This is a genomic window from Acetomicrobium thermoterrenum DSM 13490, assembly GCF_900107215.1.
GTDB lineage: Bacteria > Synergistota > Synergistia > Synergistales > Acetomicrobiaceae > Acetomicrobium > Acetomicrobium thermoterrenum.
Genome location: NZ_FNPD01000004.1, coordinates 47,184 through 104,854 on the forward strand (window position 1 = coordinate 47,184; position 57,671 = coordinate 104,854).

Consider the following 57,671-nt stretch of genomic DNA (forward strand, 5'->3'; position numbering starts at 1 on the left):
TGTCGTTTCAATCCCTCATAGGTAGACTACAAACGCCCGACTCGGTACGCACTCTGGTATTGGCAGGGATAGTTTCAATCCCTCATAGGTAGACTACAAACCAACTTCATATACCATGGTTGTCATGATTATAGGTAATAAGCAATGAGGAGTCAAATTGCTTTTTCACAATAAAGAAATGCGATCACTGCTAAGTTTACCATCGGTTTTGGGCTGTGTCGATCCCTGGGTGTTTTTGCACTACCGAGGGTCGACGAATCATATCATCATCGTCTGCCCTCCTTTGTCTAAACCCAAAATTTGCCTTTCAAGATATTGTTCTTGCCGTAATACGTAAAAAACGACAGAATCTTGTTCAACGTCAATAATTTTACATAGGTCAGCTTTAAGTCTGGCAAATTGCGCTTTTGTGAGCTCCCCTTCGAGCAAGGAATTTTGGACCCAATTAAGATATCGCCTTCCAATGTGAAGTACCTTCGTTACACGTTCTACATTAATGTCATATGCCATGATCACAAACACTTTTACCACCTTGCTGTATAAGGCTCATAGGGGTTGTCTCCGAGAAGATGTTTTTCAATTTTGTATAAATCGAGCCTAATTAATCTGCGATAGGATACCTTCCGTCTTAACGTTGGATGATCTATGGTCGTCCTTAGCTTCATTTCCCATTCCTCTATAAACTTTTGTCGTCCAGATTCAGATAGATAAACTCCCTCAACGCCGGAGGAAAAGTCCTTTGCCTTCAATTGATTTTTATTTATTAAAGTAAATATTAACCTATCAACAAAAATGGGTTTAAAAATTTCTGCAACATCCAAATTCAAGCTAAAACGCCTAAAGTTGGTAGCATGCAAAAATCCGATCCTTGGATCGAGATGAGTTCTATAAATCTCGCTTAAAACCGTGACGTAAAGCAAGGAGTTTCCAAAGCTAATTAATGCGTTCAGACGATTCTGCGGCGGCCTCCGCGTTCTTTTTGCGAAAGCAAAATCCTCATTATCGACAATGATATCAAAGGCACTGTAATAAATCTCACGGGCATTACCTTCGACTGCCATTAATGCTTCAGGGGAATTTTGCATTTCCACCGCAGGGTTAATTTGATTTAATTCTTCCAACGTATTCGAAAGGTCATCGATTCCTCTTCTTGCATAATATTCTAAAACTTTTTTCATATTGTTAATTGCACCAGAGACGAATCGCCTTGCAAGGTCCATTCTTTTGTGTGAATCCAAATAATGTTCTGATTGTTTTAAAATTAAGTAACCAGAATTATAGTATTCTCGAGGATAAAACGAACCTATATAATAACCATAATGGTTAAAGAAATGCATCGTGATTTCGTTTTGCGTCAAAAACTCAAGAAATCGTTTATTAAAGTCCAGTTCGCCAAATATCTGTATATCAGCTATCGTTTCTACCGGCATGTAGCGTTTTTTGCCGTCGCCGTCCTTGAAAACTATCGTGTTTTGTTGTCTTTCTAGGGTTCCGCTTGAAAGTATATACATCGTCTGTTTCATATTTTTTCTACCCCCAACAGAACTCCACATAAGCGCAAGAGCGACACATACCAGACCATTCAACAACAGGTGGGCTAGGAAGTCCTATTAGTCGCGTTATATCTTCTAAGGCTGCCTCAACTTCCATTTCCTTTTCTTTGGTCAGTATCACGTCTTCTTTTCTTTTCTGCCGTGGAAAACGTAATTCACCGACAAGCCCATCAAACCCCTTATGCTTCAAGTAGTAAAGATAATAAAGCACTTGCAATCTTGAAGCTTCTATCATCTTATTAGAATACTTTACTTCGAGAACTTTGCCGCTTTCTTCCAGAATATCAACTTTGATTAAAGAATCAATCAACACCTCATGTTTCTTTAAACGCGGGTAACTTGTCTCGTGAAGAAGAGCTCCTAAAGCAACCTTCTCACTCGACTTTTCCATTTCTAAGTGGTGTGAATAAAGCCAAAGTTTTCTATGGCACACTCCGTAATAGTAAATTTGTGTACCTGTGTAAATAGGATTTTGAGACTCTTTATTTGCTCTAAATAATATATGCATTATCCTCTGATTTCTCTAACAATAGCCCTAAATTGCAGTCATAAGTAGCATCAATAATGACTACACCATCTTTTGTCATTATAATACGATCTTGTGCTTTAAGCATATGATATGATCCCAGGTTAATGGGTACCAATAATTCATTGGCTAGCAAATATTGTTTCTGAATTAAAGCCTCTTTATACTCATCATAAAGACATCGTGGTAATACCTCTACACTTTGAAATAAGCCATGGAATTCTTCCTTTCCTTCCTGTAATTCTTGAAATGGCCGTAATGCTTGAATTACATGCTGAAAGGCGACGCTTGCCTCTTCATAACGTTTTTGACCTTTGTTAGGCCATCCATTTTCGTAAACTTTGCTGACCCATTCAGTCGTAATTCCTACTGTTAAATGAGTCCCATCATGAGGAGCATTCTTAAGAGTACCAATTAATATTTCTTCATCGTATACATTAGATAGCCGTTTCTGATCAAATTCAGTAGCAATATGCACCTCTGCTCCATCTGGATTATGGCCATAGCGGTTTACCCTACCAAATCGTTGTAACAAATCATCTACTGGTGCTATTTCAGTATATATAACGTCAAAACTTATATCCAAAGAAACTTCAACTACTTGTGTTGCCACAAGAACTTGTACTTCTTCGCTATTTTCGAACTTAAGGGCTTTGATGATATCTTGCTCTTTCTCAACACGATCACGGCGTATAAAACGTGAATGCAAAAGTCTGATATCATAGCCTTTAAGATCTTCTTTTAACTTACAGTAAATATCTTGAGCTTGTGCTACACGGTTAGCTACCACCAGAACTCGTTTGCCATCCTTAACTGACTTTGCTATTTCTCCGAGTAAGTTTTCCAAGGACGTATCATGTAACCGTATTCGATGTCTAGCCAAAGTGAGAAATTTTTTAGTCCAGTCATCTTGGTTGCATGTTTCCAATGAGGTGGAAGAGATCTCATAGCCTACAGCTTCACGTAACAGTTCTTTTAAAAAAGATGGAAATGTTGCACTCATAAATAACAAACGAGCGCCCATTTTCTTCAATATCTTAACCATCTCTACAATCAAGGCTGTAACATGAGTATCATATGCATGAATTTCATCGAAAATAAATATGCCACCTGTCATTTCACTTATGCCAATTTCAAAACGTGTAATACCAAAAAACCATTTAAGCAGTTGAAAGGGTGTCGTAATTTTAATAGGTTTGTGTGCAAGGCGATTTAATGCAGTATCTTTTTTTGCATAAGATTCCGACTCTTGATAACTTTCGCTCTGCTCAAAATGCTCTCTAAAAGCATAATCTAAAGCCCTTGAGTGTAAAACACCTACATTTTCTCGCCCAAATATATTCTCAAGTGTATCTGCCATTGCTTCAATGCTAGCCTGATACGGCAAGATATAAAATATTCTCTCGCCTTTGATACGGTTATTAAGGGCCCACAGCAAAGCTGCATTGGTTTTACCTGAACCTGTAGGAGCCTCTAAAAACATATCTCCTTTATACGTTCCCAAGTATCGTTGAAAAGGACGTAATGGGGATAAAGAAATGGTTGGTAAAAAAACTTTAAAATCCTTCACACCAGCACTTACAGCATGATCTGCAGCCATAAGCCACCCTCGCATCAAAATCAGGACAAGAACCCTGCTATCGTAAAAAGGATGCAGGTCTTGTATTTGTTCCTGTATTTGTTTTAGGAAGTCCTTAGGTGGAGTTAAAAAGTCATGGTTGTCGGGAAATTTTAAAAAGTTAAATTCTGAATGGCTTTTCCAAAATTGATCAAGACAATCCCACGCATCCTCAAGTTCATGGGCTTTTTCTTTAAATTTCTTATCGATCTCACACATTACCTTCGGCGTTGGCAAGGAAGCTAATCCTGCATCACTATTGAGCTGTTGGTCTTGTATTTCGCGATGATGTGTGAGCACTGCACTGGCTGCTAAGCAAATCACTTCTTTGGACGGATTTCCCAAATGACTTCTTGCCTGGTCAAAGGAAGCGAGCAATAGTGCGGTCGACAAAACCTCATGTCGAAATTCCCAACGGTATTTGCGATCACTTAAGGCTCTCTGAAAACCTTTAGCTGCTTTTCCCAGGTCATGGGAAAGCGCCGCTATCTTAAGTGCATTAGCAAGCTGATCCACGCAATCTCGATCAAGCACCGTGTGCCAAACTGATGTATATGCTTCGATAACAGTATTAACATAATGGTATACTTCTTTTAAATGCTGTTTTAATGTAATTTCACTAACTTCCGATTTTGCCAAAGGTTCACTGGACGGCATTGAGCATCCACTCCTGGGTATAAATAGGAACTTCCATATCGATATCGGCATCCCTAACTAACCAGTGAGTAACATTTGTCAAAGTTGCCGGTCTATAAGCATCTACGACTCCAAAAATTTGCACTCCCAACGGAGTTCGCTTTGGTTCGTCTGTAAATATAATGGGTAAATTTTGAAGCCAGGCAGGTGCGTGATTTTGTGTCACTATGTGATAGGGAAGCAATACTCCCTTTACTTTGCCTACGTCAACATGCTGTAAAGTAATATGCTCAATGCTTTCGACACATGCAACATCTTGTGTTCGTCCTAAAAGTAGCGTGTAACGTGGACATCGAAAATGCTCTTCCCACATGGGCGGTAAATAAAGCGTAAGACTAGGCATTGTTAGGAACTCTCGTTGTATTACATTTCTAGAACCAAAGGATATACTACCCTCATTTTCTTTACGTTGAACATTGATTATTGCCTCTAAATCTGTAGTTTTAGTTTCATATACAAAGCTATACGCAATCCAATCGACTTCTTTTGGATATACCCAACGACCAACAGACGCAGAAAGCAGTCCAAAAATTGTCGATAAGGGAGGAACAGTTAAAGTAAGCTGATGGCTTACAAAAGCAGGCACTCTAAATGAAGCAGTTAAAGCTGAAATCCTTATACGGATTGAGCTATACATCTGAATATACCTCCATAAATACAAAACAATCATACAGAATTTTTTATATTGAATGATTTTGTGCAAGAGAGAACTTTATTCTTCAAGTAAAGAGAAAATTGCCTCAACCCGATCTGCTGCCTTTTCTAGCGCCTTTTGTGGAGTCCCAACGATTTCTATAGATTTACTGTCACCAAATTTATTCAAGACCTCGACTTCATTAGCCAAGACTGTAGGTCTATATCCCAGCAACAACGGTTGGGTATTGTTGGTTGATAAAAAACGGGTTTCGTAATCCTTAATTACCGATTCCAATCTTTCAATGTTAAGAATAACAGACTCGTTATTGTCGTCTGCTGAAAATATTCTTTGAAATGGAGCATTCGCCCCATCTAAAGAACCAACTAATACAACCACTGGAGATACATCCGATAAGTTACGAGCAAGACGGGCGCCTCCGCGTAAATAAGCCATTGCCTTAAGAACTTCTTGAACGCGTTTGATTCTATCCTCTTTCGGCAACCAAAAAACTTTTTGATTATTGGGATCATCTATAAGTTTTTCTTTATGTTTTTCCTTTATATCTTCTGAGATATCACACATTTCACCAACCATGAAACGTCCAACATCGTTAAGCGAGATAGTGAAAACCCCTTGTAGATAAGTGGAATAATGTTCTGCCTCAAATGGTATCATGTCAGTATCCTGCGGAAGATTTCGCGAAAAATGTCCAAAGTCATTGGCTATAACATTAGGCAAACAGGAAATCAATAAGCTATTTTTCAGTGGGGATATACGGCGGTATGTACCAACACCTTCCTCAGCGTTATCCGCAGAATTTGCATCTTCATCGCTCTGTTTTTTCTTTTTTTTACCAGTTTTTTCTCCCCTTTTACGTGCAACCATATAGCCAAATAGGTCATCTTCTTCATAAGTAATTGGATCACCCTTTGTGTAAGCACTTTTTGCTTCCCGTGTAACCTCACTGGGTGTCCAATTAAAATCCGTATAAAGAACCTCGCGCAACCAGCGTCGCCACGCTTGTCCAGATACATAAGGATAGGAAAGTCTACCAACGCGTATTTGCTTTACTGCAATTGCATTATCTACTCTAAGCCCCTCAGCTTGGCCAGCATTATTCAAAGCTGCCCCATTGGCTTCGATCAATATCGATCCTGTTATTACTGGATACGTCATACTTCTTCATCTCCTATATTTTGAAATATAATTCCATTTTCATTATATTCACTATATTCTTCCTCTTCTTCCGTTAGTTCCCTAACTTTTTCAAATAAAAATGCAAGCAAATAATCTCTTAACAACCAAAGTTGCCGTCTGTCACCCAATGGAGCGAGAAAAACAAAATCATCAAAGGTCATTGCCCCTGATCGAACACAATTTAAGTATATACCTCGTATGGCACTGCCAGTTTTAGCTATCTGCAGTTTCCCGGTCCATCTTTTAAGATTATTCAAATTCACTATGAGTTTTTTGCCTATTTTCTGAAGATGGTACAGGGTTTCGTCAGGTGTTATATTGATAGTAGTGATTGATAAGGCAAATTCCCTCCCTTCTTCTTTGCAGTTATGATAATCATATATTATTGCTAATAAAAGATCTCTTATTTCCTTAATTATGCTGTAATCATTGGGGGCAAGCAAAGTATAAAATTCATCGTGTTTGAGCCAGCCATTTTTCACATAACGCAATAAGATTCCGTAAAGTTCATTATCTCTTGCAGTGCGTAACTCCATTACATATTTTTTAAATTCATCACTTTTTGCTATAGAAATTCCCAAACATTCTAGAACATTTAATTTTGATTCCGGCAATTCTCTCACCTCCTTAAGATAAAGCCGATGACCTACCCAGCCCCCTCTCAATTTAGGTTTTTCGTGATCCAAGCAGGCTTTAATAATTGATTCACCATTCAGTAACAATTTGGAAATCGACTCTACGTAACGAATCCGGGCTTTAACGTCATTTCCTTGAATCCCCGATACTTCTAATAAATCTTTCCAAAAACGATTAAATTCTTTGTGCGATTTCACCTGAAGTAGAGCCAGGAATTCCATTAATGCGTGCGGAATAGGTAATGCCGATATGTAACCACCGCGGTTATCATTGGAAAATAAGTAGGCTGTTGTTGGAAGAGAGTTCTCATAAATGTGACGTAGTTGATCAGGCATTTCTTTTAATAAACTATATAAAACGTAAAGCACAGTTCCTTCGTTTCCTGCAGTATTCCAGTTACTAAAAAAATCTAAAGTTTTATTTGCTGCAATAGCACTGTTAAAATGCTCCCAACCGTATTTCTCGGAAATCCTTTTTGAGATGGCGAGATCTTGAGCATGGAGAAACCACAAGCGATTTCGCACTCCTGTTCGCATTACCGATAACGGGAAAAAGCGCGTAGCTAATGCACACAATCCACAGATGCGAACACCAGGTGAAAAAGCAGGATAATAGTTAACAATGCCTTCTAGTAATGGCATCTTATCTTTGCGCCTGATAAAGAACGACGACTTGGGTCGCTTTTCGCCACATATATTACAAATATCATAACCATTACTATTATTATGATTTTTTAAGCACTGCTGAGCACGATCCAGTTCTTTTTTTAATTCATCAGAGAATTTTTCACGAACTGCTTTTGCCTTTTCCTCATATGTATTCCCTTTTTTCCAATTAGCTGGGTTAACGAGTTCACTATTTGGGAAAATTTGAGATAATGCTTTCCTTACGAACGCTCCTTCGACGCCTATGCCCAAAGCTTGATCACTGAGCAAAATTTGCTTAAGCTTCTTTACGGCCGTTTCCAAAGAATCGGCTGTTATATCATCCAGACTATTTACCTGTACGGCAGCAGCCAAGGCTGCTAATCCTGCATCCACAAAAGGATGTCCTGTCCAATGAAGATTAACCATTCGAGGCATCACCCCACTATTCTTCTGATATCAAACTGTCTTAATCATCCCAAACCCCTGGCTGTTCTTTGCCCCTAAACCGGCATCATAGGCGAGATAGAAAAATTCTTCCGGCAGGTCCAATTCGTAAATACCTGTCCAACCCTTGATTACGGTGTCGCGATATTTCATTATCCTAAGGTCCTGTTTGCCAACCTTAACTGGTTTTATCCTTGATCCTGCTAAATACGCTGGATCACTGGATCCCATGCCTAACGCCTGACTTTTCCTCCATAAGTTTGTGAAAATTTGAATTTCCCAATCTCGTTCTGTAGGACTGTAGTAATAGGTCTTCTTTCGTCCATCTCCTGCGGTCAATGTACTGTAAACGGTAATTGGAGAAAGGGTTTTGACATGTAATGGTCGGGCAAATTTTGGTTTTTCTTCGACATCTATTCGAAGTAACTCGCACTGTTGTGACCCTAATTGTATTTTGCCTTTTATTAAGAGGTGTTTTACGAAGGATTCGAGCACATCTTCGTGAATGGAACTTATATGTAATTTTAGTGGGCCGGTGAATTCGATAGTTTCGCTATTAATAAAGTATCTTCCATATATACGACTATAGGTAAAGAAACGAAACTGTCTTTTTCCGAAAGCAACTCCTTTATTATGCAAACTATCTGAGATTAGATTGTCCAAGTTGGCATATATAAATCCCTGAATCAAACTGTTATAGTGAATAGGAAGAATCAACCTATCCACAAGCGGCGAAAATTCGATCGTTATCCTCATGAATTATTTGATTCACCCCCCGCTACTGAAAAGTCATCATATATATTGATCATAAACTCATAGGTTTACCTTTGCCGTGCTTGCCCATAAAGTTTATGTTATTTGCAAATATCCTTTGTTTCGATCGAACATAAATTACTCTATTATCAAGTAAACAGTAATTTTAAAGTCAAAAGAATTAAATGTAGACTAATGATATTTGAGGTATTATAGGGCAGTAAATATTAATTTTTCCTTCCCAAAACCAACTTATCGCCGGATTTTACCTTAAACAAAAACCTTAATCTCATATAAAAATCACTTCCTGTACACTTACTTTAAAACATTAATCGACACATCGACCTCCATATTTTGTAATATCATTAATTATTGGTTCGAACCAGCCGCAGACATCAACAATTTACTATAGTATACTAAATTGTTATCTCACGGTCAAGCAAAAAGTAAACATTTAGCTGTAAAAATATTTTTGAGGTTGTATTGCTTCCATCTGGTGACATGTAATTTAGCAATTCAAATAATCCGCCTACTTTGGCGCTGTTATTGACGCCACTGAGATTGAATTCCGCCACAAACTCGGCAATGATCTCTTCCTCGGCTAATACCGGCACCGCAATAGAGACATCTTTGCTCTTCTCCGGAAGGTTGAGGAATTTCACCTACTACCCGTCTATATATCTCATAGTAATACAGATGCTCTTTGCTCCTGAATTTAATCTTGTAATCTTTTTCTTTTGTCCCGAATTCTACGTCAGTTATCTTAGATTCTAATATGTCGCGAAGCAAAGTCATTCCGGAACCTTGTTCAAGAGGTGATTTTTGTCTCCAAACGATATCGTGGGGCAGAAAATCCTCGAAGCTTTTTCGAAGTATCCATTTGTTATATATTTTACCGTCAATTTTCTTTATTTTATCATCGCAATCGATCTTAAGAGCATAGCCGATAAACTCTTTATCAAGGAATGGTTGCTTAATTTCTAAATCCATGACTTCGCCCAATTTATTAGATGAAAAGGAGAGGTTATGCGCTATTTTCGGTATATATTCGTTTAAATTGAGATCTGCCATATATGAATATCCTCCAAACAGCTCATCGCCTCCATCCCCTGTCATAACACTTACGCACCCCTTTTCTTTTGCCAGTTTCAAGCCGAAATAGACGACGATATCGTTAGGTATGGCAGGGTCAAAGGTTTTAAGGATTTTTATGACGATAGGTATTGCTTCTATGGCTTCTTCAGTAGACACCCTCAGGCAAAAATGTTTCATACCTAAAATTTCAGTTACCCTTTTAGCATATTCAATATCTTTACCCTTGGACTCAAAATCTATCGTAAAGGCAATCGCTGAAGGTACAAGGCATGCTAATGCCGTAGAATCTATGCCGCCCGAAAGCAGCAAACCGTCGCCTAAATTGGTTTCGACGACCTTTTTAAGAGTCCTTACAAATTCATTCATTTGCCGCTATCTCTTTCTTTTTTGTAATTAATTCCACCATATCGTAAAATATATAGCCACCTTTATGTATAATTTGACCTTTAGTAATTTCTATTTTCTTTTTGAACAAAGGCCCATCGATGACGAAGGTATGGTATTCTCCGTTTTCGCCATTAATGTCTATGGCTATTTCCTTGACATATTCCACGAACGAAGGGTCAACAGGACACCCCAGATATTTCTCGTTAATCAATTCTGCCTTTGCAGCCACCACAATGGCCTTAAATCCGGAAGATATCAGTTCCTCCAACAGGCTCGATCTATCTTTTTGCCATAGAGGAAACATGGGTTCGATGCCAATATCGGCACATACTCTCTCTATCCATGCTCGGTGCTCCTCGAGATCTATGTCGCCAAAAATGCCGGCTTCAATTCCTTCTTTCTTCAACCTCCCTGCCACATCTTTAAAGTTTCTCTCATAGGTATTCCAGGTTGTGGTTTGTTGAATCAACGGCAATCCTATACAGTCGGACTGCAGTCGCAGGGCTTTACCGGAAAGTCCGTGTGTCATAGATCTTCCTGCATCTTCCGTAGCCATGTTTAAAAGAACGATGGGTTCTGTATCCCTCGCCATATGCATGGCCAGACAACAATCCTTTCCTCCGCTCCAGGACACAAAGGCTTTGGCTTTTTTGGATAACTTCACTCTTTCACCTCCGTTTATTTAACGTAAAAATGATACTACAAAAACGCATATGAGCTTGAATTTATTTATCCCCTGAGAATATCGAAAAAGTCTCAGGGGATAAATAGTAATTATATGGTTTAGTATAGCCTTATACGTTTATATTACATTCGTATATGTGTTAATTTGCAAAATAATTTATAAACCATACTATAGAAGGAATACCAACAAGATCTATGAGCACAGCCCCACATAAAGGTATGATTAAAAAAGCCTTGTAAGACATGACATTGTAATGTTCGCAAACAGCGCTCATGTTCGCCACCGCATTAGGAGTAGCTCCCATTCCGTGCCCCACAAATCCGGCACACATTACAGCAGCATCATAATCCTTGCCCAATATCCTGAAAAGCAAAAAGGCAGCTATCAACAAAATTGCTACCGTCTGCATTACAAGAATTACAATCAAGGGAACAGCCAGATCGTATAATTCCCATATTCGCAGACTCATCATCGCCATAGTTAAAAATATACCCAAAGATACATCTGAGATTAACTCTATGGCTTTGTCGTGCAATTTTACGAACCCCACATGATCATTTATGTTGCGAAACACCACCGCCACAAACATGGCAGCCACGTACCCGGGAAGACTGAAATTGTACAACTCCTTAACTTTACCCGTTACAAAACTACCGAGAGCCATTATCACTAATACGAGCGCCAGCATCTTTATAAAATCGAAACTGGCAAACCCCTCGCGCTTTTCCTCCTTACCCTCTTGTAGATGTTGCATATAAACTACATCGTCATTCGGACTAATCGTTACTTTATAGCGATCTATCAACCACCTGGCTACAGGGCCTCCCAAAAGACCTCCTGCAATCAGCCCGTATGTAGCTGAAGCGATTGCAACTACTTGTGCTCCAGAAACGCCTAAACTTTCTGCAACAGGGCCGAAGGCTGCTGCTCCTCCATGCCCTCCTTCCAATGATACAGCACCGGCCATGACACCCAAAACAGGATGTATGCCCAACAGCTTCGCCAAGCCGACCCCGAAGCCATTTTGAAAAAGCGCCATTCCCCAACAAAACACCAGGTAGATGATTAGGGCTTTCCCGCCTCGCTTGAGCAGTCCAAAGCTGCCTCCGATGCCAACGGTCGTGAAAAAGGCTATCATCAGGGGAGACTGAAGAGCAGTGTTGAATTTAATTGAACTGCCACCCCGGTGGTGCAAGAACAAGACTAATAGCGACATTAAAACACCACCTATAACAGGTGCAGGGATGCAAAAATGCTCTAAAATGCCTATTCGTCGCCTCAAGCCATAACCAACCAAAAGCAGTACAGCAGCTAAAGCTGTAGTCCACATGCCATCCAGATTGATTGTAAATATGCCGTTAATCAGACCCCAAGACATTCGATGAACCTCCTTTTAAATTGATATTAAAAACCTTGACAATTAACAGGCCGTTTTACATAAACGATCCCTCCAAACACCTTTTCTGGGGTAAAATTTAACCAACGAAAGCACATAACCTCGCCGATATATATTACATAGCGACATCAAGATGTGCAATAAAGAACAACATTTTTGCTCCTATAATTCATATTTTTTCGTTGCTATGATAAAATATGAATACGACATATTAATAGTTTTTTATATAAATTTTAGTCATCTAGTTATCCTAAACTAATTAGAAAAACTATAATTTAAATTATTAATATAATATTGACAAGTCATAATGATGTATTTCGTGGTGCTGGGAGAGTTATCTAAAATTATTCTCGTCAATCAATACCTCTATAGGGCGAAGCTCGGGATAGCGCGTACATTCCAAATAGCTAAACCCTTTGGCCTATTGACAGCAGAAGAAAACGTACTTGTCGGTATGGGTTGCAAATTACATGGCAACATCTCTTCGTTGTTTAAAAACTGTCGAAAAAAGGAAATCCTGCAAAAGGCAGATGAGATTATAAATCTGATCGGCCTTTCCGATTCTAAAAATCAGTTAGCCTCCTCTTTGCCTATAGGTTTATTAAGAAAACTTGAAATCGGAAGGGCCCTGGCAACTGCCCCTTCGTTGTTATTATTGGATGAACCTGCATCGGGGCTGAACAACCAAGAGAGAAACGAACTTGCCGAGCTGGTAGAAAAAATCAGAAAACTGGGGATTTCAATCATCCTAATAGAACATACAATGAGTTTTGTGATGAATTTGAGCGACAGAATTGTCGTGCTCCATAGGGGAAATAAAATTGCAGAAGGAACTCCGCGAGAAGTTGCCAACGATCCTTTGGTGATTGAGGTGTATCTTGGAACAAAGGGGGTTAAATATGCTTCTTAACGTTCAAGATATTGAGATTGCTTATGATCGAATTAAAGTCCTATGGGGCGTAACTTTATGTGTAGGCGAAGGTGAAATTGTCTCCTTACTTGGCGCCAATGGAGCAGGAAAAAGCACTTTGCTAAAAGGCATCATGGGTATAGTTCCTCTACAGAGGGGATCTATATCTTTCCTAGAAAAGGATGTTTCGAAAAAACATCCCTGGAAAAAAGCTAAAATGGGGATTGCCTATATACCTGAAGGGGGCAGAGTTTTTCCAGATCTGACAGTGGAGGAAAACTTGATGTTAATAGCCAGCCTTCATAAAGAAGCCTTCGACGTAAAGGAAAATCTGGACCTGGTTTATTCTTTATTTCCCGTCTTAAAGGAAAGGTTGCAGCAAAAGGCCGGAACTTTGAGCGGCGGGGAGAGACAAATGCTTGCGATCGGGAGAGCATTGATGTCGAAACCAAAGCTACTTTTGATTGACGAAGTATCGATGGGTTTAATGCCAAAGCTTGTATCCGAGGTGTTCAATACGCTAAGTTTATTAAAAGAATATGGAATAAGCATTTTGCTAACCGAACAAAATGTCCCAGAAGCATTGGCGATATCCGATAGGGGATATGTGTTAGAAAACGGGCGCATCACAATATCCGGCAATTCCGAAGAACTGCTCGGAAACGAGATGGTGAAGATGTCATTCCTTGGATTGTAAAATTTAGTAATGAAGACAGAAGCCGTTAATTTTATTCCCTGGATGATACATAGCTAAAACCATTTAAATTTGATATAATTTAGATGTACCTAACATATATTTACCATGAGGAGGGGATGAAATATGCCGGAGAGAATTGAAATAGAAGAAGCGAGAAAGAAGGTAAAGGCAGGGGAAGCACTTTTGGTTTGCGCCTATGCTGATGAAAATAAGTTTAAAAAGGTGCATCTCGAAGGAGCCATATCCCTTCAGGAACTACAAAGCAAGGAGGATGACTTGCCAAAGGATAAGGAGCTAATCTTCTACTGCGCCTGACCTGATGACGGCACAGCTGTCCGTGTGGCAGCTCAGTATGAAAGCAAAGGTTTTTCAAATGCAAAAGCATTGCGCGGCGGAGTGAAAGCTTGGAAAGAGGCAGGTTTTCCGATCCTTTAAGCGTTAATGCAAAGATGGGAGGGAAATGAATTGGCGATCGAAGAAAGAAAACAAAATAAAGAGGTTTCCAACGAGGAAAAGGAAAAACTCATGAAGGAACTTTTTGAGCAGCTCGACGGATGTGCCGGATGCCCCGGCTGCTGTAACGAATAGTTCTTAACGAGAAAAACAAAGAGGGGAAACTCCCCTCTTTGTTTTTATTTACTGCACCAATTTACATCCTGGCAATGGCGTCTTACGTAATTTCTCTTATCCATTCTTCGATCTTGGCCTTCATCTCTTCTCTTATTTCTCTGGTTCTTTGAAGCTTTTCTTTCCTTGTTCCTTCAAAGGAAGCCGGATCGGGAAAGGGCCAGTGAAGTTGTTTTTTTACTCCCGGAAAAACAGGACAAAGCTCAGCCTGAGCCGCATCGCAGACGGCAATAACATAATCGTAAGTTTTTCCCGATTCGTATAGATCCACGATTTTCTTCGTCTTCTTAGCTGAAATATCGATCCCAATCTCTTGCAGCACCTCGACGACAAAGGGGTTTAAACTATCCCCTGCCTCCAATCCTGCACTTTCCGCTTCAAAACGGTCGCCTGCAATGGCGTTAAGCAAAGCTTCGCCCATTTGGCTTCGGGCTGTATTTTTGCTACAGACGAAAAGCACTCTAATCCTATTTCGCACCCTGCCACACTCCTCTCTACAAATTCATCACTCCCACTCTATAGTTGCCGGCGGCTTGCTTGTAACATCTAACACCACTCTATTAATTCCAGGGATTTCGTTACATATACGGCGGGCAACTTTATCGAGCAACTCCCGATCTAAATAAGCCCAATCGGCCGTCATGCCGTCCAACGACTCAACCGCCCTGAGCGCAACGGTATAACCATAAGTACGTTCATCCCCAGTGACGCCCACGCTCCTAACGGGTAACAAAACACAAAAGGCTTGCCAAACCTTTTCGTAATAGCCTGCGACGTCAAGCTCCTCAATGAACACGGCATCGGCTCGTCTCAACAGCTCAAGTTTTTCAGGTGTCACCTCCCCAAGACATCTAACGGACAATCCCGGCCCAGGAAAGGGATGTCTTCTTAGTATAGAGCGAGGAATGCCAAGAATGGATCCTATAGCCCTAACTTCATCTTTGAAAAGGTCTTTTAACGGCTCAATTAGCTTTAATTTCATTTCCTCGGGCAATCCGCCTACGTTATGATGAGTCTTGATCACCGATGCTCCCTTACCCTGTCTTCCGCTTTCAATCACATCGGGATAAAGGGTCCCCTGAAGGAGCCATTTGGCATCTCCAACCTTTTCTGCTTCTCGCTCGAAAACCTCGATAAAGGTTCTGCCTACAGCTTTGCGCTTTTCTTCCGGATCGGTAACCCCTTTTAAGGCTTTAAGAAATTCTTCCGAAGCATCTACGTAACGAACGTTCAGTTTTAATTCATTGCGATAGACAGAAAGAACGTTTTCAGCTTCATTGAGCCTCAGTAAACCGGTATTTACAAAAACACAATAGAGCCTGTTTCCCACTGCCCTTTGAGTAAGAACAGCAGCTACTGTGGAATCCACACCCCCAGATAAAGCAGATATGACTTTACCGTCGCCTACTGTTTGCGATATCTGCTTGACTTGTTCTTCCACCCAATCACCTAAATTCCACGTCTGGTCACAATGACATACTTCGAAAAGAAAGTTGCGTAAAATTTCAATTCCATGTTCAGTATGAGCTACTTCCGGATGAAACTGCAATCCAAAGATGGGTTTCTCCGTAAACGCCATAGCGGCTATGAGACCGCTTTCGCTTTTTGCCAAAACGCGGGCGCCAGGCGGTAGTTCTACTACCGTATCTCCATGGCTCATCCACACGTAAAACTCCTTCGGAAGACCTCTAAAAATAGCAGCATTGAGGTCCAGCACCTCTATTTTTGCGCGACCATATTCGGCCAATTCGACCTTTGCCACCCTGCCCCCCAAAAGATGAGATAAAAGTTGCATCCCATAACAAATGCCCAGAATGGGAACCCCTAAATCAAAAAGCTCATCAGATATTGTGGGTGCCCCCTGCGACAAAACGCTTTTAGGACTTCCGGAGATGACTATCCCCTTAGGGTTTCTTGATCGTATTTCCTCCATAGGAGCATCCCAGGGCAGAATCTCGCTAAATACATGTTGCTCTCTGATGCGTCTTGCAATAAGTTGAGTATATTGAGAACCGCAGTCTAAGATAACAATGACGTCTTCCGCCTTCAATGAAATACACCTCCGACTGATATGAAAAATTTACTTCCGCAAGGAGATAAAGAACGTACGTCCTTCACGCATTACCAGAAGAACAACAGAATCAGGGTTTCTTTGTAATGCCTTCTTAAGGTCATCCACAGTTTTTAGAGTTACCCCGTTTGCCTCCAAGATTAAATCTCCCTCTCTAATGCCCACTCTGTCGCTTATCGATCCAGGCTTTACCCCGACAACAACGACACCCTTTTCGCTATCTATGTTGTATTTCTGCTTCAAAGCCGGAGTTACTGGAGAGACTTCGATACCTAAGCTTTCCTCCAAATCAGAAACTTCAAGACGAGGCGCCTCAGTCTGACCGGGTATTTCCTCGAGAGTCACCGTGACGCTTCTTTTTCCGCTTGAAGTTGCTATCTCGATCTTAATCTTGTCTCCAGCCATACGCTTGCGTATCTGAAATACCAGATCTTGAGCGTCATTAATTTCAACTCCATCTACTTTAGTAATCACAAAACCCCTCTTAATACCGGCCTTGTCGGCAGGAGAATCAGGAACGACATCTGCAACTACAGCTCCCTTTTCGACCTTCAGCCCGTATGCCTGAGCTATATCGCTCGTAAGCGGCTGAACGTAAACGCCAAGCCATCCTCTGCGAACTCTGCCATAGCTTACAAGATCGTCAATTACGCTTTTCGCCATGTTTACCGGTATAGCAAATCCTATACCTTGAGCATAGGGTATGATAGCTGTGTTTATACCAACGACCTTGCCGTCCAAATCCAAAAGAGGACCGCCGCTGTTTCCCGGGTTGATCGCCGCATCGGTTTGCAAGAACCCGTCAAAACTCACATTACCTGCTCTTATGGAGCGGTTTTTAGCGGATATGACTCCAACAGTGACGGTATGATCCAAACCAAAGGGATTTCCTATGGCTACTACCCATTCACCTACTTGAACGGCATCTGAATCGCCCAATGGAAGGACAGGTAAATTGCCTGCCGTCACTTTTATAACGGCCAAATCGAAGGTCGGGTCTTTTCCCACGATCTTGGCATCCAGCTGTCTGCCGTCGGCCAAGGATACCGTTATTTTGTCAGCACCTTCGATCACATGGTTATTGGTCAATATATATCCGTCCTTGGAAACTATGAAACCCGAGCCCTTCCCCTTCATGGGAATAATCTGAGTGAATTTATCCCATTGGTCGCCAAAAAACTGCCTAAAGAAGGGGTCATCGGCAAAGGGGAAAAGAGGCCTTTTTACCATGGTCTCCGTATCTATATTGACCACAGCCGGAGATGCCTCCTCTGCTATCTTTGCTATGGGGTTTCCCGCAACGGGATCTACAGGCTTCGCGATCGCCTCCATGGATATGCCCGTGACAATTGCCCCCATCATCACAACTACCAACAATCTAGAAATTTTCTTTAACAAAACATTCACCCCCAAATCTGCTTATATAGGCAAAAGATATATATACCTCGTAGCCTAACCTGGCATCGTAAATATTGCCGAAGGCACCCCTCGAAATAACCATCTAGTCTCGAACAAAATTCTATCATGACGAGCGCATAAAGACACCTCAAGTGAAGATAATAATTGCGCAACATTTTTCCAATTATTGCTTTAAATTAAGAAACATTTTGTTTTGAAGCTTAACACGGGGCTTAAAAATAGTGGTATTATTTAGTGGGTTTAACGCTTACATTTTTCTATTTAAATCTATTTCGGAGGTAAAGTCATGGCAGATACAGCTACAATAACGAAGATAGTTAACAGTTTTGCAGGCGCATTGATAGGCGTATGCAAAAACCTCGGTATAAGTGCCGTCCTAGACAAGTCTGAGATTTCTCCTGAGACTAAGGCTCCTAACAATCGAGCAGCGGCTTTGATAGGTTTCGTAACATCAACCGTCAATGGCACTATCGGGCTTTTAGCCGACGAGCAGGCATTTAGTGAAATCGTTACCACCATGTCGGGAGGAGCTGTCAACCCGGATTTTAATGACCCCCTTGCCATGAGCGCCTTTGGAGAGTTGACAAATATGATCAGCGGTCAGGCCTTTATTAAATTCAACGAAAAGGAAATATCTATCACTCCACCCCAACTTTTGACGGGTGAATTTATCGTCGCCGTTCCCTCTGCAGAAGATGCCGTTCGAAGTTTTACAATCCCATTTAAATTGGATACGGGCAGCAAATTATATCTGGTGCTTGCACTGAACGCTTAAAATGACCGAGGGAAATTCAAAGATAAAATTATGGCGTTAGATCAATGGACCCAAAAGAAGCAAAGGTATTAGAAATGGGATTATCGCGGAAGCCAATTCACTCAGCTGCCGCTTCACCTATAGCACGTCAACTGGATCGATATGCAAATCCCTTCCCCCTGCTCTGTATGTTACAGTAGTTTAATTTACGCCCTTGTGAGGTTGAAAGATGAGGGATTGTTAGGTCGGCTTTCCAAAAAACGTGGAAATCAAAGTGGGACAGGGATATAAAAATAAAACGAAAGTCGGGATAGATATTGGAAATTGCTCTGCCAGAGCGGGCAAGAACTTATCGAGTTTTCCTACGAAAGCACTGGTACCTTAAAGTAACCCTTCGAAGGATTGACATCTGTACAGTTAACCTGTAAACTTTTTTTGTTAATTTTGAACAAAAATATCTTATCTGATTCGTTTAAGGACGGTGTGGGGCATGAACCGAGAAGAACTAGAATCTCTTTTGAGAGATAAAATACCGACGTTGCCAAAAAAAGCCAGAAAGGTAGCAGAATATCTGCTGTCTAACATGAGAGAGGTGGCTTTTTATTCAATAGGCGAGGTGGCGGATAAATTAAACGTCTCTAAAGCTCAACTGGTCCGTGTGGCAAGAATTTTGGGTTTCCAAGGATATGCCGATTTAAAGACAGCCCTCCAAAAGGCCATATTGGAACAAATAGATCCCGTAACCATGTTGGCTAGGGCAAAAGAACGGGGAGAGGGCCTGCTTCCCAATATCTTGGACACGGAGCACGCAAACATCGATAATACGTGGCGCATGCTGGATAGAGAAAAAATCAACGAATTCGTGGAACTAGTTAAAAAAGCGAAAAACATCTATTGCATGGGTTGGGGCATTTCCTCGCTGGTAGCTGAAACTTTCTATATGCGCTTCAGGGTAATGGGGCTTGCCGGGCATCTCATTAAACGCGGTTCTTTGGCAATTTTAGAGCAAGTGCGTGGCATCAAAGAAGGGGACATGGTCATCGTTTGCGAATTACCCAGCTATGTCGTGGAAGTTACTGAGGCCATAACAAAATGCGCATCTCAAAAGGCAACAATCGTTACCATAACCGACACTGCAGCCGCTCCCGTTTGTTCAGTGGCCACTCTCCAATTTTACGCCAGCGCCCTAAGTCCTACCTTCGGAAGCAGCATTATCGGGCCATTGTTTTTAGCCCACATATTAACTTCCGTGCTTTCGGTGGAGTTGGGCGAGGCAGCCCACGAGGCTTTGGAAGAACAGGTCCAATTTTTGCACGACGAAAGGATATTTCATCCGGTATTTGGCCTTAGATATTAATCCAATCTAACCAAACTTGATAAATTAGTGGGTGCCTCGCCCGTTATTACTCATTATGCTTCATACTTCGCAACTTTGTCCCGGATCTAAGATGACGACTTCGGCTAAGGATCCGACCTTCGATTTAAATTCCTCGGGGTCTGCCTCTATGACGGGGAAGGTTCCATAGTGCATTGGGATCACCTTTTTGGGCTTTATAAATTCGACTGCCCTAACGGCGTCATCGATATCCATAACGTAATTTCCTCCTATGGGCAAGATGGCAAGGTCTATGTTTTCGGCTTCGAGAAGTTTCATCTCCACAGTAAGTCCTGTATCGCCGGCATGGTATATCTTTTTGCCGTCCACTTCGATGACAAATCCACAGGGAGTGCCTCCATACAACATTTTGTCCCCATCGGTGATCCCGGATCCGTGCCATGCGGGAGTTAACTTAACCCGCCCGAAGGGAAAGGCGTATCTTCCTCCTATGTGCATAGCATGACATTTAACTCCCTTGGAGGACAAGAAGCCGGATATCTCCGCATTAGTTACAACAGTGGCTAGAGTTTCTTTGGCTATTTGAACCGTATCCCCCAAGTGGTCATCGTGACCATGAGTTATAAATATGAAATTCAGCTCCTTTATATCGCTTGGCTTCCAAGCGCTGTTAGGATTGCCCGACAAAAAAGGGTCTACTAACGCCTTTAAGCCTTTACCCTCGATATAAAAGGCCGCATGCCCAAGATATGTCACTTTAGCCATTTACCATCGCCTCCTCATCGAAAAAATTCTTGAAACCAAGCAAGTATAGAGATTATACGTTTACATTATACTGTAACCCTCACACTTCTGTTTATAGGGTAAATCCACAGGGGATTTTGTCCAAGCAATGCTGCTCGCTTCGAACTCGCTACGACATGTCGTCCAAAAGGGATGTCCCGATTACCCCTTTTACGTAGCCGCTCTTTATAGATTTTAGATATCTCTGCGCTGTAAAAAACACCCTTTCGACGGAATGAGTCATTTTTCCTCCCCGTTCCCATAACCATAGCCCTACTCCCCATTTCGGTATCTCCTTTGGAGAAGTGGGGCCGAAAAGACCTATCACCGGGACCCTTCCTCCGAGCGCTATGTGAAGACCGAGCGTATCTACGCTTATAAGCAAGTCGAGGTTATAAATCCAATCGGCATAACCGACCATAGTTCCTCCCGGCTGCCACGCGACTTCGCATCCTGCGCTTTGAAGCTTTTTTGCCAGGCTCCACCAGCACTCCATGGGCCAAGCTTTTTGTGGCCACTTTAGTCCTACACGAGGATTTAACCCAACTAAGGGACGCTTACGGAGATTGCCACCCTGTATACGGATGTAAGACCAATAGGGCTCGCCTCTCCATTGCATGCCACACAACTTGTAAAGCCAGTGAGGATGGGAATGCCTACTGCTCTCGTTTGAATCTATTAAGTTCTCCAATTCCGGAAATCTTGGCCTTGTTCGCCAACGGTTTCCGTCGAAATAAAATCCCTTTATTTTGGATGCCCACTCCTCAGAGAAAGGGATTTGAGTCCTTTCGAGGTAAAAAATGACATCGGGTTCTTGAGCTTCTTCCAATGTATCTATAAAATGCAAATTTTCTACAGGAGGAAAGAGCGCCTGTAATTTTCCGGGGGCACCATACCAATACACTTCGTTGTCTGGCAAAAGACGAGAAAGCAATACTCCGCTCCTGAACACCTCGCCATCGGAAATGCCTCCTGTGGCGGAATCCCTAAGAAGCTCTGTCTCGCCGGTTTTGATAATTAAAAATCGCATTTTGCCACCACCTTAATTCGCGATGAGCTGTAATGACCCGATTCATCACATTCAATTCCCATAAGACGAATAACAAAACTTTCATCAGATATCATTGCTAAAACGGAAGTGTCTTTGTTTATTTCATACCAGGCATTCATAAGTTTTGCTTCTTCCCAACCCTCGGCGGAGATAAAGCCATTCAACGTTTCATCTCCATTTAAGTCGTAAATCCAATTTTCAAATCTCCCTCCAAGAATAATTCCTCGACCCTTTAAGCACCTAGAACCCACTTTTTTAACCTTCCTCCTCATCAGTGGCCGTTACCTTAATATGAAGCTCTTCAAGTTGACGCTCGTCTACATAAGACGGGGCACCGGACAACAGACACTGAGCTTTCTGAGTTTTAGGAAAGGCAATGACATCTCGTATAGATTTGGCACCGGCCAAGAGCATTACCAATCTGTCAAACCCTAATGCAATCCCCCCGTGTGGCGGTGTACCGTAAGAAAGCGCAGACAACAAAAAGCCGAACCGATTTTTTGCCTCAACCTCGTCCAATCCAAGGACCTTAAAAACACTCTCCTGCACCTTAGGGTCATGTATTCTTATAGAACCTCCGCCGACCTCATTACCGTTTAGAACTATATCGTAGGCACGAGACCGGACCTTCCATGGTTCGCTTTCCAACAAGTGCAAGTCCTCGTTTTTAGGAGACGTAAAGGGGTGATGAACGGAAACATATCGGTTTTCCGTTTCGCTCCATTCGAATAAAGGAAAATCGACCACCCAAAGAAAGGCCCATTTGCCCTTTTCGATCAAATCGTACTTCCGTGCGACTTCCAAACGAAGTTGTCCCAATACCTCGCATACTTTGTTCCTATCTTGATCTGCCATTACAAATAGAGCGTTCCCTTGAGAAAGTTGCGATTTTTCTATAACGAGCTTCTTTCCATCTTCGTCCAAGAATTTGACCATGGGACCTTTCAATTCGTTCCCCAGCTGAAAATAAGCCAACCCCTTGGCTCCCAGTTCCTTTGCCTTCCCCTCAATAGTGCTCATCTCTTGTCTGGACAGCGATGCTCCACCAGGAAGCACAAAACCTTTAATTGCCCCTCTTTCTCCAACTTCGAAAGCCCTAATACCTCTGCCCTGAAAGACTGCTTTTAAGTCGACAATCTCAAAGGGGATCCTCAAATCCGGCTTATCCGAACCGAAGCGCTCCATTGCTTCTGAATAGCTTAAACGCGGGAAGGGCGTTTGTATTTCCACCCCTATAGTCTCGCGAAATAATCCCTTCACATAGTCCTCTATTAGCTCAAAGATGTCCTCCTCCGTCAAAAAGCTCATTTCTATATCGATTTGAGTAAACTCCGGTTGTCTATCTGCTCTCAAATCTTCATCTCTGAAACACTTAACTATCTGAAAATATCTGTCTAACCCGGAGATCATCAATATTTGTTTAAAAATTTGCGGAGACTGGGGAAGAGCATAAAATTTTCCAGGGTTTACCCTGCTCGGAACCAAATAATCCCTTGCCCCCTCAGGAGTCGATTTGGTCAACATCGGAGTTTCCACTTCAACAAAACCTGCATCCGTCAAAAACGTTCTTGTATAATTCGCCGCTTTGCTTCTGAGGCGCAAATTCCTCTGCATAACCTCACGTCTTAAATCTAAATATCTATATTTAAGCCTTATATTCTCATCGATGGCGCTGGCCTCATTTAAATCGAAGGGCGGCAAAGTTGATGGAGATAGCACCATGAGGTCGTCGGCTATAATTTCGACATTACCGGTCTTTAGAGATGGGTTTTCCGTTCCGGCAGGCCTTTTTTTAACTACACCCTTGATGGCAACCACATACTCGCTTCTCAGCTGCTTTGCCCTTTCGTGAACTAATTCGTTCGTCTCGGGGTTAATGACCACCTGAACTAAACCGGCATGATCCCATATCTCAAGGAATATAATTCCACCCAAATCCCTTCGCTTTCTCACCCATCCGTTTATAATAATTTTTTTCTCTATATGGTCTTCGGTTGCATTGCCACAATAAACGGTCCTTTTCCAGTTTTCATCGAACACTGCGTCAAACATTGAATTCGCCTCCATAGCCAAGCTATCCAGCTAAATTTGCCTTTACGTAATCTATTAAGGAATCATTCGCCACTTCGCTTTGGGAACCTTTCCTGAGATCTTTTACGGTAACAACGCCCTTCTCTATCTCGACACCGCCCAAGATACAGGCAAGTTTGGCTTCTCTATTTGAAGCTGTTTTGAGTTGTGAGCCAATTGATTTACCGGTGTAGTCCATATCGACACTAATTTGCTCGCGCCTTAAGTCGTAGAGCAACTTCAATGCCTTATTTTTAGCCAAGTCATCAGCTGTCACTATAAATACATCGATACCTGGTTGCTGACCAAAATCGCAACCTTGCCCTTCCATGGTCAAGACTATACGCTCTATCCCTGCCGCAAAGCCCACACCTGGAACGTGAGGTCCACCTATCGTTTCAGCAAGGTTATCGTATCTTCCGCCACCGCATACGGCATTTTGTGCGCCAAGCTCCCCCGAAAGGACCTCGAAAGCCGTCTTTGTATAATAATCCAAACCCCTAACGAGATTTTTATCTTCTTTATAGTTTATGCCAAGAATTGTCATGCCCTCTTTCACTCTTTTGAAGTGTTCGCTGCATTCGACGCACAAATAATCCGCAATACCCGGGGCATCTTTCATTATTTCACGACACCTTTCGTTTTTACAATCCAAAATCCTGAGGGGGTTTCTTTCAAATCTATTTTGACATGTGTTGCATAACGCATCGAAATTACTTCCCACATATCTTTTCAATGCATCTCTATAACCTGGCCTGCAAACAGGGCATCCTACCGAGTTTATCACGACTTCAAGATTGGAAAGGCCAAGCGCATTAAATAAATATATAGCGAAGGCAATGATCTCCAGGTCGACTTCCGGAGCTTCTGAACCAAGAGCCTCGACATCTAATTGCCAAAACTGACGATATCTTCCCTTTTGCGGGCGCTCATACCTAAACATTGGTCCTGCGCTCCAAAGTTTAACCGGCTGAACCTTCTTTGACATGCCATGCTCCAAATAACACCTGACCATTGAAGCCGTAAGCTCCGGCCGCAAGGTTAAGCTTCTACCCGCTCTATCTAAAAAAGTGTACATTTCCTTTTCCACTACATCCGTCGAATCTCCTATACCCCTGGAGAAAAGTTCTGTATGTTCGAAAAGCGGCAAATGTACTTCATTATAACCAAAAAAACCTGCGACTTTTCTCGACGTCTCTAAAACGTAGGCCCACTTCCAAGCCTCATCGGGAAGAATATCCCTTACACCCCGCGGTGCTTTAATTATATCCATAGCGCATCGACGCCTCCTGTTAATTTACATATGATGATATTTATTGACGTTGAAAATTATGATATCAAAAGATCGGAATAGTAAAAAGCGCGGCCACCACGATGCCGCGCTTTTTCGTGCATCTACGTCGGGGATTTACCCAAACATCTACAAGGATTATCTTGATTCAAGTTGAAACTTAATTGCCGTCCTTTCTTCGCCATCTATGCTGATTTTTGCAAAAGCAGGTATGCAAATCAGATCAATGCCGTTAGGAGCTACATAGCCCCGGGCAATTGCTATTGCCTTGACAGCCTGGTTCACTGCCCCTGCACCTACAGCTTGCACTTCCACTGCACCCTTCTCCCTCATGACTGCAGCTATAGCTCCTGCGACAGATTTTGGTTGAGAGTTTGCGGAGACCTTGAGAACTTCCATAGCATTCGACCTCCCTGTAAATTAAGCTCTACATTCATCGAATATGCTCTTCCCCGACTACACCTTATAGTCTACACCATAGTATAGCTACATATCCAAACTTTTTGCAAGCAGGAAATGCCATAAAAAATCAGTATATTAAAAGAATTTATAATCTCCATGCGGCAAACCTTCTCACCAAAAAATTGCATTGCAAATATGAATACATCATTTTCAAATCATGGCCTTGGTATAGATCGTATGTGGCACAGTGTAACAAATATTCGTAAAGTCTTATATAATAAGAAGGGCAATAAGAATAAAACCAAATGTAACATGTTCAATATAAATATCGCTTTTTAAAGAGATCGCTTTTAACTAATGATATAAGTTTATGTTTAAAACAAGATATTCTCCCTGAGACAGTAATTATTTTTCAGATATATTGTTTAACACATGGTTAAATATTCATCATTATATGACATAGGAGGTCAAAATATTACATGAGAATATTGGCCAATTTCAAGGATTTCTTGGAAACCACAAGAAGTGTACTGCCTCTAGCTGTAATTCTCATATTATTTCAATTGGTCATATTAAAAAGACCAATAAAAAACGTCAAGGATATTATATTTGGAATTTTATTGTGCATATTCGGTCTACATATTTTTTTGAAAGGGGTGCTCATGAGTCTGCATCCGCTGGGGGATTCGGTAGGAGAGAATTTAGTATTAATGAGCAATAAATGGCTTATTGTAGGAGCTGCTTTTATTATTGGATATCTCGGAACGCTGGTTGAGCCGGCTTTGAAGACACTGGCACTTGAAGTGGAAGAAGTATCAATAGGGGCAATACCTCATAAGACGCTGACACACGCAGTTGCCGTCGGCTTCGGCGTCGGGATGGGCATAGGCATATACAAAATTTTATTCGATATCCCCTATGCAAAAATAATTACCCTCTTGCTCCTACTTGTTCTAATATTAATACTATTCACACCCGATGAATTTATTTCGATAGCAATGGATTCGGCCAGCGCAACCACGGGGCCGGTAAATATACCCATCAACATGGCAATAGCTATCGGCCTGGCAAAAGTTCTAGAGAACGTCGACCCACTTACCAGCGGTTTTGGTATTGTTGGACTAACGTCTATAGGAGCCATGATCTCGGTATTGATATTAGGCATATTGACGAAAATATAAATACTGATGCAAATGGGGAGAGGGATGTTTATGGATGTCAAGTGTATTGTTGCCATCGTAGAAAGAGGCAAGGCCGACAAAATTGTTGAAGGAGCCAAAAAGGCGGGGGCCAAAGGTGCGACTATCCTCTACGGAAGAGGGACTGGTCAATCAGAGGCTTTGAGATTTTTTAACCTTCGCATCGAAGCCTCTAAGGAGGTTATATTAATACTAAGCGAAGTCAACAAATATAAGGCAATATATGATGCCATTGTCGATATTGGAAAACTTAATGAACCAGGTACTGGGATTATATTCACATTTATGGTTTCTGAACTCACCGGCTTACACCACAGGGAACAAATAAAAAACTAGTTACTGTAAAAAATCATGAGGGGATATAGAGTTACTAGAACATAGATGATTGCAAAGGGACATTTTTGCATATGACATCTTGAAATTAATGTTATCGATTTCTTTATATTTCATTTCAATATCTATAAAAAAATTAAAAAAATATTGCGATGCATGTAGATTTAATTGTCTCACGATAGTATAATAGGTCCAAAATTTAATACGAAAAGGAGGGTTTAAATTGCCGGAAGGTAGAGGTAGAAGACGAAGAAGAAGCACTATAGAGGAAATGATTATTAAAACACAAGAAAAACTGGAAAAAACCAAGAAAAGATTTATCAACAAGCATACCAATGAGATCATTGATATGTTCACTCAGATTGTTGAATCAGCAAGACTGGACACATTCGATGTACTTAATGACTATATTAGCATAAACAATGAAAATGAACGCAAGAAATTTGTCCAAGAACTCGTTATTAACGCAGCTCGTAATATCGACGCCGACTCTCAATCATAAAAAACGAAAAACGTCCTCTTTATCTAAAACTAGCGTTCCAACGAAATTAAGGGGGCAAAATAAAAGGGCCTCCTTAATTTATATGCTATCACACAAAATTTAAGAGGTGCCCCCTATGGGGCACCTCTGCGATAGGCTTATGTTATCTTCGTTTTTAAGATTTATAGAGCCGATACTTCAGAAGCCTGTGGCCCTTTGCTTCCCTGGACTATCTCAAAAGAAACTCTCTGACCTTCAGCTAATGTTTTGAAACCATCTTGCTGGATTGCGCTGTAATGAACGAAAACGTCCTTACCGCCGTCTGCTGTGATGAAACCATAACCTTTGGACTCGTTGAACCATTTGACTGTACCCTGTGTTTTCACTAATGTTGCCTCCTAAATACACGTTTTAAAAATTTTTTACGTCGATGGCGCCTATCGACAAATTTATCATACACCTTATTTTACATAAGTCAAGTACTTTTTAACTTTAAAATTTTGAGAGTTCCTTCACCCAAAAAATCCATCACGATCGATAATGCACCAAAATTAAAACACTCTCGACCCCAAAGGAGGGTTGTCGTCAACGGATAACAAAAGTACCTTTCCTTCATCATTGGGAACGCCAAGAACCAGGATCTCGCTTTTAAAGCCCGCTACAATTTTCGGGGGGAAATTTACAACAGCGACTACCAATTTTCCCTGCAAAGCCTGAGGCGAATAAAGCTCTGTGACCTGGGCGCTAGATTGCTTAACTCCAATCTCGCCGCCGAAATCGACCCATAATTTATACGCAGGCTTTTTGGCCTTTTCGTTATATTCAACTTTCACTATTTTTCCCACTCTCATATCCACAGCAACAAACTGCTCATAGTTTATAGTATCCACATCTATCTCCCCTTGTTTCAGTACCCTGGCTTTATCTCTTAATCTAGCATCACATATCGTTTTTATGAAAGCTGCCCCTTCGAGCAAGGACAAAAAGCGTTATTATAGCCACAATGCCAATTAATTTTATTGTAGCCATAGGCCACAGACAACATACACCGAAAACCAAAAACAAGCTTCTTGATAAAAGACCTATTGGCTTATTTGAATAACCTTCCAAAGCACAACCTAATGCAACGGCAGAAAATAAGCCGCCCAGAAGGACCAATATGTTGGAAACTGCATTGCCCTGCAATAAAAGACCGCCATCGTAGCAAAAAGCGAAGGGAACTACAAAAGCCAAAAGACCCAACCTCATCGCCTGGAATCCGGTCTTATCAGGATTGGCGCCTGCAAGGGAACTAGCGGCATAGGCAGCCAATGCAACGGGAGGCGTGATGTTAGATATAACTGCAAAATAAAACACAAACATATTTGCCGCCAAAGCCGTAAACCCTAATTTAACAAGAGCGGGAACTGTCAATGCCGATGCTACTATATATGCTGCAGTTGTAGGAAGCCCCATACCCAGAATAATAGAGAGTGCCATTACTAACAATAGCGCCAAAAACGGAAGGTTCATGGCCAAGGAGAATATAAAACTTACGACTTTAAAGCCAAAACCCGTTAGGGTCACAGAACCGACGACAATTCCAGCAGTAGCACATGCTATGGCAACGATAAAAATGTTCTTAGATCCGTCGTGAATGGCATCGATAACTGCCCTTGGACCCATGCGATAGTGTTTATCGAAAAGAGACATTGCCCAGGCCAAGGCTATGCTAATGACAGCTGCTCTCATGGGTGTGTAACCATATAAAAGCATCACGACCAATCCGCCGAGTGGAATTAAAAGATACGACTTCTTGATGACGTTGGCACGCGACGGAAGTTCTTCGCGGGGAAGACCTTTCAACCCTATCTTCAAGGCCCTAATATGCACCATCACCAACACGGCTACGTAATACAAAACCGCCGGGACGAAAGCAGCAATCATGATATTCCTATAAGGAACCCCCAAAAAAGCTGCCATTATAAAAGCGCCTGCTCCCATTAAAGGGGGCATTATTTGCCCACCCGTACTGGCAACCGCCTCGACGGCACCTGCAAAGGTTGGCGAATATCCCGTCCGCTTCATAAGAGGTATAGTAAAAGCGCCAGTCGCATAAACATTGGCCACTGCCGATCCGGATATTGAGCCGAAAAATGCTGAACTTAAGACAGAAATTTTGGCCGGCCCGCCAGGAGAATGTCCCGCAAATGCCTCAGCCAACTCCATAAAGTATGTGCCTGTCCCCGATTTCTCCAAAAATCCTCCAAATATTAGAAAGATCATCACGTAAGTTGCCGATATGCCCAAGGGGGAGGAAAAGATACCTTCATCGGTGAGATAGAAATGTTCTATGATCCTATCAAAGGAAAAAGGATAGGCTCTAAATATTCCGGGCATGTAATGACCAAAATACATGTACAAAGCAAAAAGTGCCCCAATAATCGCTAAAGGCAAACCCACCACCCGTCGCGTTCCTTCAAGCAAAAGAACAACGAGCAACGTCCCAATTACTATCTGAGTAACGGTTACAGGATCAACTTGGATCATTCTATAAATTATAGATTCGTAATTAAATATTACATATAAACCCGGCAGCGTGGCCAAAAAAGCCAGCAACCAATCAAACCAGGGAACTCTATCCTTTGGACTTTGCTTAGTTGGAGGAAATAACAAAAATGTCAAAGGCAATACCCATAGTAAATGCACATTTCGTTGTAAATAGGCTTCAAGAGATCCAAATACGGCTGTATAAAGATGGAACAAGCCCATGCACACTATATATACGTAAACAAAAGATCTCAAAGGACCAGTAAAACTCCTCAAACTTCATCACCCTTTATTCTTGCAAAAATTAATTGGGCGGACGATAGTAAAAGCTATCCGCCCAATATAAATTGCGATTAATATCTTTATTTAACTTCCGACCAAAATTTTATGCTTCCGGGATGAGCCGGCACTCCTTCGGTGATTGCTTCCTTGGGATTTAACTCCTTGATATCGGCAAAGGCTTCCGCCAGACTTTCCTTGTTTTCCCACAGTGCTTTCGCAAGTTCATATACCAGATCCTCGGGTAGGGTATCTCTTACAACAATACAGGTATAGTCGCCTACCGTGGGCACCGGCTCCTGTGCTCCTTTATATAATCCTGCTTCTATATTAAATGTTGTGGTGCCATATACTTCCGACATGGCACTGCGGGCTTCCTCGTCGACAGGAAGCAAAACTACGTCAACGCGACTTTCGATATCCATAATTACAGGAGAAATTCTTCCTACCTGAAAGGCAAAGCAGTCCAGATGGTTGTCTGCCAACAGATCAGCGCCATCCGAATAGGATGCAAACTGTATCGATGCTCCCCATTTTTTCATATCATCCCAGGTTACACCATAACCCCTTTCGAAAATACCGCGGATTGCCATTTCGGAGGAAGTTCCGGGCTTCAACGTGGCAAAACGAATGGGCAGCTTCTTCTCGACTATATCCTTGACGGACTTGACGCCCTGGGCTTCGGCATAATCTTTACGCATAATAAAATAGGTATACTGCCTGTAAAGGTTTGCGAAAAGACTTACCCCCTTAACGGGCTCCTTAAAAGGGTCTATACCTTTGACTGCTGCACCCAAAGCCGATGTCACAGAAAGACCAAGATCCGCTTGGCCTCTCGCAACACTAACGATATTGCTCGTTCCCCCACCGCTGCCGCTGCCGACATGAATCACGTTTTTGGTCCACATATCCGAAATGGCGCCTCCTAAAGCGAACCATGTACCTCCTGGAGGACCAGAGGGGAACCTCAACTGCTGAGGCCAATCGCTTTTCGCCGCAAAAGCAAAAGATCCAACGCTACTTAAGAACAACAGGGTAATCAAGAATACTATAATCTTTCTGACCTTCATCGTTCAACACCTCCAAAGTGTTATTATAAAAAGAAACAAACCGGCAATGCAATATATACCCCAGGCGGTTCAATGGGGCAAATTAGCTACAAATATACCACAAAGAAAAAAATTGGTGTACATTTTTTATGACCGATCGAGGATAATATTACTTACAATGTACAAAGTACAAAAAATTTCCAGGGAGGCTTTTAGATGGGTAAAACGTTAAGGATAATCGGGATAGTAGGAATAATCTTAGGAATTCTGATCATGATACCGATAGTGACGATCCCATCCGGGATAGCCATATGCATTAACGGGATAGTTCTTTACGCAATTGGAAGAATATACGACGACGTAAGGGCAATCAAAGACAAGTTAAACCTCCCTTGATTTTTAGCCCATCAATACAGACCACGCATGCGCATAGACAGGCTATGAGCAGCCAAACCCTCAGCATCGGCAATTCTTGCTCCATGCCGTGCTAGGTTGAGGGCTGCTTTTTTGGAGGCACATAAATGCTGCAGAGGGCGAAGAAAGGTGCCAACCCATAAACCGCCTTGGAATTTCGCCGACCTTCCTGTTGGCAAAATATGGTTTGTGCCCGCTATATAATCACCAAAGGGTACGGGAGAATAATTTCCAAGGAAGGCAGCGCCGTAACAAGTAAAAAGCTCAAGCACGGATTCAGGCTTTTCAACGGCCAGTTCCAGATGTTCCGGAGCAACCTCATTGGCCATCCGTGAAATTTCCTCCAATGTACCTACAGCGACAGCCCCGCCATTTTCCCACGCTACAGAAGCCACGGATGAAGTCCTTATATTATCAAGCAGTTTATAAACTTCTCCTATCGCCCTTTTGGCAATGGATTCATCTGTGGTCAATAGCATAGCCCTTGCGCTGGGGTCGTGTTCGAGTTGGGCTACCATGTCGGCGGCTAGGAACTTCGGATCTGCATTGCTGTCGGCAACTATCATCACTTCGCTCGGACCGGCCAGCCCATCTATGCCAACGATGCCGAAAACTTGCCTTTTAGCTTCCGTGACATAGGCGTTGCCTGGCCCGACGACGATATCCGCCTGTTTTATATCACCAGCCCCAAAGGCAACGGCCGCTATTGCCTGTGCACCTCCAATGGCCCAAGCTTCCCTTATGCCAAGCATTCCCATAGCGGCAAGCGTAACCGAATTAGGCCTGCCTTCCCTGCCGGGAGGAGTTAAAACCGCAATCCTTTCTACTCCGGCTTCTTGTGCAGGTATTACTCCCATCAAAACCGTGCTGGGCAAGGGGTATCTGCCTCCGGGGACATAAACGGCAGCGCTTTTTACGGGAATAAATCTCATTCCCGCCTTTATCTCTTCGTCTATATCGCATGTAAAGTCTTTTAATATTTCTCTTTGAGCCCTATGAAAGGACCTAATGTTTTTCTCTGCAACTTTTAAGGCTTCTTTCATCTCAGTGGACAATTTTTGCCAAGCTTCTTGGATTTCATCTGGTTTTATCTTTGAAGGTGCAAGTCCATCTAAGGACTCGCATATCCTGGTCAGGGCATCCCAACCTTCCAGCCTAATCTGATTTAATATATCCTCTACTCTTTCGCGAACCTCATCCATTAATTCCTTTGCTTTAGATTCGTCAAAACGTTTTAGAAATTGCACACCTACCACTCCTTAAAGGTTTCTCCACGCACAGCTTTTTGCACGAGAACAACCCGGACATTTGGGGTATAAATCGTGATTATTATATGCTGTTCCAATGCCAACTAAGAAAGTAACCGAATAAAATGGCTCAATCATCATATGTTGATTTACCGTAATACCTTTATTTTCGCCTTTCAAGACATTTAATATGAAAGGTTGTATCGATAGAGACAACCCGGGAGTGGAACCGGGAATATGAACTAAGCTCACACAAAAATCCTTGGTGCGGGCCAAATCCATAATCATCTTTTTCGTTTTTGCAATAAGTTGCCCCATCATTGATATGCTAATCTCACTTAAAAGATACGAGGCCAGCAGTTGGTTTTCGGAATTATATTTTCGTATTTCCCATTCAATGGCCGAACCTAGGGTAATTAAACCTATGACAACTTCCCTGGCAGGGGTTAATTCGGATAAACCGTCATTGATGTCTAAGGAGTATATTTCATCTCCCGCATAAAAAAGAAGCCTGCCATCCTTCACGCTGACGGGGCAAATTTCGTAGAGCAATGCGGGATCTACCAATTTACCGGCAACTGAAGTCAATTCGTCCAGCTGTTGGTTAACCACCTCTGAATTTAATTTAGATTTATCACCATCTTTAGCTAGAGTATCGAAATTCAACTCTGACAAAGAAATTTCCAAATTTTCGACTGCCATCTGCTCCTCCCTCCGCAAAAACTCGCATGCTGTATAAACTTTCCAGATACAAAAAAACAATGATAGTCATCATTGACGTTTAATCAAAAGGTTCATTATATTCTATCTGAACGACCATAAAGTTCAACAAAAAAGGAGCGTTTAAATCATGTTCACTCTAACCTTGATGAATAGGGCAGCAGAAATTAGGGATTGGATGAAAGAAGTCAGAAGAGATTTTCATAAACACCCTGAACTTTCGACAGAGGAGAGGCGAACAAGGGAAAAGATAAAGGACTACCTAAAGGATTTAGAAATTCCCTTCAAGACATTTGAACATCATTACGGAATAGTAGGGTTTATAAAAGGAAACGGAGACAATACAATTGCCCTCCGCGCTGATATGGATGCTTTGCCAATCCAGGACAAAAAAGAAGTGGAATATGCCTCACAAAATACGGGCGTTATGCATGCCTGCGGTCATGATGCTCATATGTCGATATTGCTCGGAGCAGCAAAATTGTTAAAAGAAGTTAAGGACCACCTGCAGGGCAACGTCCTTTTGGTCTTTCAGCCGGCCGAAGAGACGGTAGGCGGGGCCAAGCAGATGATAGAAGATGGTGTGCTGGATAAAAACGTCAAGGCTATCTTCGGACTCCACGTTTCTACGGAAATACCGACGGGAAAGATCGGTATAAGATTTCATCAAATGAACGCCGCTTCAGACGTCCTGACCCTTAGGGTATTGGGTAAAAGCACTCATGGCGCCTATCCGCACGAAGGCATTGATGCCATAGTAATAGCAGGGCAACTAATCTGTGCTTTGCAAACAATCGTTAGCAGGGCGACGGATCCCAGAGATTCTGCCGTATTGACCTTCGGAACAATAAACGGTGGCAGTCAAAATAACATCGTAGCGGATGAGGTAACGCTGACCGGCACCTTGAGAACTCTATCGCCAAAAACTCGCGAGATGCTAAACGATAAAATAGCGCAATATGTGGAACTGATTCCAAAAGCCATGGGAGGACAGGGGGTTTTGGAAAGGATCAAAGGATACCCGGCCTTAATAAATCATCCCGCATGGGCCCAATTGGTAGTTGATACCTCCATCTCTCTTCTCGGCGAAAACTCGGTGCTGGAACTTGAAAAACCGAGCATGGGAGTCGAAGATTTCGCATATTTTCTCGAAAGGGTGCCAGGCGCATTCTATCAACTGGGGTGCAGGAACGAAGAAAGAGGAATAACCCATCCCGGTCATAACGATCTATTTGACATTGACGAGGAATGCCTTCCCATTGGAGCGGCACTGCAGGCGGGCTGTGTTTTAAATTCACTCTCGCGGTTAAGCTAAAAACTTATTGGAGGTATGGGGAATCCATACCTCCAATTATCAAGATCTTCAAGTTTGCGTTATTTTACTTTGGCTCTCCCGTCTCTATCGGCAACTCTACGTAGTAACTCCACTCGATCCAAGAGCCATCATAGTTCCTCACGTTTTCGTAACCAAGCAATTGAGTCAGAACGAAAGTAGTGTGCGCAGAACGTACTCCCGATTGACAATAAACTATTATATTTTTATCGGGAGTTACACCCCTAGATTCGTATATTTCTCTCAGCTCATCCGCTGTTTTGAAGGTATTGTCTTCATTAAGCGCTTCCTTGTACTCTATCCAGATGCTACCGGGAATTCTGCCTTTTCTGTATGCACCACTTTTCAATGTTTCTCCCGTGAATTCATTAAAGGCTCTCACGTCAAGTATTATGGAATCCGGGTCGGACATTGCTTCTTTGACATCTTCTAATGTTGCTAATTTTTGTAAATCCATTTCTCCTTTAAACCTGAACTCTTTCGGAATGATTTCCGGCTTGCTCGTCGTCACTTCGAAACCGGCAGCTTTCCAGCCATCTAATCCTCCATCTATCAAAGCAACCTTATTGTGCCCATACATATCTAACTGCCACCAAAATCTTGCGGCGTCATAATCTCCCCTGTCATCGTACAAAAGTATGAAGGTATTTTCGTCAGCACCCAAACTTCCCAATAATATCTCCATCTTTTCTTTGCTGCATCTCATGCCTTCAAAGGGGTATTCGTCATCATCCGCGCTGTAATCAGGTCTCCACACATTGACGGCTCCTGGAATATGACCTAAGGAGTAGGCAATGGATCTTCTAATATCTATTATCAACACATCTTCTTCTTTTTCCATTATCTCCTTTGCCCTTACCGCAGACACGACAATATCAGAGTTAGCGTAATCGGCATATTTTCCCTCTTGCTCTCTTAACTCTATTTCCGACTTTACCTCCACGCCACGGCCACGATACCATAGCATTCCGCCAACCAAAGCAATAACAAAGATTAATATAGCAATCCCGAACTTCTTCATAACCAATCCTCCTAGCCGGTTTTGCGATAAGTGATAAATCTCAATAAAATACGTGTATAAAATAAAAAAATGATTCTATGTTGTCAACTCTTTCAGGATGAGTTGGACAAAAAGTATAAAAAAATATAACAAGGAGGCAAAGATGGCACGCATAGCGGTTTTCACGAAGTACCCCGAAAGCGGCAAGGTAAAAACACGCCTTGCAAAAGATATCGGAGAGGACAAGGCAGCACGGCTGCAAAAAGAAATGACAGAATTCGCCCTTTCCAATTTATGGCCTTTAATTTCTCGGGGCCATAAATTGGAGGTCAGATTTGACGGAGCTACTTTAGACCAGATGATCTCTTGGCTTGGCGACGGGCTTGAATACGTACAACAAGGTGACGGAGAACTTGGTGTCCGCATGGCACGGGCTATAGCAGATGGCTTAAAAAAAGACAAAGAACCTGTTATCGTCGTAGGAAGCGATTGTCCTGAGATCAACGCTGAGCTAGTTTTGGAAGCAATCGAAGCTTGCAAACACAGCGATATCGTTATCGGCCCTGCCTTCGACGGTGGATACTATTTGATCGGTATGAAAAACTTTGAGCCCGATTTATTTGAACATATTACCTGGGGCAGCAGTACTGTGTTCGAAGAAACCATAAGAAAAGCAAAAAAGCTTGGCCTTTCTGTCTGTAGTCTTACATTGTTAAAAGATGTAGACAGATTTGGTGATATAGAAATATTTGATAAAGCAAAAAGAAAAATAGGTTGGCAGGGGTTGCCCTTTATCAGTGTTATTATCCCAACGTTGAACGAAGAGAGAAATATAGCTAAAACCTTAGAAAACGCCCGAGGAGTAAAGGTCGAAAGAATCGTCGCGGACGGAGGCAGCACTGATAGAACTAGGGATGTCGTTAAGAAATGTAATGTTAAGTTAATATATTCAAAAAAAGGAAGGGCCGTCCAACAAAATGCCGGTGCCCAATATGCTAAAGGCAAAATACTTTTGTTTTTGCATGCTGATTCATCTCTTCCCGGCGGATTTGACAGCGCCATAAGACAAGCCTATGTCAATAACTTTTCCTTTGGAACCTTTAGCCTAGGTATAGATGCCAGTGGCCTTGGTTTTCGTGCTACAGAAATGATCGCTAATGCAAGAAGTAAATATTTAGGCTTGCCCTATGGTGATCAAGCTATTTTCGTTGACAAAAAACTTTTCGAAGATGTCGGCGGATTTCCAATAGTACCCATCATGGAGGATTTCCTGTTGATCAAAAATTTAACTAAGGAATCAGGGAACAAGCCCACGATCCTCCCTCAAAAGGTTATGACCTCTCCAAGAAGATGGCAACAATACGGTCTTTGCAAAGTTTTCTTCGTCAACCAGCTCATCATTTTAGGATATTATGCAGGTGTTTCTCTTGAGGTACTTGCTGAATTTTATAAAAAACCATCGATGCAAATGGGAAAAGCAATAGTATACGAGCTACTTAAAAAATTTTTACACATCAAAAACAATGCCTGACTATATAGAGTAAGATTCCACTATTCATAATAAAAAAAGTTATAAAAGTGCACAATTTAGTCCAATGACCAATAACACAAATTTTTTAAATGACTTCAAATCCCCTTGACACCTATATAGGTAAATGTAAAAAATTATTATGAATGTTAAACGTGTGCATATTAGTACAGGTGATAGTGATAACTAATGCAATATATGGAGGTGTTAGATGGCAATGTGGTTGAAAAAGGTCAAATTGTTTGCTCTGTTATGTTTGTTTATTTTGATTAGGATTGGAGGAACCGCCTTCGCGTCAGATTATGCTAATCCCGACGCAATAGTTAGTGTCGATGAATTGCATTCGCATATCGAAAAAGGAGAGGTCAAGATTATCGACGTAAGGGGGGGAATGAAATATAAGTTGGGTCATATACCTGGAGCCGTCAACCTAGATTTCGGCAATTTCATCGACAAAAGTTCTCCCTATCCTTACATGTGTCCATCAAAAGAACAAGTTGAAGAAACTTTGAGAGCATTAGGGTTAAAAAATAATGATACGTTGGTAATATACGGAGACACTCCAAACAATGCAGCTGCCCGGGTATGGTGGATATTGGATCGCTATGGGCACAAAAACATTAAACTTTTAAACGGTGATATTGCCGCTTGGGAATCCGCCAACTTTAACAAGGAAATGCTATCCCCCAAGATTGAAGCCACGACTTACATTATAAATGGCGTGGATAATTCAAAGTATGCATCAGCTGAAGATGTAAAAGCTTCCTTAGATGACCCTAACGTCGTAATTTTGGACGTGAGATCATATGAAGAATACACTGGAGAAAAACTTCTCAAGGGTGCCAAAAAAGCGGGACGTATTCCCGGAGCCGTTTGGGTTGAATGGACTCAGGCTCTGGATGAAAAGGGGCACTTTAAATCATTTAACGCACTTAAGGAACTTTATGAATCTAAGGGTGTTACTCCCGATAAAACAATTATCGTATATTGCCAGGGAGGCTATCGTGCGGCACATACAACATTTGTGCTACATCGCCTCTTAGGATACCCCAACGTCAAGAATTACGATGGATCATGGGTAGAGTGGACAGCTTTGGACTTACCTGTGGAAACGGGAAAGTAATTCTCGATTTGAAAATAATCGAAAGACTTATCTTTTGCTCATACAACTTTAACGTTAAAGTTGTATGAGCAAAAGATAAGTGAAGGGAGTGTTCAATATGACTGTAAATAACCTAAAAAATCAAAAAACGAAAAATTCCTCCGGCAACATTAAAAGAGTCTTGACTGCAGTAGTCATTATTGGGGCTATCATATTGATACTGCATAGACTAGGCGTTTTTTCCTACTTGACTCTTGAAAATATTTCAAGGATAAGAGAATGGATTTTAAGTTTTGGAATTTGGGGACCCGTTATTTATATAATCCTATGGATAGCGGCCTGTGTCTTCTTTTTGCCGGGATTGCCTGTTGCATTAGTGGGAGGGATTGCCTTCGGCCCCCTTTGGGCAACTGTTTATTCCTCTATCGGTTCTACGTTGGGAGCAACTGCAGCTTTCCTTATAGCCCGATATGTGGCGAGAAACATGGTGGAAGAATGGGTAAACAAATCTCCACAGCTCAAGAAAATCGACGAAGGCGTAAAAAAACACGGATGGCGTATGCTTATGATCACGAGATTGGTTCCTATTTTTCCTTTTAACGTACAAAATTACGTATATGGATTGACAAAAATATCGCTGACAACTTACATGTTGGTATCATGGATTTGCATGTTGCCCGGCACCATAGCCTATAGCTTTGCTGGAGGGTCTCTGTCTCAGGGAGGAGATATGAAGCAGACATTTATTTATTTGAGCATAGCCGCAGTCTTCTTCGTAATTATATCTTTAATTCCCGGCTGGATTCGAAAGAAAAAAGGTGACGTTATAGATAACGTCTAAACCATTCAAATTTTGTTCATGGAGGTGTGTTTGCTAAATGACTGAAAAGATAAAAGTAAAACAATATCCGCCTGATGTTATAGAGAAAATGAAAGAGATAGTAGAAGAATGTATGGGAGACGCACCCCCTTTTTGTCAAGCGGCATGTCCTATGCATACGGATGCAAAGGGTTATATACAAATGATTTCGGAAGGAAAATATAAGGATGCGATCAAGTTAATCCGAGAAAAACTCTTCTTGCCGGGAACGCTGGGTCGCATCTGCGCTCACCCCTGTGAGGAAAGATGTAAACGAGGGGACTTGAAATACCCTATGTCTATAGCCGAGCTGAAAAGGTTCGCATCTCAATTTGATAACCCGAGCGATTGGGACCTGCACTGTGAACAAGATAAAGGCAAATCTGTAGCTATTATAGGAGGAGGACCAGCAGGGGCTCAGGCGGCCATAGATTTGAAAAAAAAGGGTTATTCCGTAACTATATTTGAAAAGCTACCTAAAGCGGGAGGGATGCTGCAGGTAGGTATACCTGAGTATAGATTGCCAAGGGAAATTGTCGACTTTGAATACAGCTATCTTTATAAACTGGGTATAGAGATTCGAACGGGAACTGAAGTAGGTAAGGATATATCTTTTAACGATATAAAGGACAATTATGATGCCATATTGATAGCTACTGGCGCTACAAAAAGCCTAATCCTTCCCATTCCTGGTAATGATTTGAATGGAGTATTGGGCGCACTAGAACTGCTAAAGGACGTTAGTGAGAAAAAACCTGTCGAAGTAGGCAATAAAGCAGTGGTAATTGGCGGAGGAAATGTCGCCATGGACGCTGCTAGAACGCTTCTACGAGTAGGAGCCAAAGAAGTACAACTCTTTTGCCTTGAACAAAGGCATGAGATGCCGGCCCATACTTGGGAAGTGGAAGAAGCGGAAGATGAAGGTGTTATAGTCAACAACGGTTACGGACCCAAGGAGATACTGGGGAAAAATGGAAAAGTTAAGGCCATCAGATTTAAAAAGTGCCTTTCCGTCTTTGATGCAGAAGGTAAATTCAATCCCAGTTACGACGAAAATGACATAATTGAAATAGACGCAGATAGTATTATATTCGCAGTGGGTCAACGACCTGACACATCTTTTATCCCAACAGAGATTGGACTGGAGCTTGAAAAAAACGGAAGGATAAAAGTCCTTCCGGAAACATTAGAGACCAACATCCCGGGAATTTTCGCAGCCGGTGATGTTGTTATAAAGCCATGGTTTGTCATCGAAGCTTTAGCCCTCGGGCGAAAGGCAGCAATATCAATAGACAGATACCTGGAAGGAAAAGATTTGTTTGCAGACAGAGACCTCACCTGGGAAGGTCCTTTTGATACATGGTTGGAAAAGGATATTGAAGGGGAGGAAATCTTGCCGAGAGTGCAAACACGCATGAGGCCTTCACAGGAGCGAATCAATGATTTTAAAGAAGTAAATCTAGGCTTTACCGAAGAAATGGCTCGCAGAGAGGCAGAGCGCTGTTTGCAATGCGAATGCAGGCTATGCATGCAAGAATGCTTAATGCTTAATGATTTCGCTCACTGTCCAAGGGAGCTTTTCGAAGAAATCCTTAAAAGCAATGAGGTTAATCCCCTAGTTCCCTACTCTTGCAACATGTGCGACCAATGTACGCTTCAATGTCCAAAGGAGTTTAAGCTGGGAGACAGATTTAGCGACATAAGAAAGGAATTAGTTCAAGAAGGGTTAGCTCCATTGAAGGAACATAAGCCCATATTGGCACATCAACGACTTGGCTTTTCTAAACTTTTTAACGTTACCGTTCCCGACACAAATACAGGTAAGACTGTCAGGGTCTTTTTTCCGGGATGTAGCTTGCCTTCATATAACCCCGAGGCCGTAGGTGCTATTTATGCATATTTAAAAGAGAAGTTGCCCGGAACCGGAGCTATACTGAAATGCTGCGGAAAACCTACAAAGGCATTGGGAATGATGGAAGATTTCCATCATAAATTTGACAGCGTCATAGAGGAAATAGAAAAACTGGGCGCTACAGAAGTTATAGTGGCCTGCCAGTCCTGCTATAATACCTTCAGGCAGTACTTGCCTGAGCATATAAGTGTCAAATCTTTATGGCAACTGCTACCGGAAATTGGTCTTCCCGATGATGCCGTAGGTATTGGCAAAGATACGGGTATAACAGTTGCTATTCACGATTCCTGTGTTACCAGAGATGTTCCATCTATACATGATGGCATCAGGTGGATAGTAAAGCAGCTGGGCTATGAAATCGAAGAACTGCCACACAGTAGAGAAAACACGCGTTGTTGCGGATATGGAGGTATGATAGTTCCTGTTAACCCCGATCTAGCGAAACGTGTGATGTCGAGACGTGCACAGGAAGCAAATTCCGATTGCATAGTAACTTATTGTGCCGCTTGCAGGGCATCTATGATGGCTGGAGGAAAACAAGGTTTCCATATATTGGACTTAATTTTCGGCGGAAGCCTTGCCGGGCGGGAAGCTCCAGCCCCTGATGGTTCACTAGCCAGCTGGTACAAGCGCTGGAAGACGAAGCGATTACTGAAAAAAGTAGCCGAAACCCAGTCCAGAAAATCATCGTTAAGCAGCAACAACGCGCGGGCGGCATAAGTTTAAACAAGGCAATTTGCCGTGAAAATAAAACTGGGAGGGATCAATCCTCCCAGTTTTATTTTTCGTTGTAAACTTTACTATTTAACTGTTTCGCCTTGACAGGAGGAGCCGGCTCCTGCCGTACAACCGAAACAATGTTCGCCCACAACTATCTTTCTATTGGAAAGTTTGTCATAATCAAAATCGAATATATGGGAAGGGCCATCCTTAATCTTTAAACCCAACATTTGGTTAAAATCACAATCATAAAGATATCCCTCCCAATCAACAGAGATGGTCGTTCTGCACATTACATTTTCTACAGCAACGGGATTAAAGGCGGAGATCAATTCCTCCATATAGCCACCATAATTTTCGCTTCTTTGTAGAAATTCCATGAATCTTCCAATAGGCATGTTTACAATCACAAAAAGGTTATTGAAGTGTACACCGTATTTCTGCAGCAAATGTTTTTTGTACTCTGTTTCCAGCGCTTTTTGGCTTGCGGGCAAGTAGGCCCCTGCAGGATTGTGAACCAAATGAACTTGCAAATTTGACCCAGACATTCCGTAACCAAGCTTGTTGAGTTCCTTCAATGCTTCTATAGACCGAATGAACGTATTTTCGCCACGTTGTCTATCCGTTCTCGAGGGATTATAATCGGGAAGCGAACCCACTAGTTCGATGCCCAATTTACTGTAAATTTCTAAATATCGACGCCATGGTTCATTGAGTAATATCACCAGATTTGTTCGCACGATAATCCGTCTAGAGGGCCTTGCGAGCATTTTCAAAAACCAAGCAAGATCGGGATGCATCTCAGGAGATCCTCCTGTTATGTCAACTACAGAAATATTATTGGCATCAATAACATTGAGGCAGGCTTCCAGAATCTCTCTAGACATTATCTCCTCTCTTTTGGGCGAGGCATTGACATGGCAATGCTTGCAACATAAATTGCATCGTCTAGTGATATTAAGCTGTAATATTTGCACTCCTGTAGCTCGCAAGGGCATCATATTCAAGCTGCAAAGCTTATTTTCAAAACTTTCCGCAACTTTTGTCTCCATGACCTGGCTATCTCCCCTTTTTTACATTTCTTTCTGCTTTATAATCTTACGCATCTGCGTTGCATGGGCTAAAGTATCTCCAGCAACCATCGAGGCTGCTACATGCACAGCCTCCATCATCTCATCATTGCTTACACCCAAAGACAGACACTTATTAGTATAAGCATCTATGCAATATGGACAGTGACGAACTGTTGCAACTGCTAGGGCTATCAAGGCTTTTTCGCGTTCTGTCAAAGTTCCTGCGCTTGTGGCAGCACCGTAATAATCGAAAAATTTCTTACCTAACTCAGATGCATATTCCACTATATTAGGAAAATCCTTAAGATCTTTTTGTTCATAATATGATTGAGACATATAAATTACACCTCCTATGAAATTCAATTTATACCTATCAGGGTTTATTATACATAAAAATAATGTATTTAGAAGACCTATATACGGAAGTCATTCTTATATTTCATTCCACATCTAAATATTGGTAAAAGTTTTTAAAAACCTTAGCCTCTCCGGAATGGGCGGATGTGTGCAGTACCACGCTTTATATAAAAAATGCCGAGGCAACCAGGCCATGTTATCGGTCGATATTTTTGAAAGTGCGTTTATCATTAGACTACTGCCTGCATGTCGGGCAGCAAATAAGTCGGCTTTTATTTCTTGTCGCCTTATAAAGCTCAGCAGGCAGGGTTGAAAAAAGAGAGTAACTGCCATATTTAACAGAAGAAAGGCATAAATGGCGAACTGTTGAGGATTTTGAATTTGAAAATCATACATGAAGCCGACATTGGACATGACAAAGGCGAAGTATACTAAGACCGCTTGAATCGCTAAAACCAAGCCTATGCGCTTCAGGGCGTGTGAAAGTTTCCAATGCCCCAGTTCATGTAACAAAACGGCAATAACTTCATCCGCAGCGAGGCTCGAAACAAGGGTATCGAAGAGCACTATCTTTTTATTGCTTCCAAGACCTGTTACGAAGGCATTGCTATGCAACGTCCTCTTGGATGCATTGGCGACAAAAACTTTTATTTTATTGATGCCCAATTTACGCAACAACTCATTGATTTTAAATATGAGCTCCTCATCGGCAAGAGGGTTAAGTTTAAAGAAAAGCGGGATGACCACCGAGGGGACAAGTATCATGGCAACAATTTCAAACAAAGCGAAGACAAATATCAGATAAAGTGGCCATATCCGACTTTCAAATATAACGGCAAAACAGGCAAATCCCAAAAAAGACAACAAAACAATAAAACCTAATACTATGGCTTGGTCTTTGATGAATATGCTTTTGGTAGTTTTATTAAATTTATACTTACTTTCGACATAGAATACTTTAGCCCACGCCCATGGGAAAGAAGATACCCAAAAAAGAAGCCCAAAAGCAATGCCGAATGCTCCGGCCCTGAAAATGGGCAAACTAATTTGAGCGGTTAAACCCTCGACAAGCTTTGGAAGGTCATAGGCGACGATAATAGCGCTTATTAAGTAATTGGTGAGCGTTTCTCCCAAAGAGATTCTCAAGTGTTCAATGGCGTAGTCAACGTTTTTGTCGTTAACTGTGGACTTTTGGACGTAGCCATCAAAAACTGTATTGGGATTTAACTTCATTTTAATCAGATGTCGCCACTCCAGTGAATGAAGAAAAACCTCCCACGTTACGGCTCCGATCCACAAAATCCAAAAAATTTGTTTCCACATACGAGGTATACCGCTAAATTAAGAAACTAAAGACCTCAAAGTCCTTGCAGCACCAGCTATGTCCTTTTGCGATATTACAGCAGATATTACAGCAACGCCCACTGCTCCAGCTTGCAAAGCCTGCTTTACGTTATGTACCCCTATCCCCCCAATTGCCACGCAGGGCAATTTTGTGTTAACGCAAACCTCTTTCAGCCCTTCGATGCCTATCGTCTTCGCATCAGGCTTGCTGGACGTTCCGAAGACATCTCCTACTCCGAGATAATCAGCGCCTTTCCTTTCTGCTTCGATTGCCTGATCTGGAGTTCTAACGGATATGCCTATAATAAAACCTTCGGGAGCTATTTTTTCCGCCGCCTCTAGAGGCAAATCTTCCTGTCCAAGATGGACGCCATCGGCACCGGCGGTCAAAGCTACATCTAACCTATCGTTTACTATGAAAAGAACGCCCTTTTCTTTGCATATTTCTTTTATCGCTAAAGAAGCCCGATAACAGTCTCGCCCCTGCATCCTTTTATCGCGAAGCTGAATGGCTGTAGCGCCCCCTTGTATAGCCAATCTTGCCTGGTCGCACAAAGGCACCCCCCTTCCCAATCTCCTGTCCAATATAACGTAAAGCTTTAATCTATCCTTCAAATCCAATAACTTCACCTTCTTGCAGTACTATAAATCTAATTTTTGCCACTTTGGAAACACGATGGACGAGGGGTTTCTTACGCAAGCAAAAAGGGCATCAAATAGGTTGCAATGAAAACTCCCGGGACCGTAGGATTTTTTAACCGCCACTTCTGCAACAAAACCCATCAATGCCAGAGACGCCAAAGCTGCAACCAAAGGTTCAGTTACAGCCATGCAAGCTGCTATGATAGTGCCCACATAACATCCTGATCCGGAAATGAGGGAAAGCCATTCGTGACCGCTCTCTAAGGCAAAGACGTCTCTTCCGTCAGAAACATAATCTATCGGGCCTGTGGCAACGGCAATGCAGTTATATTTGCGTGAGACTGTTTTGACAGCCAGTGCAGCTCGGGGAGAATCTGCTGAATCAACTCCTCGCACTTGAGCGCCCTCACCGCCAAGCAATGAGATCTCAGCACCGTTGCCCTTTATTAAGCCAAAAGCCTTAGTATCGAGTAACCTTTCTACAAGATCCGTTCTCATATTAGTTGCTCCATAGCCAACCGGATCAATGAGGGCAGGTCTTCCCAATTCTCTAGCCTCTCTTGCCGCAACGAACATGGCTTCGATTCCCTCTCTCGTAGGGGTACCTATGTTAACCAACAATGAATCAGATACGGCGACCAATTCAGCAGCTTCTCCGGGATAAAGCGACATGACGGGAGAGGCACCAATAGCCAAAGCCAAATGAGCCTGCCCGCTAATAGCTACCATGTTGGTCATGTGATATATTAATGGTTTATGCAGCATCAAATTGTTAAATACATCGGCAAAGCGAGTTTCCAATTCCGGATTGTCCATCTTCACACCCCCATCTAGCGAAAAGAAAGCTGTTTAATCGGAATTTTCAAGCCAGTCTACCTTGAAAATATGCCCCACACAGCCATACCCCTTTCCACCTTTGAACCTATGTTGAATAGCCAACCTGGTATAATCTTTGGCCCTTTTCACCGCTTCTAAAGTATCGGTACCTGCAGCCAATTCCGCCGCAATCGCTGCCGACAATGTACAACCTGTTCCATGATGATCGTTCGTATGTATCCTTTCATGCTCGAAGACATGAAACTTTCCCTCATAGTAAAAAAGGTCGGTAACCCTTTCACCCTCCAGATGTCCTCCCTTTACAAACACACCTTTAGGGCCTAATTCGGCAATGACTTTAGCTGCCTCCTTCATTTCGTCAAGAGAGGTAATTTTCATCCCTGTCAGTTTTTCCGCTTCAGGAATGTTTGGGGTTACTATAAAGGCAAGGGGAAGAAGTTCACCGATCATGGCGTTAACGGCCCCTCCAAACATTAAAGGATCTCCGCTTTGAGCAACCATGACAGGATCCACCACCAATTTGGTCACTCTATGAGTTTTTATGCCCTCAGCTACCTCTGAAATGGTTTCCTCGCGCGAAAGCATGCCTGTTTTTACGGCACCTACAGAAAAATCAGTCAATATTGCCTTTATTTGGGCGCCAACCATCTCGCAAGGTATATCGAAGACCTTGTGCACTCCCAAACTGTTTTGAGCTGTTACTGCCGCCAAAGCAGCAGTACCAAAAACCTTCAAATGCAAAAAAGTTGCAAGATCAGCTTCTATACCGGCTCCTCCACCGGAATCGCTGCCGGCTATCGTCATCGCAATACCCCTATATGTCATTTTTATCACCTTGCTTTATATATTGAATCGTATTTCTATAATATCTCCGTCTTTTACTATGTAATCCTTGCCCTCCAGGCGAAGCAGGCCCTTCTCTCTGGCCACTGCCATGGAAAATCCCAATTGCTTGAAATCATCGAAGTGTATTACCTGAGCCCTTATAAACCCCCTGGCTAAATCAGAATGGATAGCTCCTGCTGCATCCAAAGCGGTAGAACCTTGGGGTATAGTCCAAGCTCTAACTTCGTCATGGCCCACTGTAAAAAAGGAAATCAACCCAAGCATTTTGTAGGCCTCTCTTATTAGCCTCTCCCTTCCGGGATTCGTTATGCCAAGCTCTTTCATGAATTCTTTTTGGTCCTCCGAGGAAAGATCGGCCATCTCCATTTCCATCCTGCCGTAAATCTTTATCAAGGAAAGTCCCCTCTCCGCTGCCAACCGGACTATTTTATCGTAATCGGGAATTTTATCGTCAGACGTCTGCGTTTCATCCAAGTTTAAAACTATCAACTCCGGCTTTAGCGTCAAAAAGGAAAAACCTCTCGCTTTTTTATGCTCTGTATCGGAAAATACCAACTCCCTCAATGGCCTTTCAGACAGAAGATGGGAATGACACTTTTCCAGCAATTCCTTTTCCTGTTCTTCTTCCTTCTGCAGCACTTTCTTTTTTGCCAGCCTTTCCAGACGATTTTCTATAACGGACAGATCTCTAAATATTAATTCCATCTCAACTATTTCGAAATCCCTTAAGGGGTCTATATTTCCCTCGGGATGGGCAACTTCAGCATTATCGAAACATCTTATGATGTGAATCAATGCGTCAGAATCGGCAACGAAAGTCAAAAAGGCATTACCCAAACCGGCTCCTTTGCTTGCATCCTTAGAAAGGCCGGCCAAATCGACAAATTCGATTTGGGCAGGAACCGTCTTTTTCGGTTTATATACTGATGCAAGTTCCTGCAATCTCCCATCAGGGACATCCACAACAGCTCTATTTGGGTCCGTCTTCCCTCCGGCATAGGACTTGACTTCCGCTCGAGCGCTCGTTAAGACATTGAAAATCGTCGTCTTGCCCGACAGGGGAAGCCCGACAATACCACAATTCAACATGACCACCACTCCTTTTTCAAGAGGCCCTATACATTTTAACCCAGGGTTATATATTATGCTAATTTCTTGCGATCAATTTCTCTTCTGCCCGAAAATCGTGCGTCTGCCATGGAGGTTCCTGCAATTCTAATATCCTTGGTTTCAATTGACACATCTCGGGCTTTTAATTAAGATTATTGGAAAAATTTCAGGCAAGCCAATTCGATATTTTATCATAGCTTTTATGGAGGTGTTATTTAATTGAGCGTTCAATTATTTATATTAATTGGTTATATTGCGATGTTATATGTTATCTCGTGGTACGCGACACGCCTTGTCAATCGAGGCGGGGGAGGAGCTTTGAATTACCTGTTAGCAGGAAGGCACTTCCCGACCATCATTGTTGCGACGATGTTGACGGGGCTTGCAATAGGAGGGGCTTCTACTGTAGGGGTAGCCGAAGGAGCTTATACGCAGGGCATCTCGGCCGGTTGGTATAATGCAGCTTGGGGAGCAGGTGGCATCATAGTAGGTATACTGGTCGCCGATGCTTTTAGGCGCATGGAGGTTCGTACAATACCGGAAATGATGGAGCGCATGTATGGCCCCTCCAGCAGATTGATAAGCATAGTAGCTCAAATATTAATAATGATGGTCATCACTTCTCTTCAGTACGTTGCAGGAGGCGCAATTCTTACCGCTCTGCTGCCGTCTATTTTTACCTTCCAGCAAGGAGTTCTCTTGACGGCCCTGGTCTTTGTCGGCATTACGCTGATAGGCGGATATTGGGCAGCAGGACTCTCCAATCTGATAAACGTAATCATAATCTATCTCGGAGTAGTGGTAGCTATCTTTATCTCGGTCTCGAATTTTGGCGGTTTCGAAGCCATAACTTCCCGACTCCCGATAGAGGGACCATGGTTTCATCCTATTAGCGGTGTTGGGCTTTCTATTATAATGGCTTGGATGGTCGTCATGATCACTCAAACCTTCTCGATCCAGGCAATATCTCAAATTGCCTTTGCCGCCAGGAACGGCCGTACTGCACGCCGCGGTTTTATTATAGGAGGAATAATAACCATACCTGCTGGATTTTTGTGCGCGCTCTTTGGGATTATTGCCGCTGCCCAATTCCCTGGCCTGGAAAATGCCGCTATGGCACTGCCCATCCTGGTCACCCACATAACACCGGCAGTTGGAGGATTGTTGCTCGCATCCTTGTGGGCTGCGGATATATCGACAGCAGTGGGATTGCTTCTCGGGTGTTCAACCATGGTCACCGAAGATTTTCTAAAAAGGCTTATGCCTGAAAAAATAACGCCACGGGGAGAGTTGCTCATTTCACGGCTCGCCGTCTTGCTCGTCAGTGCAGCCACGTTATGGCTGGCCCTGACATCTGTCGGAATTTTAAAGACCATTACAACCGCTTTAGCCATGACATCCTCCTTTACCCTTTTAATATTAGCCAATATCTTCGCGCCGGCTCTGTGCAAAAAGAATTGTGGTTTTTGGACTATATTGGCATCGGTAGTGATTTGGGTAGCCTGGACTTTATTTCCTTCAACTCATATTGTTCCTCATGTAATATACTTAGAATGGCCAATTTGCCTCGTCGTGTTTTCGGCATGCGCTTTATTGAGCAAAGAGCCTGCCGAAAGGCTTTTGAAGGAAGTCCCTGAAACTGGAAACTGATCGGCCTGCAGGATCAGAAATATATGCTGCTGAAGCGACCTTAGAGGATGTTCAAGAATTGGGCATCCTCTTTTTTAAAATTTTTTGGTGAGCCCATTCAAGAATTGCTTTTAGCCTTTCGTTCAAAAGAGCTCTCGCATCATCATAGGGCAACCACTTCCACTCATGATGCTCGGGACGCCCCAGGTCTGGAGATATTGGAAGAAATACGTCCTTTGTTTTGGTTTCTGCAATATAAAACATGGCAACCTTTCCTTTGCCATAGGGAGGCGTTTCAATAACATCGTCATAAAATATCACATCGGTCAAACCTGTCTCCTCTGCAACCTCGCGCTTGGCGGTTTCCAAGGGATGTTCCTCCTGTTTTATCTCGCCCTTTGGAAAATCCCAATTTCTATAAGCCCTGAGAAGCAAATAAACAGGCCTGTCATTCTCCCAATAAAAGATCACAGCACCTGCACTGATGGTTTTGATTCTCATCTTTCAACGCCTCCTCAGATTCTAGAGCTATCTTATTTTTTCATTTTATTCTAATATAGTCCCGTAAGAACACGAAATTTTATGAAAAAGCAAGGGAGATGTAAAAATGAGGAAAATACGTCTGGGCCTATACTTATTTGCGGTGGTTTTAATGGCATTGATGGGCGCGCATTCGTCTTGGGCTGCAGAAGGCGATTTTAACATGCTATCACCATCTAAAGTAGAAATATTTCCCGAAGGAGCCCTCCTTTACTTTGAAATGCCTACAGGCGAAGCAACCGTTACACTCCCTCCAACAATAGACCCTAACAGCATATCGATATATTCGGATTCGGGCGTAAATATAACGAAACTGGAAATAGACAAAGAATATCTGGGAGACTGGGTCCCATCCGAACTTGAGGAGTTGAAAACACAAATTGACTCATTGCAATCGAAAGTGGCCGAAACGGCTTCCCAGTTAAATGCCCTCAAACAATCTGCCGGGATGTTTGAAAACATTCCACTTCCCTCCGATCCGCGTAAGGCTAAAGAGATAATCTCGGAATTGCAAAAAGAAAGGTTCGCAATTGAACAAAGCATATTCGATTTGGAGCTAAAACTGGAAGCCCAAAAAAGCAACTTGAAATATTTACAGGACCAATGGAATGCCCTTCGCCCTATCGATGATTTTGCAGCCAGGGTTGCGATTTCATCGACTGGAAAAGGCACAATCCTCCTTAAGGCCTTCAGTCACGAAGCGCGATGGCGCCCAGTTTACTATGCTAATTACGACACCAAAAGAGGAGAATTGACGCTGGATGTCAAAGCTGAAATATATCAAAAAACGGGAATTCCTTGGAATGGGAAAATATCACTTTACACCCATACTTCAAAGGATGAAGTCGGCATGCCCGAACTTCCGCCTTTGGTAGTGGAGTTCAGAGAACCGATTACCTTTAAGGCGCTTTCGCGAAATACCGCCAGTTTCGAACAAAAGACAGAAACAAGAGCCGAAGTTCTTCCGGGTATAGTTTATGCCGTGGATTCCACTATTGCCGGCACGGGAAAATTAGCATTACTCCCCCTCGAAAAGTACAGCGAAAAGACAGAAATAGAAATACGTTGCTTACCTCAAATAGATCCTGAAGCATGGATTATCGTAGAAACTAAACCAATTGAAAAATCTCTTGCCAAAGGAAAAGTCCATCTTTCTATCGACAATACCCCTACGGGAACAAGCTTAATAGACAATACAAGTGCGGGCGAAAATTTTAGGTTTTCCCTCGGTAAATCTCCATTGGTTAGAGCAACCAAGGTAGACCTGATACCAAAAACCGGTGAAAAATGGACAAAAGGCACCCTTTTGGATGGTTATGACATCACTGTAGTAAACGGACTTTCCCAAGAGAGTTATATCACAATCATAGATAGAATTCCCATTAGTTCCCATCAAGATATCAAAGTTTCAAATATAAGTATCGAACCGGAGCCAACGGAGACAACTGAAAAGGGTATTTACACCTGGAAATTGAGATTAAAACAGAAAGAGACGGGAACTATAAAAGTGAGATACGAGATAAAATTCCCTGAAGGTAAGGAGATTACAATAAGACCCATCTACTAAGACCTTTGATAAGCCTGTATCAATCAAGCTTGACATCTTTTGTTTTAGGATATAAATTTGGCTAGGCTAACTTTTTTCGAATGTTCTTTGATCCTTTATTGGTCAGCAGCGCGTGCAATATATTTGGAAAGGAAGTTATAATAATATGTTAGCGAGAAAATCTGATGATCAAGAAAGCATGTCTCTTATCCTATTGCCTAACGGTAAATATGCAGAGATAGCATCTTTGCCACCGGGCCAGTGTGGAAAAAGACTTGAGGCGCTGGGCCTTAGGGCTGGCAAAAAGATTAAAAAACTTCATGGAATGCCTTTTTGCGGACCGGTAACGATCGAAATCGATGGAAGACAGGCAGCGATAGGCTATATGGCAGCCTCACGAGTTATGGTAAAACTTGTGGAAAAGGGATCTCTAGAGGAGTGATGCTTATGTCCTGCCACGGACTTTTCGACATATTAAAAAAACGAAAAACCGATGATCGAAACAATGTCAACCTAGATGACTTCGAGAGCAATACAGGTTGCGGTATGGGGATACATTGCAGTGAGTGTCCCCTGTCTTTTCGTTGCAGCCATAATGGCAATAAAGACGTATCAAAAACGACGAATAGCGGCCAAAAAATTAAAAAAATCCTTCTAATGGGAAACCCAAACGTCGGCAAAAGCGCTATATTTTCCCGATTGACGGGATTACATGCTATTTCCTCCAATTACCCCGGGACTACCGTAGGTTTTCTTGAAGGATCCGTTTCAATCGACGGAGAAACATACAAGCTCATAGATGTGCCGGGCGCTTATACGTTGGATCCAACTAACGAAGCAGAAGAAGTTGCCCGTCGCACCTTAGACGAAGGTGGAGATATAGTTGTAATAGTCGCGGATGCAACTGCTCTGGAGAGAAATCTCTATTTGGCACTTCAGGTGCTTGAAAAAGGTTACCCTTCGGTATTGGTCTTAAATATGGTTGATGAAGCCAGACACAAGGGCATACACATAGATTTGCAAACGCTGGAAATAGAGCTGGGCATCCCCGTTGTGTCGACTGTTGCCGTTACCGGAGAAGGTATATCTGCACTCAAAGCCGCTCTCGCAAAGGCGCGCCCCTCCTTCATACTTCCCATGGGCAAAGACGAGCGATGGCGATTGATAGGCGATATAGTTATGCGATCCCAGCAGGTAACACACAGACACCACACTTTTCGCGATCGCCTTGAGGATATAAGCGTTCATCCCGTATCAGGTCTGATATTGAGCCTATTGGTCATAGGATTGAGCTTTTACACAATAAGAACTATTGGCGAGGGGTTGATTGATTACGTCTTTGACCCTCTATTCGACAGATTTTGGGGTCCACTCCTTGCTTCTTTGTCTAATCTGCTGGGTGGCTCGGGATTCCTCCATGACATTCTCATCGGGCACCTCATTGACGGAAACTTGGACTGGGAACAGAGCTTTGGAATTCTGTCGACGGGATTATACGTGGAATTTGCTATGGTATTCCCCTATATAATCTCATTTTATTTAATCTTATCTTTGCTTGAAGATATTGGCTACCTGCCACGCTTGGCCGTGCTTTTTGACGCTCTACTGCACAGGATAGGCCTTCACGGATTTGCAATAGTGCCCACCCTTTTGGGCCTAGGTTGTAATGTCCCAGGAATTCTGGCAACAAGGGTATTGGAATCAGAACGGGAAAGGTTTATTGCTGCTACCTTGATATCGGTTGCCGTGCCCTGCGCCGGCCTTCAGGCAATGATATTTGGTGCGATTGGTTCGCTAGGCATGAGGTATGTCGTGGTTATATATGCTTCTCTTTTTCTCGTATGGCTGATTCTTGGATATGTGCTTAATAAAATTTTATCGGGTCAAAGCCCCGAGCTAATTGTGGAAATTCCGCCTTACAGACTGCCTTCGTTTCGAGATCTAGGCCTGAAACTTTGGTTTCGCATATCGGGGTTTTTATTGGAGGCAACTCCTCTGGTGCTTATAGGGATCCTGATCGCCAATCTTGTTTATTCCAGCGGAATACTTCCCTGGATCTCTAATTTCTTAAAGCCTACTGTGTATCTTCTCGGGTTACCCCCGGAGGCAATTGGCGCGATATTGCTTGGTTTCTTGAGAAAAGATGTGGCCGTAGGCCTGCTATTGCCTCTTGGGCTGACTCCCCAACAGCTTATCGTAGCAATTGTTGTGCTTTCCATGACCTTTCCATGCATCGCTACGTTCGTTGTGCTCTTCAAGGAATTGGGGGCAAAAAGGCTGCTGCAAAGCATAATTATCATGATTTCCATTGCCATGTTAGCGGGGATCGCTTTAAACTCCCTTTTTTCTCTCATGATTACATAGGTCGAGGTTACTTTAAAGGGGTATGGCGATCAACCCGCCATCCCAATGTTTTACGTACCAGGAAACGTCAAATACCTCGCTCAGCATATCTGCATCGACATCTTTCGTGTCACAGATATTATAAACTGATCCATCTTTCATCAAAGCTATCCTGTCCGCAAAACGAAGCGCTAGATTGACATCGTGCATGACGCAAAGGGCCGCTCGGCCCCCGTTGGCGTAAGCCCTCAAGACTCTCATAACAGCCACCGAATGTTTCGGATCGAGAGCGCTCGTTGGTTCATCTAACAGCAACAAAGCTGCGTCTTGAGCAAGACATTGAGCAAGCAAGACCCTTTGCAGTTCTCCGCCCGAGAGGGATGTAACTGATCTTTCTTCAAAGCCCTTCATTTCAACTTCCTGAAGATAACGCAATGCCAATTTTACATCAAAGGTTCCGTAGCTGCCCAAGAAGGAAACCCAGGGATATCGCCCCAACAATACTACATCCAAAACTTTAAAAGGCATTGCCATGTGTGCCTTCTGAGGCATATAAGATACCATCCTGGCCAACTCTCTGCGGGATAGCTTTTCTGCGGAACGGTTTAAGATATTTACGCTTCCCTTCATATCTACCAGCTTAACAAAGGCCTTTAACATCGTGCTTTTTCCGCTGCCATTAGGCCCGAGCACTGCAACAAGCTCATCTTTATGCACAGTAAGCGATATATCGCGCAAAACCTGCCTGTCTCCATAAAAGGCTGAAACGCCTTGGGCGTTTAACGCCTCTGCGGGACGTTCTGAATCTATTTTATCCAATAGCAAACACCACCTCTAAATCAAGACGACTTCCACAGAAGAAAACAGAAAACAGGACCTCCCACAAGGACAGTCAGCACTCCCACAGGCAACGAACCCAATGCACGTGCCGCAATGTCCGACCATAACAATATAAGGCCGCCGCCCATCCAAGAGGCAAAAATAAGCCGAATATGAGAATGTCCCACTATCATTCTAAATAAATGCGGGACTATCAACCCTATGAAACCAATCACACCGCTATAGGAGACAGCAACTGAGGTTATAAAAGAAACGATGCAAAGTAAGATCCATCTCGTACGATGTGTGTTCATCCCCAAAGTTTCGGCCTTTCCCTCCCCCAGGGATATGAGATCTAATTCTCTATGCAGCAGCAAAAACAATAAGGCCAAGCCCGAAGCTATTAAACACCCGGGAAGCCATCTCCAGCTAGCAGAGTTGAAACTGCCCATGATCCAAAAGAAAAAAGCACCCAGCTTTTCAGGAAATAAAGTTTGAAGCAACATCATGAAAGCCTGAAGGATGCTGCTTACTATGACTCCCGACAGAATAAGCCTGGTTGGATCGATCGAGCGTGATCTGCTGCTCAATGCCCATACTCCGGAAAGAGTCAAAATGCCCCCCAAAAAAGCAAAGAGCCTTATCGATGGCAAGTTGAAGGCAATTGCAAGAGTTGCACCCAATGCAGCTCCAGAGGCAACGCCCAAGGTATAGCTTTCGGCCAAGGGATTAAGAAGGAGACCTTGATAAACCACACCCGAAGCCCCAAGGATCGAACCAATCAAGAAAGCTATTATTGTTCTAGGAAACCTTACATAAAGGACAATTGCATTAAAAACGTCCCCCGAATCTCTTGCTTGTGAGGACGTGAAATAGGAAAAAACTATTGAAACAACATCCTTTAATGGAACATGTACCTCACCAATCACGAGAGAAAGACACATAGTCAAAAGGACAACAAGACTTGAGGCAACTACAAAGGCAAAATAGCTCTTTTTTTTCACCGGGTTCCCCTTTCTCAATTCTTCAGCTTAAAAAGCCATCATTAAAATCATCATTCAATGGAAAATCTCACCAAATTTTTAAAAGGGACATCGCGATGTCTCAATATGTTGACTAAAAGCTTTGCTGCCAAAACGCCCATCTCAAAACAGGGGAAATGAATGCAATATCCACCCATGGCTTTTGCGAAATCTCGTTCGTCGAACAAAAGCAACATATCTCCTTTACGAAAATATTCTTCTTTAAATCCTGAATCTTGATCTATTTCGTAATTGGAGTTGATTAATCGCCCAATTCCCTTTGGCAAGGTCCCGTCGCATACCCAAAGGGAATTTTTACCCTTTCCTTTGTACCCTTTGAGTTTTACTCTTAGAGTCCTATTAGGCTTGGTATCTCCCGCAAATACTATCCTGCGCCCGTCAGCTAGTTTTATTATCATTTGAGCCAGGTCCTCCCAAAAGGGCACAATGCTTACATGTTTATCTATCGTCTCTCCTACTGCTATCAAGGGAAAATCGACATCCGGCGGAGGGCTTCCCACCCAAATAATGCCTTCTACTTTATGCGCTACAAAACGAGATCGCAAAAAGCTTGCCTCAAAATCGTCGGCTACATAAATAATGGGCTCCTTATTAACAGTTGCCATAATGCGATTTATCCCTTTCAGAAACCTATTTAATCCAGAAAATTGCTGCTCTTCAACCACTACGCTTATTAACCCTGACTTTCTTTCCGATAGCCCTCTAGCCAAGGCATTAGGTTTATATTCCAGACGCTTTATGACCTCCCAGACCTTTTCCCTCGTTTTTGACGATATTCGGGGGTCTCCTCGCAACACGCGGCTAACAGTTGCCTTGTCAACACCTGCCTCTTTCGCTACATCAGCCATTGTTACAGACATTAGCTTCACTCCAAGTCAACTTACCTTTTATATCATAAGCATATTGTAATAGTCATTTTACACCACATAATATCCGGGGCAGGAGCGGAACCTCCTGCCCCGGAGGGGCTTCAGGCTTGTATGTCCAAATTTGATCCAATGCCCAGACTTTGAAAGAGCTCCTGCAACATTGCCTGCTGTAAATTTAAGGTCCTTTTCAACATAGCCGCAGCAACAACACCCTGCACGTCTTTTATTGCCTCGCTAGAGATGTTGCTTGTTTGTCCTACCTCCATGGGCATCACCTCCCCTTACGG

58 protein-coding genes are annotated in these 57,671 nt (G+C 42.6%); 19 read left to right on the forward strand and 39 right to left on the reverse strand.

Annotated features, from left to right (window positions below):
- Nucleotides 1–258 precede the first annotated feature (258 nt).
- From cas2 to gltS, 11 genes are all read right to left on the reverse strand, one after another.
- Nucleotides 259–510, reverse strand: coding sequence for a CRISPR-associated endonuclease Cas2 (gene cas2, locus BLU12_RS04235; protein WP_200778712.1), 252 nt, complete (start codon nucleotides 508–510; stop codon nucleotides 259–261).
- 14 nt (nucleotides 511–524) lie between these two features.
- A complete protein-coding gene (gene cas1b, locus BLU12_RS04240; protein ID WP_327020377.1) occupies nucleotides 525–1,553 on the reverse strand; it encodes a type I-B CRISPR-associated endonuclease Cas1b in 1,029 nt (342 codons plus the stop codon).
- Nucleotides 1,531–2,061 (reverse strand): CRISPR-associated protein Cas4, encoded by a 531-nt coding sequence (gene cas4 / locus BLU12_RS04245; protein WP_091460848.1) that lies wholly within the window; start codon nucleotides 2,059–2,061, stop codon nucleotides 1,531–1,533. Before cas4 ends, cas1b begins: the two co-directional genes overlap by 23 nt.
- Nucleotides 2,045–4,354, reverse strand: coding sequence for a CRISPR-associated helicase/endonuclease Cas3 (locus BLU12_RS04250; RefSeq protein WP_091460850.1), 2,310 nt, complete (start codon nucleotides 4,352–4,354; stop codon nucleotides 2,045–2,047). Before BLU12_RS04250 ends, cas4 begins: the two co-directional genes overlap by 17 nt.
- Entirely contained in the window at nucleotides 4,341–5,030 is a 690-nt protein-coding gene (cas5b, locus tag BLU12_RS04255; RefSeq protein ID WP_159428502.1) for a type I-B CRISPR-associated protein Cas5b, read from the reverse strand. Before cas5b ends, BLU12_RS04250 begins: the two co-directional genes overlap by 14 nt.
- 75 nt (nucleotides 5,031–5,105) lie before the next feature.
- The gene (gene cas7i / locus BLU12_RS04260; protein WP_091460854.1) at nucleotides 5,106–6,206 is read right to left on the reverse strand and encodes a type I-B CRISPR-associated protein Cas7/Cst2/DevR; all 1,101 of its coding nucleotides are present in this window, start codon (nucleotides 6,204–6,206) and stop codon (nucleotides 5,106–5,108) included.
- On the reverse strand, nucleotides 6,203–7,936 hold the full coding sequence (gene cas8a1 / locus BLU12_RS04265) for a type I-B CRISPR-associated protein Cas8b1/Cst1 (RefSeq protein ID WP_091460856.1): 1,734 nt from the start codon (nucleotides 7,934–7,936) through the stop codon (nucleotides 6,203–6,205). The genes cas7i and cas8a1 overlap by 4 nt, the downstream gene beginning before the upstream one ends.
- A 30-nt stretch (nucleotides 7,937–7,966) precedes the next feature.
- The gene (cas6, locus tag BLU12_RS04270; protein ID WP_091460858.1) at nucleotides 7,967–8,710 is read right to left on the reverse strand and encodes a CRISPR-associated endoribonuclease Cas6; all 744 of its coding nucleotides are present in this window, start codon (nucleotides 8,708–8,710) and stop codon (nucleotides 7,967–7,969) included.
- A 540-nt stretch (nucleotides 8,711–9,250) separates the two neighbouring features.
- A complete protein-coding gene (locus BLU12_RS04275; protein ID WP_057940639.1) occupies nucleotides 9,251–10,168 on the reverse strand; it encodes an asparagine synthase C-terminal domain-containing protein in 918 nt (305 codons plus the stop codon).
- Nucleotides 10,161–10,853, reverse strand: a complete 693-nt coding sequence (locus tag BLU12_RS04280) for a Dph6-related ATP pyrophosphatase (protein ID WP_091460859.1) — start codon at nucleotides 10,851–10,853, stop codon at nucleotides 10,161–10,163. Before BLU12_RS04280 ends, BLU12_RS04275 begins: the two co-directional genes overlap by 8 nt.
- Nucleotides 10,854–11,013: 160 nt before the next feature.
- Nucleotides 11,014–12,252, reverse strand: a complete 1,239-nt coding sequence (gltS, locus tag BLU12_RS04285) for a sodium/glutamate symporter (RefSeq protein WP_057940641.1) — start codon at nucleotides 12,250–12,252, stop codon at nucleotides 11,014–11,016.
- 340 nt (nucleotides 12,253–12,592) lie between these two features.
- Here gltS and BLU12_RS04290 point away from each other — a divergent pair, with 340 nt between their 5' ends.
- From BLU12_RS04290 to BLU12_RS10170, 4 genes are all read left to right on the forward strand, one after another.
- Nucleotides 12,593–13,180, forward strand: a complete 588-nt coding sequence (locus BLU12_RS04290) for an ABC transporter ATP-binding protein (protein WP_234945445.1) — start codon at nucleotides 12,593–12,595, stop codon at nucleotides 13,178–13,180.
- Nucleotides 13,170–13,877: an ABC transporter ATP-binding protein gene (locus BLU12_RS04295; RefSeq protein WP_091460861.1), complete on the forward strand. Its 708-nt coding sequence runs from the start codon at nucleotides 13,170–13,172 to the stop codon at nucleotides 13,875–13,877. The genes BLU12_RS04290 and BLU12_RS04295 overlap by 11 nt, the downstream gene beginning before the upstream one ends.
- Nucleotides 13,878–14,000: 123 nt before the next feature.
- Nucleotides 14,001–14,192, forward strand: a complete 192-nt coding sequence (locus tag BLU12_RS04300) for a rhodanese-like domain-containing protein (RefSeq protein ID WP_091460862.1) — start codon at nucleotides 14,001–14,003, stop codon at nucleotides 14,190–14,192.
- Nucleotides 14,193–14,342: 150 nt separating this feature from the next.
- Nucleotides 14,343–14,465 carry a hypothetical protein gene (locus BLU12_RS10170; protein WP_262349428.1) on the forward strand — a complete coding sequence of 41 codons (123 nt, stop codon included), beginning with the start codon at nucleotides 14,343–14,345 and terminating at the stop codon, nucleotides 14,463–14,465.
- 82 nt (nucleotides 14,466–14,547) lie between these two features.
- Here the strand turns inward: BLU12_RS10170 and BLU12_RS04305 are convergent, their stop codons facing one another.
- From BLU12_RS04305 to BLU12_RS04315, 3 genes are read right to left on the reverse strand one after another with little or no spacing between them, the layout of a single operon-like run.
- Entirely contained in the window at nucleotides 14,548–14,982 is a 435-nt protein-coding gene (locus tag BLU12_RS04305) for an arsenate reductase ArsC (protein ID WP_091460864.1), read from the reverse strand.
- 27 nt (nucleotides 14,983–15,009) lie between these two features.
- The gene (gene guaA, locus BLU12_RS04310) at nucleotides 15,010–16,554 is read right to left on the reverse strand and encodes a glutamine-hydrolyzing GMP synthase (protein ID WP_091460865.1); all 1,545 of its coding nucleotides are present in this window, start codon (nucleotides 16,552–16,554) and stop codon (nucleotides 15,010–15,012) included.
- Nucleotides 16,555–16,584: 30 nt separating this feature from the next.
- Nucleotides 16,585–17,907 (reverse strand): Do family serine endopeptidase, encoded by a 1,323-nt coding sequence (locus BLU12_RS04315; RefSeq protein ID WP_407638646.1) that lies wholly within the window; start codon nucleotides 17,905–17,907, stop codon nucleotides 16,585–16,587.
- A gap of 373 nt (nucleotides 17,908–18,280) precedes the next feature.
- Here BLU12_RS04315 and BLU12_RS04320 point away from each other — a divergent pair, with 373 nt between their 5' ends.
- The gene (locus tag BLU12_RS04320) at nucleotides 18,281–18,769 is read left to right on the forward strand and encodes a chemotaxis protein CheX (RefSeq protein WP_009200347.1); all 489 of its coding nucleotides are present in this window, start codon (nucleotides 18,281–18,283) and stop codon (nucleotides 18,767–18,769) included.
- Between the two features lie 469 nt (nucleotides 18,770–19,238).
- Entirely contained in the window at nucleotides 19,239–20,105 is an 867-nt protein-coding gene (locus BLU12_RS04325) for a MurR/RpiR family transcriptional regulator (RefSeq protein WP_091460867.1), read from the forward strand.
- Nucleotides 20,106–20,165: 60 nt separating this feature from the next.
- On the opposite strand, the gene BLU12_RS04330 is transcribed toward BLU12_RS04325, so the two are convergent.
- From BLU12_RS04330 to BLU12_RS04355, 6 genes are all read right to left on the reverse strand, one after another.
- Complete coding sequence (locus BLU12_RS04330; protein WP_091460868.1) at nucleotides 20,166–20,849, reverse strand: metal-dependent hydrolase; 684 nt, start codon at nucleotides 20,847–20,849, stop codon at nucleotides 20,166–20,168.
- 148 nt (nucleotides 20,850–20,997) lie between these two features.
- Entirely contained in the window at nucleotides 20,998–21,897 is a 900-nt protein-coding gene (locus BLU12_RS04335; protein ID WP_091460870.1) for a glycosyltransferase family 9 protein, read from the reverse strand.
- Nucleotides 21,885–22,169, reverse strand: coding sequence for a hypothetical protein (locus tag BLU12_RS04340; protein WP_234945447.1), 285 nt, complete (start codon nucleotides 22,167–22,169; stop codon nucleotides 21,885–21,887). The genes BLU12_RS04335 and BLU12_RS04340 overlap by 13 nt, the downstream gene beginning before the upstream one ends.
- A 4-nt stretch (nucleotides 22,170–22,173) precedes the next feature.
- On the reverse strand, nucleotides 22,174–23,970 hold the full coding sequence (gene aspS, locus BLU12_RS04345; protein WP_200778707.1) for an aspartate--tRNA ligase: 1,797 nt from the start codon (nucleotides 23,968–23,970) through the stop codon (nucleotides 22,174–22,176).
- Between the two features lie 22 nt (nucleotides 23,971–23,992).
- Nucleotides 23,993–25,261, reverse strand: coding sequence for a histidine--tRNA ligase (gene hisS / locus BLU12_RS04350; RefSeq protein ID WP_091460875.1), 1,269 nt, complete (start codon nucleotides 25,259–25,261; stop codon nucleotides 23,993–23,995).
- 156 nt (nucleotides 25,262–25,417) lie between these two features.
- A complete protein-coding gene (locus tag BLU12_RS04355) occupies nucleotides 25,418–25,678 on the reverse strand; it encodes a stage V sporulation protein S (RefSeq protein ID WP_009200339.1) in 261 nt (86 codons plus the stop codon).
- A 482-nt stretch (nucleotides 25,679–26,160) separates the two neighbouring features.
- On the opposite strand from BLU12_RS04355, the gene BLU12_RS04360 reads away from it, so the two are divergent.
- From BLU12_RS04360 to BLU12_RS04370, 3 genes are all read left to right on the forward strand, one after another.
- Nucleotides 26,161–26,862 carry a DUF1538 domain-containing protein gene (locus BLU12_RS04360; protein WP_091460876.1) on the forward strand — a complete coding sequence of 234 codons (702 nt, stop codon included), beginning with the start codon at nucleotides 26,161–26,163 and terminating at the stop codon, nucleotides 26,860–26,862.
- A gap of 24 nt (nucleotides 26,863–26,886) precedes the next feature.
- Nucleotides 26,887–27,216, forward strand: coding sequence for a P-II family nitrogen regulator (locus BLU12_RS04365; RefSeq protein ID WP_234945448.1), 330 nt, complete (start codon nucleotides 26,887–26,889; stop codon nucleotides 27,214–27,216).
- Nucleotides 27,217–27,436: 220 nt separating this feature from the next.
- Nucleotides 27,437–27,715, forward strand: coding sequence for a F0F1 ATP synthase subunit gamma (locus BLU12_RS04370; RefSeq protein WP_234945449.1), 279 nt, complete (start codon nucleotides 27,437–27,439; stop codon nucleotides 27,713–27,715).
- 161 nt (nucleotides 27,716–27,876) lie between these two features.
- Here the strand turns inward: BLU12_RS04370 and BLU12_RS04375 are convergent, their stop codons facing one another.
- The 4 genes from BLU12_RS04375 to BLU12_RS04390 form a co-directional block, all read right to left on the reverse strand.
- Complete coding sequence (locus BLU12_RS04375) at nucleotides 27,877–28,080, reverse strand: cold-shock protein (RefSeq protein ID WP_009200335.1); 204 nt, start codon at nucleotides 28,078–28,080, stop codon at nucleotides 27,877–27,879.
- A gap of 165 nt (nucleotides 28,081–28,245) precedes the next feature.
- Nucleotides 28,246–28,584, reverse strand: a complete 339-nt coding sequence (locus tag BLU12_RS04380; RefSeq protein ID WP_040348343.1) for a tRNA-binding protein — start codon at nucleotides 28,582–28,584, stop codon at nucleotides 28,246–28,248.
- Nucleotides 28,585–28,633: 49 nt separating this feature from the next.
- The gene (locus tag BLU12_RS04385; RefSeq protein WP_040347759.1) at nucleotides 28,634–30,499 is read right to left on the reverse strand and encodes a TRAP transporter permease; all 1,866 of its coding nucleotides are present in this window, start codon (nucleotides 30,497–30,499) and stop codon (nucleotides 28,634–28,636) included.
- A gap of 86 nt (nucleotides 30,500–30,585) precedes the next feature.
- Nucleotides 30,586–31,572 (reverse strand): TAXI family TRAP transporter solute-binding subunit, encoded by a 987-nt coding sequence (locus BLU12_RS04390; RefSeq protein WP_091460878.1) that lies wholly within the window; start codon nucleotides 31,570–31,572, stop codon nucleotides 30,586–30,588.
- Nucleotides 31,573–31,767: 195 nt separating this feature from the next.
- Between BLU12_RS04390 and BLU12_RS04395 the strand changes: the two genes are divergently transcribed.
- Nucleotides 31,768–31,947 (forward strand): DUF5362 family protein, encoded by a 180-nt coding sequence (locus BLU12_RS04395; protein ID WP_091460879.1) that lies wholly within the window; start codon nucleotides 31,768–31,770, stop codon nucleotides 31,945–31,947.
- Between the two features lie 11 nt (nucleotides 31,948–31,958).
- On the opposite strand, the gene hisD is transcribed toward BLU12_RS04395, so the two are convergent.
- Nucleotides 31,959–33,212, reverse strand: coding sequence for a histidinol dehydrogenase (gene hisD, locus BLU12_RS04400; protein WP_234945450.1), 1,254 nt, complete (start codon nucleotides 33,210–33,212; stop codon nucleotides 31,959–31,961).
- Between the two features lie 12 nt (nucleotides 33,213–33,224).
- Complete coding sequence (locus BLU12_RS04405) at nucleotides 33,225–33,914, reverse strand: hypothetical protein (protein ID WP_091460882.1); 690 nt, start codon at nucleotides 33,912–33,914, stop codon at nucleotides 33,225–33,227.
- 148 nt (nucleotides 33,915–34,062) lie between these two features.
- Between BLU12_RS04405 and BLU12_RS04410 the strand changes: the two genes are divergently transcribed.
- Complete coding sequence (locus BLU12_RS04410; RefSeq protein ID WP_234945451.1) at nucleotides 34,063–35,247, forward strand: M20 metallopeptidase family protein; 1,185 nt, start codon at nucleotides 34,063–34,065, stop codon at nucleotides 35,245–35,247.
- Between the two features lie 64 nt (nucleotides 35,248–35,311).
- Here the strand turns inward: BLU12_RS04410 and BLU12_RS04415 are convergent, their stop codons facing one another.
- Entirely contained in the window at nucleotides 35,312–36,286 is a 975-nt protein-coding gene (locus BLU12_RS04415; RefSeq protein ID WP_091460884.1) for a sulfurtransferase, read from the reverse strand.
- A 142-nt stretch (nucleotides 36,287–36,428) separates the two neighbouring features.
- On the opposite strand from BLU12_RS04415, the gene BLU12_RS04420 reads away from it, so the two are divergent.
- The 4 genes from BLU12_RS04420 to BLU12_RS04435 all read left to right on the forward strand — a co-directional run bounded on the left by BLU12_RS04420 (nucleotide 36,429) and on the right by BLU12_RS04435 (nucleotide 42,386).
- On the forward strand, nucleotides 36,429–37,796 hold the full coding sequence (locus BLU12_RS04420) for a TIGR04283 family arsenosugar biosynthesis glycosyltransferase (protein ID WP_071804866.1): 1,368 nt from the start codon (nucleotides 36,429–36,431) through the stop codon (nucleotides 37,794–37,796).
- A 208-nt stretch (nucleotides 37,797–38,004) separates the two neighbouring features.
- Complete coding sequence (locus BLU12_RS04425; protein WP_009200325.1) at nucleotides 38,005–38,916, forward strand: sulfurtransferase; 912 nt, start codon at nucleotides 38,005–38,007, stop codon at nucleotides 38,914–38,916.
- 97 nt (nucleotides 38,917–39,013) lie between these two features.
- A complete protein-coding gene (locus tag BLU12_RS04430; RefSeq protein WP_009200324.1) occupies nucleotides 39,014–39,736 on the forward strand; it encodes a TVP38/TMEM64 family protein in 723 nt (240 codons plus the stop codon).
- A 37-nt stretch (nucleotides 39,737–39,773) separates the two neighbouring features.
- Nucleotides 39,774–42,386 (forward strand): FAD-dependent oxidoreductase, encoded by a 2,613-nt coding sequence (locus BLU12_RS04435; protein WP_091460885.1) that lies wholly within the window; start codon nucleotides 39,774–39,776, stop codon nucleotides 42,384–42,386.
- 80 nt (nucleotides 42,387–42,466) lie between these two features.
- On the opposite strand, the gene arsS is transcribed toward BLU12_RS04435, so the two are convergent.
- The 7 genes from arsS to ychF form a co-directional block, all read right to left on the reverse strand.
- Nucleotides 42,467–43,438: an arsenosugar biosynthesis radical SAM (seleno)protein ArsS gene (gene arsS / locus BLU12_RS04440; protein WP_091460887.1), complete on the reverse strand. Its 972-nt coding sequence runs from the start codon at nucleotides 43,436–43,438 to the stop codon at nucleotides 42,467–42,469.
- Between the two features lie 21 nt (nucleotides 43,439–43,459).
- A complete protein-coding gene (locus BLU12_RS04445; protein ID WP_009200321.1) occupies nucleotides 43,460–43,795 on the reverse strand; it encodes an arsenosugar biosynthesis-associated peroxidase-like protein in 336 nt (111 codons plus the stop codon).
- A gap of 114 nt (nucleotides 43,796–43,909) precedes the next feature.
- Nucleotides 43,910–45,139: a M48 family metallopeptidase gene (locus BLU12_RS04450; protein ID WP_091460889.1), complete on the reverse strand. Its 1,230-nt coding sequence runs from the start codon at nucleotides 45,137–45,139 to the stop codon at nucleotides 43,910–43,912.
- An 18-nt stretch (nucleotides 45,140–45,157) separates the two neighbouring features.
- Complete coding sequence (gene thiE / locus BLU12_RS04455; protein WP_091460890.1) at nucleotides 45,158–45,790, reverse strand: thiamine phosphate synthase; 633 nt, start codon at nucleotides 45,788–45,790, stop codon at nucleotides 45,158–45,160.
- A gap of 12 nt (nucleotides 45,791–45,802) precedes the next feature.
- Entirely contained in the window at nucleotides 45,803–46,618 is an 816-nt protein-coding gene (gene thiM, locus BLU12_RS04460; RefSeq protein WP_091460892.1) for a hydroxyethylthiazole kinase, read from the reverse strand.
- A 33-nt stretch (nucleotides 46,619–46,651) separates the two neighbouring features.
- Nucleotides 46,652–47,443 carry a bifunctional hydroxymethylpyrimidine kinase/phosphomethylpyrimidine kinase gene (thiD, locus tag BLU12_RS04465; RefSeq protein ID WP_234945452.1) on the reverse strand — a complete coding sequence of 264 codons (792 nt, stop codon included), beginning with the start codon at nucleotides 47,441–47,443 and terminating at the stop codon, nucleotides 46,652–46,654.
- Between the two features lie 36 nt (nucleotides 47,444–47,479).
- Nucleotides 47,480–48,574: a redox-regulated ATPase YchF gene (gene ychF, locus BLU12_RS04470; RefSeq protein WP_009200316.1), complete on the reverse strand. Its 1,095-nt coding sequence runs from the start codon at nucleotides 48,572–48,574 to the stop codon at nucleotides 47,480–47,482.
- Between the two features lie 339 nt (nucleotides 48,575–48,913).
- On the opposite strand from ychF, the gene BLU12_RS04475 reads away from it, so the two are divergent.
- Complete coding sequence (locus tag BLU12_RS04475; RefSeq protein WP_234945453.1) at nucleotides 48,914–50,245, forward strand: sodium:solute symporter family protein; 1,332 nt, start codon at nucleotides 48,914–48,916, stop codon at nucleotides 50,243–50,245.
- Nucleotides 50,246–50,296: 51 nt separating this feature from the next.
- Here BLU12_RS04475 and BLU12_RS04480 read toward each other — a convergent pair whose 3' ends face one another.
- Entirely contained in the window at nucleotides 50,297–50,725 is a 429-nt protein-coding gene (locus BLU12_RS04480; RefSeq protein ID WP_091460895.1) for a bis(5'-nucleosyl)-tetraphosphatase, read from the reverse strand.
- 106 nt (nucleotides 50,726–50,831) lie between these two features.
- On the opposite strand from BLU12_RS04480, the gene BLU12_RS04485 reads away from it, so the two are divergent.
- The 3 genes from BLU12_RS04485 (at nucleotide 50,832) to BLU12_RS04495 (ending at nucleotide 54,674) form a co-directional block, all read left to right on the forward strand.
- Nucleotides 50,832–52,331 (forward strand): DUF4139 domain-containing protein, encoded by a 1,500-nt coding sequence (locus BLU12_RS04485; protein WP_091460897.1) that lies wholly within the window; start codon nucleotides 50,832–50,834, stop codon nucleotides 52,329–52,331.
- Nucleotides 52,332–52,476: 145 nt separating this feature from the next.
- The gene (locus BLU12_RS04490; protein WP_091460898.1) at nucleotides 52,477–52,752 is read left to right on the forward strand and encodes a FeoA family protein; all 276 of its coding nucleotides are present in this window, start codon (nucleotides 52,477–52,479) and stop codon (nucleotides 52,750–52,752) included.
- A complete protein-coding gene (locus tag BLU12_RS04495) occupies nucleotides 52,752–54,674 on the forward strand; it encodes a ferrous iron transporter B (RefSeq protein ID WP_091460901.1) in 1,923 nt (640 codons plus the stop codon). The genes BLU12_RS04490 and BLU12_RS04495 overlap by 1 nt, the downstream gene beginning before the upstream one ends.
- Before the next feature lie 12 nt (nucleotides 54,675–54,686).
- Here BLU12_RS04495 and BLU12_RS04500 read toward each other — a convergent pair whose 3' ends face one another.
- From BLU12_RS04500 to BLU12_RS10005, 4 genes are all read right to left on the reverse strand, one after another.
- A complete protein-coding gene (locus BLU12_RS04500; protein WP_234945454.1) occupies nucleotides 54,687–55,472 on the reverse strand; it encodes an ABC transporter ATP-binding protein in 786 nt (261 codons plus the stop codon).
- Nucleotides 55,473–55,492: 20 nt separating this feature from the next.
- Nucleotides 55,493–56,476, reverse strand: a complete 984-nt coding sequence (locus tag BLU12_RS04505; protein ID WP_091460904.1) for a FecCD family ABC transporter permease — start codon at nucleotides 56,474–56,476, stop codon at nucleotides 55,493–55,495.
- A 50-nt stretch (nucleotides 56,477–56,526) separates the two neighbouring features.
- On the reverse strand, nucleotides 56,527–57,375 hold the full coding sequence (locus BLU12_RS04510) for a LacI family DNA-binding transcriptional regulator (protein ID WP_234945455.1): 849 nt from the start codon (nucleotides 57,373–57,375) through the stop codon (nucleotides 56,527–56,529).
- A 110-nt stretch (nucleotides 57,376–57,485) separates the two neighbouring features.
- Entirely contained in the window at nucleotides 57,486–57,650 is a 165-nt protein-coding gene (locus BLU12_RS10005; protein WP_200778714.1) for a hypothetical protein, read from the reverse strand.
- Between the last annotated feature and the right edge of the window lie 21 nt (nucleotides 57,651–57,671).

Coding starts and splice junctions, on each gene's coding strand:
- cas2 (WP_200778712.1), bottom strand. CDS start 510: ATGGCATATGACATTAATGTAGAACGTGTAACGAAGGTACTTCACATT.
- cas1b (WP_327020377.1), bottom strand. CDS start 1,553: ATGTGGAGTTCTGTTGGGGGTAGAAAAAATATGAAACAGACGATGTAT.
- cas4 (WP_091460848.1), bottom strand. CDS start 2,061: ATGCATATATTATTTAGAGCAAATAAAGAGTCTCAAAATCCTATTTAC.
- BLU12_RS04250 (WP_091460850.1), bottom strand. CDS start 4,354: ATGCCGTCCAGTGAACCTTTGGCAAAATCGGAAGTTAGTGAAATTACA.
- cas5b (WP_159428502.1), bottom strand. CDS start 5,030: ATGTATAGCTCAATCCGTATAAGGATTTCAGCTTTAACTGCTTCATTT.
- cas7i (WP_091460854.1), bottom strand. CDS start 6,206: ATGACGTATCCAGTAATAACAGGATCGATATTGATCGAAGCCAATGGG.
- cas8a1 (WP_091460856.1), bottom strand. CDS start 7,936: ATGGTTAATCTTCATTGGACAGGACATCCTTTTGTGGATGCAGGATTA.
- cas6 (WP_091460858.1), bottom strand. CDS start 8,710: ATGAGGATAACGATCGAATTTTCGCCGCTTGTGGATAGGTTGATTCTT.
- BLU12_RS04275 (WP_057940639.1), bottom strand. CDS start 10,168: ATGAATGAATTTGTAAGGACTCTTAAAAAGGTCGTCGAAACCAATTTA.
- gltS (WP_057940641.1), bottom strand. CDS start 12,252: ATGTCTTGGGGTCTGATTAACGGCATATTTACAATCAATCTGGATGGC.
- BLU12_RS04295 (WP_091460861.1), top strand. CDS start 13,170: ATGCTTCTTAACGTTCAAGATATTGAGATTGCTTATGATCGAATTAAA.
- BLU12_RS04300 (WP_091460862.1), top strand. CDS start 14,001: ATGCCGGAGAGAATTGAAATAGAAGAAGCGAGAAAGAAGGTAAAGGCA.
- BLU12_RS04315 (WP_407638646.1), bottom strand. CDS start 17,907: ATGGAGGCGATCGCGAAGCCTGTAGATCCCGTTGCGGGAAACCCCATA.
- BLU12_RS04320 (WP_009200347.1), top strand. CDS start 18,281: ATGGCAGATACAGCTACAATAACGAAGATAGTTAACAGTTTTGCAGGC.
- BLU12_RS04325 (WP_091460867.1), top strand. CDS start 19,239: ATGAACCGAGAAGAACTAGAATCTCTTTTGAGAGATAAAATACCGACG.
- BLU12_RS04330 (WP_091460868.1), bottom strand. CDS start 20,849: ATGGCTAAAGTGACATATCTTGGGCATGCGGCCTTTTATATCGAGGGT.
- BLU12_RS04335 (WP_091460870.1), bottom strand. CDS start 21,897: ATGCGATTTTTAATTATCAAAACCGGCGAGACAGAGCTTCTTAGGGAT.
- aspS (WP_200778707.1), bottom strand. CDS start 23,970: ATGTTTGACGCAGTGTTCGATGAAAACTGGAAAAGGACCGTTTATTGT.
- hisS (WP_091460875.1), bottom strand. CDS start 25,261: ATGGATATAATTAAAGCACCGCGGGGTGTAAGGGATATTCTTCCCGAT.
- BLU12_RS04355 (WP_009200339.1), bottom strand. CDS start 25,678: ATGGAAGTTCTCAAGGTCTCCGCAAACTCTCAACCAAAATCTGTCGCA.
- BLU12_RS04360 (WP_091460876.1), top strand. CDS start 26,161: ATGAGAATATTGGCCAATTTCAAGGATTTCTTGGAAACCACAAGAAGT.
- BLU12_RS04365 (WP_234945448.1), top strand. CDS start 26,887: ATGTTTATGGATGTCAAGTGTATTGTTGCCATCGTAGAAAGAGGCAAG.
- BLU12_RS04390 (WP_091460878.1), bottom strand. CDS start 31,572: ATGAAGGTCAGAAAGATTATAGTATTCTTGATTACCCTGTTGTTCTTA.
- BLU12_RS04395 (WP_091460879.1), top strand. CDS start 31,768: ATGGGTAAAACGTTAAGGATAATCGGGATAGTAGGAATAATCTTAGGA.
- BLU12_RS04405 (WP_091460882.1), bottom strand. CDS start 33,914: ATGGCAGTCGAAAATTTGGAAATTTCTTTGTCAGAGTTGAATTTCGAT.
- BLU12_RS04410 (WP_234945451.1), top strand. CDS start 34,063: ATGTTCACTCTAACCTTGATGAATAGGGCAGCAGAAATTAGGGATTGG.
- BLU12_RS04415 (WP_091460884.1), bottom strand. CDS start 36,286: ATGAAGAAGTTCGGGATTGCTATATTAATCTTTGTTATTGCTTTGGTT.
- BLU12_RS04420 (WP_071804866.1), top strand. CDS start 36,429: ATGGCACGCATAGCGGTTTTCACGAAGTACCCCGAAAGCGGCAAGGTA.
- BLU12_RS04425 (WP_009200325.1), top strand. CDS start 38,005: ATGGCAATGTGGTTGAAAAAGGTCAAATTGTTTGCTCTGTTATGTTTG.
- BLU12_RS04430 (WP_009200324.1), top strand. CDS start 39,014: ATGACTGTAAATAACCTAAAAAATCAAAAAACGAAAAATTCCTCCGGC.
- BLU12_RS04435 (WP_091460885.1), top strand. CDS start 39,774: ATGACTGAAAAGATAAAAGTAAAACAATATCCGCCTGATGTTATAGAG.
- arsS (WP_091460887.1), bottom strand. CDS start 43,438: ATGGAGACAAAAGTTGCGGAAAGTTTTGAAAATAAGCTTTGCAGCTTG.
- BLU12_RS04445 (WP_009200321.1), bottom strand. CDS start 43,795: ATGTCTCAATCATATTATGAACAAAAAGATCTTAAGGATTTTCCTAAT.
- BLU12_RS04450 (WP_091460889.1), bottom strand. CDS start 45,139: ATGTGGAAACAAATTTTTTGGATTTTGTGGATCGGAGCCGTAACGTGG.
- thiM (WP_091460892.1), bottom strand. CDS start 46,618: ATGGACAATCCGGAATTGGAAACTCGCTTTGCCGATGTATTTAACAAT.
- thiD (WP_234945452.1), bottom strand. CDS start 47,443: ATGACGATAGCCGGCAGCGATTCCGGTGGAGGAGCCGGTATAGAAGCT.
- ychF (WP_009200316.1), bottom strand. CDS start 48,574: ATGTTGAATTGTGGTATTGTCGGGCTTCCCCTGTCGGGCAAGACGACG.
- BLU12_RS04480 (WP_091460895.1), bottom strand. CDS start 50,725: ATGAGAATCAAAACCATCAGTGCAGGTGCTGTGATCTTTTATTGGGAG.
- BLU12_RS04485 (WP_091460897.1), top strand. CDS start 50,832: ATGAGGAAAATACGTCTGGGCCTATACTTATTTGCGGTGGTTTTAATG.
- BLU12_RS04490 (WP_091460898.1), top strand. CDS start 52,477: ATGTTAGCGAGAAAATCTGATGATCAAGAAAGCATGTCTCTTATCCTA.
- BLU12_RS04495 (WP_091460901.1), top strand. CDS start 52,752: ATGCTTATGTCCTGCCACGGACTTTTCGACATATTAAAAAAACGAAAA.
- BLU12_RS04510 (WP_234945455.1), bottom strand. CDS start 57,375: ATGTCTGTAACAATGGCTGATGTAGCGAAAGAGGCAGGTGTTGACAAG.
- BLU12_RS10005 (WP_200778714.1), bottom strand. CDS start 57,650: ATGGAGGTAGGACAAACAAGCAACATCTCTAGCGAGGCAATAAAAGAC.